General features: G+C 47.0%; 60 protein-coding genes, 1 tRNA gene, 2 rRNA genes and 1 pseudogene (2 of these 64 running past the window's edge). 37 read left to right on the top strand and 27 right to left on the bottom strand.

Going from position 1 to position 54124, the window contains the following annotated elements; translation table 11 throughout:
- Window positions 1-542: the 3' portion of a hypothetical protein gene (locus tag AC4E8B_RS20245; RefSeq protein WP_490215177.1), read on the top strand. The gene continues 145 nt to the left of window position 1, outside the view; the window shows 542 of its 687 coding nt (coding positions 146-687); its start codon lies off the left edge, out of view; the stop codon is at window positions 540-542.
- 111 nt (window positions 543-653) lie between these two features.
- Window positions 654-911, top strand: coding sequence for a hypothetical protein (locus AC4E8B_RS20240; protein WP_490215175.1), 258 nt, complete (start codon window positions 654-656; stop codon window positions 909-911).
- A gap of 51 nt (window positions 912-962) precedes the next feature.
- Here AC4E8B_RS20240 and AC4E8B_RS20235 read toward each other — a convergent pair whose 3' ends face one another.
- On the bottom strand, window positions 963-1961 hold the full coding sequence (locus tag AC4E8B_RS20235; protein WP_490219803.1) for an NAD(P)/FAD-dependent oxidoreductase: 999 nt from the start codon (window positions 1959-1961) through the stop codon (window positions 963-965).
- Window positions 1962-2319: 358 nt separating this feature from the next.
- On the opposite strand from AC4E8B_RS20235, the gene AC4E8B_RS20230 reads away from it, so the two are divergent.
- From AC4E8B_RS20230 to AC4E8B_RS20210, 5 genes are all read left to right on the top strand, one after another.
- Window positions 2320-3537: an NAD(P)/FAD-dependent oxidoreductase gene (locus tag AC4E8B_RS20230; RefSeq protein ID WP_490215174.1), complete on the top strand. Its 1218-nt coding sequence runs from the start codon at window positions 2320-2322 to the stop codon at window positions 3535-3537.
- A 97-nt stretch (window positions 3538-3634) separates the two neighbouring features.
- Window positions 3635-4120 (top strand): NUDIX domain-containing protein, encoded by a 486-nt coding sequence (locus AC4E8B_RS20225; RefSeq protein WP_490215172.1) that lies wholly within the window; start codon window positions 3635-3637, stop codon window positions 4118-4120.
- Between the two features lie 154 nt (window positions 4121-4274).
- Window positions 4275-4400, top strand: coding sequence for a YuiA family protein (locus AC4E8B_RS20220; RefSeq protein WP_490215171.1), 126 nt, complete (start codon window positions 4275-4277; stop codon window positions 4398-4400).
- A 171-nt stretch (window positions 4401-4571) separates the two neighbouring features.
- Window positions 4572-4889 carry a YuiB family protein gene (locus tag AC4E8B_RS20215; RefSeq protein ID WP_490219801.1) on the top strand — a complete coding sequence of 106 codons (318 nt, stop codon included), beginning with the start codon at window positions 4572-4574 and terminating at the stop codon, window positions 4887-4889.
- Window positions 4890-5259: 370 nt separating this feature from the next.
- Window positions 5260-5970 (top strand): 3D domain-containing protein, encoded by a 711-nt coding sequence (locus tag AC4E8B_RS20210; protein ID WP_490215170.1) that lies wholly within the window; start codon window positions 5260-5262, stop codon window positions 5968-5970.
- A 294-nt stretch (window positions 5971-6264) separates the two neighbouring features.
- Here the strand turns inward: AC4E8B_RS20210 and AC4E8B_RS20205 are convergent, their stop codons facing one another.
- On the bottom strand, window positions 6265-7041 hold the full coding sequence (locus AC4E8B_RS20205) for a cobalamin-binding protein (RefSeq protein WP_490215168.1): 777 nt from the start codon (window positions 7039-7041) through the stop codon (window positions 6265-6267).
- A gap of 10 nt (window positions 7042-7051) precedes the next feature.
- On the bottom strand, window positions 7052-7531 hold the full coding sequence (locus AC4E8B_RS20200; RefSeq protein ID WP_490215166.1) for a divergent PAP2 family protein: 480 nt from the start codon (window positions 7529-7531) through the stop codon (window positions 7052-7054).
- A 216-nt stretch (window positions 7532-7747) separates the two neighbouring features.
- Between AC4E8B_RS20200 and AC4E8B_RS20195 the strand changes: the two genes are divergently transcribed.
- From AC4E8B_RS20195 to AC4E8B_RS20180, 4 genes are all read left to right on the top strand, one after another.
- The gene (locus tag AC4E8B_RS20195) at window positions 7748-8125 is read left to right on the top strand and encodes a DUF309 domain-containing protein (RefSeq protein WP_490215165.1); all 378 of its coding nucleotides are present in this window, start codon (window positions 7748-7750) and stop codon (window positions 8123-8125) included.
- Window positions 8126-8186: 61 nt separating this feature from the next.
- On the top strand, window positions 8187-9689 hold the full coding sequence (locus AC4E8B_RS20190) for a leucyl aminopeptidase (protein ID WP_490215163.1): 1503 nt from the start codon (window positions 8187-8189) through the stop codon (window positions 9687-9689).
- 289 nt (window positions 9690-9978) lie between these two features.
- Window positions 9979-11292, top strand: a complete 1314-nt coding sequence (locus AC4E8B_RS20185) for a Na+/H+ antiporter family protein (protein WP_490215162.1) — start codon at window positions 9979-9981, stop codon at window positions 11290-11292.
- A 111-nt stretch (window positions 11293-11403) separates the two neighbouring features.
- Window positions 11404-11997, top strand: a complete 594-nt coding sequence (locus tag AC4E8B_RS20180) for a sulfite oxidase-like oxidoreductase (protein ID WP_490215160.1) — start codon at window positions 11404-11406, stop codon at window positions 11995-11997.
- A 204-nt stretch (window positions 11998-12201) separates the two neighbouring features.
- Here AC4E8B_RS20180 and AC4E8B_RS20175 read toward each other — a convergent pair whose 3' ends face one another.
- From AC4E8B_RS20175 to AC4E8B_RS20165, 3 genes are read right to left on the bottom strand one after another with little or no spacing between them, the layout of a single operon-like run.
- Window positions 12202-13266, bottom strand: a complete 1065-nt coding sequence (locus AC4E8B_RS20175; RefSeq protein ID WP_490215159.1) for an alpha/beta fold hydrolase — start codon at window positions 13264-13266, stop codon at window positions 12202-12204.
- On the bottom strand, window positions 13256-13864 hold the full coding sequence (locus tag AC4E8B_RS20170; RefSeq protein WP_490215158.1) for a hypothetical protein: 609 nt from the start codon (window positions 13862-13864) through the stop codon (window positions 13256-13258). Before AC4E8B_RS20170 ends, AC4E8B_RS20175 begins: the two co-directional genes overlap by 11 nt.
- 25 nt (window positions 13865-13889) lie before the next feature.
- Window positions 13890-14663, bottom strand: coding sequence for an SDR family oxidoreductase (locus AC4E8B_RS20165; protein ID WP_490215156.1), 774 nt, complete (start codon window positions 14661-14663; stop codon window positions 13890-13892).
- 226 nt (window positions 14664-14889) lie between these two features.
- Here AC4E8B_RS20165 and AC4E8B_RS20160 point away from each other — a divergent pair, with 226 nt between their 5' ends.
- From AC4E8B_RS20160 to AC4E8B_RS20150, 3 genes are all read left to right on the top strand, one after another.
- A complete protein-coding gene (locus AC4E8B_RS20160) occupies window positions 14890-15144 on the top strand; it encodes a hypothetical protein (protein ID WP_490215155.1) in 255 nt (84 codons plus the stop codon).
- Between the two features lie 25 nt (window positions 15145-15169).
- On the top strand, window positions 15170-15361 hold the full coding sequence (locus AC4E8B_RS20155) for a hypothetical protein (RefSeq protein WP_490215154.1): 192 nt from the start codon (window positions 15170-15172) through the stop codon (window positions 15359-15361).
- A 152-nt stretch (window positions 15362-15513) separates the two neighbouring features.
- The gene (locus AC4E8B_RS20150) at window positions 15514-15705 is read left to right on the top strand and encodes a hypothetical protein (protein ID WP_490215152.1); all 192 of its coding nucleotides are present in this window, start codon (window positions 15514-15516) and stop codon (window positions 15703-15705) included.
- 113 nt (window positions 15706-15818) lie between these two features.
- Here the strand turns inward: AC4E8B_RS20150 and AC4E8B_RS20145 are convergent, their stop codons facing one another.
- Window positions 15819-16226, bottom strand: a complete 408-nt coding sequence (locus AC4E8B_RS20145; protein ID WP_490215150.1) for a YuzC family spore coat inner layer protein — start codon at window positions 16224-16226, stop codon at window positions 15819-15821.
- Between the two features lie 255 nt (window positions 16227-16481).
- Here AC4E8B_RS20145 and AC4E8B_RS20140 point away from each other — a divergent pair, with 255 nt between their 5' ends.
- A complete protein-coding gene (locus AC4E8B_RS20140) occupies window positions 16482-17087 on the top strand; it encodes a DedA family protein (protein WP_490215148.1) in 606 nt (201 codons plus the stop codon).
- Between the two features lie 47 nt (window positions 17088-17134).
- Here the strand turns inward: AC4E8B_RS20140 and AC4E8B_RS20135 are convergent.
- A pseudogene (locus AC4E8B_RS20135) lies at window positions 17135-17318 on the bottom strand (asparagine synthase).
- 262 nt (window positions 17319-17580) lie between these two features.
- Here AC4E8B_RS20135 and AC4E8B_RS20130 point away from each other — a divergent pair.
- A complete protein-coding gene (locus AC4E8B_RS20130) occupies window positions 17581-17964 on the top strand; it encodes a PaaI family thioesterase (RefSeq protein WP_257992251.1) in 384 nt (127 codons plus the stop codon).
- A gap of 45 nt (window positions 17965-18009) precedes the next feature.
- On the opposite strand, the gene mnhG is transcribed toward AC4E8B_RS20130, so the two are convergent.
- The 7 genes from mnhG to AC4E8B_RS20095 are packed head-to-tail and all read right to left on the bottom strand — an operon-like array spanning window position 18010 to window position 23754.
- Window positions 18010-18381, bottom strand: a complete 372-nt coding sequence (gene mnhG / locus AC4E8B_RS20125; RefSeq protein WP_490215146.1) for a monovalent cation/H(+) antiporter subunit G — start codon at window positions 18379-18381, stop codon at window positions 18010-18012.
- Entirely contained in the window at window positions 18365-18649 is a 285-nt protein-coding gene (locus tag AC4E8B_RS20120) for a Na(+)/H(+) antiporter subunit F1 (protein WP_490219800.1), read from the bottom strand. Before AC4E8B_RS20120 ends, mnhG begins: the two co-directional genes overlap by 17 nt.
- Window positions 18649-19125 carry a Na+/H+ antiporter subunit E gene (locus AC4E8B_RS20115; RefSeq protein ID WP_490215144.1) on the bottom strand — a complete coding sequence of 159 codons (477 nt, stop codon included), beginning with the start codon at window positions 19123-19125 and terminating at the stop codon, window positions 18649-18651. Before AC4E8B_RS20115 ends, AC4E8B_RS20120 begins: the two co-directional genes overlap by 1 nt.
- A 4-nt stretch (window positions 19126-19129) precedes the next feature.
- Window positions 19130-20611, bottom strand: a complete 1482-nt coding sequence (locus AC4E8B_RS20110) for a Na+/H+ antiporter subunit D (RefSeq protein WP_490215142.1) — start codon at window positions 20609-20611, stop codon at window positions 19130-19132.
- Complete coding sequence (locus tag AC4E8B_RS20105) at window positions 20604-20945, bottom strand: Na(+)/H(+) antiporter subunit C (protein WP_490215140.1); 342 nt, start codon at window positions 20943-20945, stop codon at window positions 20604-20606. The genes AC4E8B_RS20110 and AC4E8B_RS20105 overlap by 8 nt, the downstream gene beginning before the upstream one ends.
- Window positions 20945-21367: a Na(+)/H(+) antiporter subunit B gene (locus tag AC4E8B_RS20100; protein WP_490215139.1), complete on the bottom strand. Its 423-nt coding sequence runs from the start codon at window positions 21365-21367 to the stop codon at window positions 20945-20947. Before AC4E8B_RS20100 ends, AC4E8B_RS20105 begins: the two co-directional genes overlap by 1 nt.
- Entirely contained in the window at window positions 21364-23754 is a 2391-nt protein-coding gene (locus AC4E8B_RS20095) for a Na+/H+ antiporter subunit A (protein ID WP_490215137.1), read from the bottom strand. The genes AC4E8B_RS20100 and AC4E8B_RS20095 overlap by 4 nt, the downstream gene beginning before the upstream one ends.
- Window positions 23755-24178: 424 nt before the next feature.
- Between AC4E8B_RS20095 and AC4E8B_RS20090 the strand changes: the two genes are divergently transcribed.
- Window positions 24179-24391 carry a hypothetical protein gene (locus AC4E8B_RS20090; protein WP_490215136.1) on the top strand — a complete coding sequence of 71 codons (213 nt, stop codon included), beginning with the start codon at window positions 24179-24181 and terminating at the stop codon, window positions 24389-24391.
- 49 nt (window positions 24392-24440) lie between these two features.
- Here AC4E8B_RS20090 and AC4E8B_RS20085 read toward each other — a convergent pair whose 3' ends face one another.
- The gene (locus AC4E8B_RS20085) at window positions 24441-25013 is read right to left on the bottom strand and encodes a hypothetical protein (RefSeq protein ID WP_490215135.1); all 573 of its coding nucleotides are present in this window, start codon (window positions 25011-25013) and stop codon (window positions 24441-24443) included.
- A gap of 161 nt (window positions 25014-25174) precedes the next feature.
- On the opposite strand from AC4E8B_RS20085, the gene AC4E8B_RS20080 reads away from it, so the two are divergent.
- Window positions 25175-25732, top strand: coding sequence for a DUF5366 family protein (locus AC4E8B_RS20080; protein WP_490215134.1), 558 nt, complete (start codon window positions 25175-25177; stop codon window positions 25730-25732).
- A gap of 46 nt (window positions 25733-25778) precedes the next feature.
- Here AC4E8B_RS20080 and AC4E8B_RS20075 read toward each other — a convergent pair whose 3' ends face one another.
- Entirely contained in the window at window positions 25779-27605 is a 1827-nt protein-coding gene (locus AC4E8B_RS20075; protein WP_490215133.1) for a transglycosylase domain-containing protein, read from the bottom strand.
- A gap of 205 nt (window positions 27606-27810) precedes the next feature.
- Here AC4E8B_RS20075 and kapD point away from each other — a divergent pair, with 205 nt between their 5' ends.
- Entirely contained in the window at window positions 27811-28431 is a 621-nt protein-coding gene (gene kapD / locus AC4E8B_RS20070) for a 3'-5' exonuclease KapD (RefSeq protein ID WP_490215131.1), read from the top strand.
- 38 nt (window positions 28432-28469) lie between these two features.
- On the opposite strand, the gene kapB is transcribed toward kapD, so the two are convergent.
- Window positions 28470-28883, bottom strand: a complete 414-nt coding sequence (gene kapB / locus AC4E8B_RS20065) for a kinase-associated lipoprotein KapB (protein ID WP_490215130.1) — start codon at window positions 28881-28883, stop codon at window positions 28470-28472.
- A 149-nt stretch (window positions 28884-29032) separates the two neighbouring features.
- Here kapB and AC4E8B_RS20060 point away from each other — a divergent pair, with 149 nt between their 5' ends.
- A complete protein-coding gene (locus AC4E8B_RS20060; protein ID WP_490215129.1) occupies window positions 29033-29776 on the top strand; it encodes a peptidylprolyl isomerase in 744 nt (247 codons plus the stop codon).
- A gap of 72 nt (window positions 29777-29848) precedes the next feature.
- Window positions 29849-30061 (top strand): hypothetical protein, encoded by a 213-nt coding sequence (locus AC4E8B_RS20055; RefSeq protein WP_490215128.1) that lies wholly within the window; start codon window positions 29849-29851, stop codon window positions 30059-30061.
- Between the two features lie 35 nt (window positions 30062-30096).
- Here the strand turns inward: AC4E8B_RS20055 and AC4E8B_RS20050 are convergent, their stop codons facing one another.
- Window positions 30097-31266, bottom strand: coding sequence for a MalY/PatB family protein (locus tag AC4E8B_RS20050; protein WP_490215127.1), 1170 nt, complete (start codon window positions 31264-31266; stop codon window positions 30097-30099).
- Between the two features lie 87 nt (window positions 31267-31353).
- Here AC4E8B_RS20050 and AC4E8B_RS20045 point away from each other — a divergent pair, with 87 nt between their 5' ends.
- The gene (locus AC4E8B_RS20045) at window positions 31354-31614 is read left to right on the top strand and encodes a YugE family protein (RefSeq protein WP_490215126.1); all 261 of its coding nucleotides are present in this window, start codon (window positions 31354-31356) and stop codon (window positions 31612-31614) included.
- Window positions 31615-31669: 55 nt separating this feature from the next.
- Here AC4E8B_RS20045 and AC4E8B_RS20040 read toward each other — a convergent pair whose 3' ends face one another.
- A complete protein-coding gene (locus AC4E8B_RS20040; protein WP_490215124.1) occupies window positions 31670-32497 on the bottom strand; it encodes an alpha/beta fold hydrolase in 828 nt (275 codons plus the stop codon).
- 398 nt (window positions 32498-32895) lie between these two features.
- Between AC4E8B_RS20040 and AC4E8B_RS20035 the strand changes: the two genes are divergently transcribed.
- Complete coding sequence (locus AC4E8B_RS20035; RefSeq protein WP_490215122.1) at window positions 32896-33396, top strand: Lrp/AsnC family transcriptional regulator; 501 nt, start codon at window positions 32896-32898, stop codon at window positions 33394-33396.
- The gene (locus tag AC4E8B_RS20030; RefSeq protein ID WP_490215120.1) at window positions 33396-34562 is read left to right on the top strand and encodes an aminotransferase; all 1167 of its coding nucleotides are present in this window, start codon (window positions 33396-33398) and stop codon (window positions 34560-34562) included. The genes AC4E8B_RS20035 and AC4E8B_RS20030 overlap by 1 nt, the downstream gene beginning before the upstream one ends.
- 151 nt (window positions 34563-34713) lie before the next feature.
- Here the strand turns inward: AC4E8B_RS20030 and AC4E8B_RS20025 are convergent, their stop codons facing one another.
- Complete coding sequence (locus AC4E8B_RS20025) at window positions 34714-35052, bottom strand: helix-turn-helix domain-containing protein (protein WP_490215119.1); 339 nt, start codon at window positions 35050-35052, stop codon at window positions 34714-34716.
- Between the two features lie 442 nt (window positions 35053-35494).
- Between AC4E8B_RS20025 and yugI the strand changes: the two genes are divergently transcribed.
- A complete protein-coding gene (gene yugI, locus AC4E8B_RS20020; RefSeq protein WP_490215118.1) occupies window positions 35495-35887 on the top strand; it encodes a S1 domain-containing post-transcriptional regulator GSP13 in 393 nt (130 codons plus the stop codon).
- 52 nt (window positions 35888-35939) lie between these two features.
- Here the strand turns inward: yugI and AC4E8B_RS20015 are convergent, their stop codons facing one another.
- The gene (locus AC4E8B_RS20015; protein WP_490215116.1) at window positions 35940-37343 is read right to left on the bottom strand and encodes a sigma-54 interaction domain-containing protein; all 1404 of its coding nucleotides are present in this window, start codon (window positions 37341-37343) and stop codon (window positions 35940-35942) included.
- A gap of 286 nt (window positions 37344-37629) precedes the next feature.
- Between AC4E8B_RS20015 and AC4E8B_RS20010 the strand changes: the two genes are divergently transcribed.
- A complete protein-coding gene (locus AC4E8B_RS20010; RefSeq protein ID WP_490215114.1) occupies window positions 37630-38820 on the top strand; it encodes an ornithine--oxo-acid transaminase in 1191 nt (396 codons plus the stop codon).
- A gap of 232 nt (window positions 38821-39052) precedes the next feature.
- Here the strand turns inward: AC4E8B_RS20010 and AC4E8B_RS20005 are convergent, their stop codons facing one another.
- The gene (locus AC4E8B_RS20005) at window positions 39053-39283 is read right to left on the bottom strand and encodes a DUF378 domain-containing protein (protein WP_009795402.1); all 231 of its coding nucleotides are present in this window, start codon (window positions 39281-39283) and stop codon (window positions 39053-39055) included.
- A gap of 175 nt (window positions 39284-39458) precedes the next feature.
- Here AC4E8B_RS20005 and AC4E8B_RS20000 point away from each other — a divergent pair, with 175 nt between their 5' ends.
- The 3 genes from AC4E8B_RS20000 (at window position 39459) to AC4E8B_RS19990 (ending at window position 42719) form a co-directional block, all read left to right on the top strand.
- Window positions 39459-40622: an iron-containing alcohol dehydrogenase gene (locus AC4E8B_RS20000; protein WP_490215112.1), complete on the top strand. Its 1164-nt coding sequence runs from the start codon at window positions 39459-39461 to the stop codon at window positions 40620-40622.
- A gap of 192 nt (window positions 40623-40814) precedes the next feature.
- A complete protein-coding gene (locus AC4E8B_RS19995; RefSeq protein WP_490215111.1) occupies window positions 40815-42164 on the top strand; it encodes a glucose-6-phosphate isomerase in 1350 nt (449 codons plus the stop codon).
- A 147-nt stretch (window positions 42165-42311) separates the two neighbouring features.
- Window positions 42312-42719, top strand: coding sequence for a YugN-like family protein (locus AC4E8B_RS19990; RefSeq protein WP_490215110.1), 408 nt, complete (start codon window positions 42312-42314; stop codon window positions 42717-42719).
- Window positions 42720-42726: 7 nt separating this feature from the next.
- Here the strand turns inward: AC4E8B_RS19990 and AC4E8B_RS19985 are convergent, their stop codons facing one another.
- On the bottom strand, window positions 42727-43713 hold the full coding sequence (locus AC4E8B_RS19985; RefSeq protein ID WP_490215109.1) for a potassium channel family protein: 987 nt from the start codon (window positions 43711-43713) through the stop codon (window positions 42727-42729).
- Window positions 43714-44136: 423 nt separating this feature from the next.
- The gene (locus AC4E8B_RS19980) at window positions 44137-44925 is read right to left on the bottom strand and encodes an SDR family oxidoreductase (protein WP_490215108.1); all 789 of its coding nucleotides are present in this window, start codon (window positions 44923-44925) and stop codon (window positions 44137-44139) included.
- A 137-nt stretch (window positions 44926-45062) separates the two neighbouring features.
- On the opposite strand from AC4E8B_RS19980, the gene AC4E8B_RS19975 reads away from it, so the two are divergent.
- The 3 genes from AC4E8B_RS19975 to AC4E8B_RS19965 all read left to right on the top strand — a co-directional run bounded on the left by AC4E8B_RS19975 (window position 45063) and on the right by AC4E8B_RS19965 (window position 48094).
- A complete protein-coding gene (locus AC4E8B_RS19975) occupies window positions 45063-46049 on the top strand; it encodes a Gfo/Idh/MocA family protein (RefSeq protein ID WP_490215106.1) in 987 nt (328 codons plus the stop codon).
- 52 nt (window positions 46050-46101) lie between these two features.
- Window positions 46102-47187, top strand: a complete 1086-nt coding sequence (locus AC4E8B_RS19970) for a nitric oxide synthase oxygenase (RefSeq protein WP_490215105.1) — start codon at window positions 46102-46104, stop codon at window positions 47185-47187.
- Window positions 47188-47284: 97 nt separating this feature from the next.
- Window positions 47285-48094 (top strand): YitT family protein, encoded by an 810-nt coding sequence (locus AC4E8B_RS19965; protein WP_490215104.1) that lies wholly within the window; start codon window positions 47285-47287, stop codon window positions 48092-48094.
- A 399-nt stretch (window positions 48095-48493) separates the two neighbouring features.
- On the opposite strand, the gene AC4E8B_RS19960 is transcribed toward AC4E8B_RS19965, so the two are convergent.
- A tRNA-Ala gene (locus tag AC4E8B_RS19960) sits at window positions 48494-48566 on the bottom strand.
- A gap of 250 nt (window positions 48567-48816) precedes the next feature.
- Here AC4E8B_RS19960 and AC4E8B_RS19955 point away from each other — a divergent pair.
- The 3 genes from AC4E8B_RS19955 to AC4E8B_RS19945 all read left to right on the top strand — a co-directional run bounded on the left by AC4E8B_RS19955 (window position 48817) and on the right by AC4E8B_RS19945 (window position 51210).
- Entirely contained in the window at window positions 48817-49518 is a 702-nt protein-coding gene (locus tag AC4E8B_RS19955; protein ID WP_490215102.1) for an MgtC/SapB family protein, read from the top strand.
- 164 nt (window positions 49519-49682) lie between these two features.
- Window positions 49683-50591, top strand: a complete 909-nt coding sequence (locus tag AC4E8B_RS19950) for a DMT family transporter (protein ID WP_490219798.1) — start codon at window positions 49683-49685, stop codon at window positions 50589-50591.
- 52 nt (window positions 50592-50643) lie between these two features.
- Window positions 50644-51210: a GNAT family N-acetyltransferase gene (locus AC4E8B_RS19945; protein ID WP_490215100.1), complete on the top strand. Its 567-nt coding sequence runs from the start codon at window positions 50644-50646 to the stop codon at window positions 51208-51210.
- 129 nt (window positions 51211-51339) lie between these two features.
- On the opposite strand, the gene AC4E8B_RS19940 is transcribed toward AC4E8B_RS19945, so the two are convergent.
- Window positions 51340-51516: a hypothetical protein gene (locus AC4E8B_RS19940; protein WP_187445869.1), complete on the bottom strand. Its 177-nt coding sequence runs from the start codon at window positions 51514-51516 to the stop codon at window positions 51340-51342.
- A gap of 411 nt (window positions 51517-51927) precedes the next feature.
- On the opposite strand from AC4E8B_RS19940, the gene AC4E8B_RS19935 reads away from it, so the two are divergent.
- Both AC4E8B_RS19935 and AC4E8B_RS19930 read left to right on the top strand, forming a co-directional pair.
- Window positions 51928-53442, top strand: a 16S ribosomal RNA gene (locus tag AC4E8B_RS19935).
- 291 nt (window positions 53443-53733) lie between these two features.
- Window positions 53734-54124 (top strand): 23S ribosomal RNA (locus tag AC4E8B_RS19930) (it continues 2554 nt past the right edge of the window).
- The 16S and 23S rRNA genes sit together here, the layout of an rRNA operon.

The following is a 54124-nucleotide window of genomic DNA, read 5'->3' as shown; positions in this document are numbered from 1 at the left end:
AGCTGGAGCATGGAGAATTACTACTGAGATATTCACATAAGGATTACATAGCCGAGCTTCTTATCTGCAAGCCTGCCATCAGCATTCCTCCACATATGCAAATAGAAGGAGCAGCAGCTGCTGTATGGAGGCTGAGAGCACGGCATGATTTAAAAGATTGTGTATTTGAGGCAGAGATGGAACCTAAAGGAAGCAGCGGGTGGCCGGAAAGCGGAGAAAGGCTTGAGGCGGTGACCTGGGAGCATGAGGGATGGAAGCTCACTCTTGGCACAGAGGATGGGACCGTCTTAGTCCATAGGGCAAAAATGCAGGATATGATGCCGGATCGATTCAATGCTGAGGATGAAATTTCCCAGCATCAGATTGTACGGTATATGCCGAATGGATTCGAAGTCCCGATTCCCGGATTGAAAAAGGGCGAACTGTGCCAGGTTCATTTTGTAGCTGCGTGGAACCGCCCCCAGGAAGCTGAAGATGCTGCATCATGGTTTGCTGTCGATAAAACCGGACGGGAAATCCTCGAAGGAACACGATTGTACTAATTTGGGCTGCCAGGCAGCATCCATTTTTCAAGGGAAGAGGATGTTCGCACTGCCGGCTTGTCTCCCTCCTGCATAAGATGAAACATATCTTGCTGCAGAGGGGGTGAAACTATGAGCTGCTGGTATAATGACAATGTAGCAGGCTTATCGGGCGGCAGGCACTGGAGAAACGAAGATGTAGCTGGAGAATCCGACCGCCGCCATTCTAAAAGGAGCGATGTAGCCGGAGAGTCTGAAGATCGTTTTAAGGTAAAAGTTAATGCGTATATTGACAGCAGGGAATTTTGCCGTGCTGTAAGGCGCTGCCTGGCTGATGACGTAGCCGGAGCAGAAACAGACCGCCGCAGAAAACGCAGACACTATTGGTAAGAAATAAAAGCGGCCCCGCCGGAGGTTCTCTCTGGCGGGGCCATTTATTGCTTATTTATCAAACAAGGACGTGCTGTGGAGAGGCTGCACCCGTGCTTTAGGATCAATAAGGGCCTTGGCATTGTTCACTGCAGTCGGCGCTTCTCCAAAACCGGAAGCGATCAGCTTCACTTTGCCGTCATATGTGCAAATATCGCCTGCGGCGTAAATGCCTGGTATGTTTGTCTCCATTTTGCTGTTGACGACAATATTATTTTTTTCAATTTCAAGGCCCCATTCTTTGATCGGGCCAAGCGATGATACAAAACCGTAGTTGACGATGACGGCATCAACATCGATAGCTTCTTTTTCTTCCCCTTTGGCATCCTGGATGATCACCTGGGAGATGCCGTCCTCATTGCCTATCAGTTCGGCAGGAACAAACGGTGTCTTGATTTCAACCTTTGAATTGTGAAGGTTTTCTACACTGTGCTCGTGGGCGCGGAACTTGTCGCGCCTGTGGATGATCTTCACGTTCTCTGCGATCGGCTCAAGCATCAAGGCCCAGTCCACCGCTGAATCGCCTCCTCCGAAAACAACTACTTTCTTGCCGGAGAAATGGTTCAGATCATCAATGAAGTAATGCAGGTTCTTGCCTTCGTATTGCGGAGCCGAGTCAAGCTCAAGGCGGCGGGGCTGGAATGCGCCATTTCCGGCCGTGATGATGACCGTCTTTGTATAGTGAATTTCTTTGTTGGTGGTTAGCTTGAAAATGCCATCCGGCTGTTTTTCGAGCTTTTCTACCGACTGCTCCAGGGAAACCGTCGGTTCGAATTTCTTCATCTGCTCTTTCAGATTATCCACGAGTTCTTGCGCACGCACCTTCGGGAAACCGGCTACATCATATATGTATTTCTCCGGATAAAGAGCTGACAGCTGCCCGCCAAGCTGGGGAAGGCTTTCAATTATTTTAACAGATGCCTGCCTCATGCCGCCGTAAAAAGCAGTGAACAGCCCGACAGGCCCTCCGCCGATAATCGTTATATCGTAGATTGTTTGATCTTCCTTCACACTAATCACCTCAACATATGTAGTAACATTTCTAGCTTTCATCATACCATAAATAATGAAAAACCTCACATAGCAGGACTGCGAGTTGTTGGAATAATGAGAAAAATTAAGCAAAAAACTTAATTTTCTCAATAGGATATATTCGTATTTTTAACCTTGAAAAACAGATGGAAAAAGAATATTATGTATTATAGACATATACTTTGTGACAAATTTCGGACATTTTTTTGCTCTGCTTCGTGAAGAACATCACAAACTTTTTTCTTGTACTTATAAAATAAAAACTCATAAAGCAGTGGAAGATAAGAAAAAGCAGAAGAGTTTTCGAAAATACTAATAAAGGTGGAAGTGATACGCTTTGAAAAAGCCAAAAATAGTAATACTAGGTGCCGGATACGGCGGATTGATGGTTGCAACACGTTTGCAAAAGCAGGTTGGAGTGAATGAAGCAGAAATCGTACTGGTGAACAAGAACGACTATCACTATGAAACGACTTGGCTGCATGAAGCTTCTGCAGGTACGCTGCATCATGATCGTGTTCGCTATGATGTTAAAAATGTCATTGACCGGAACAAAATCGAATTTGTCCAGGGTACTGCTGTTGAAATCAAAACTGAAGAAAAAAAGGTCATCCTGGAGGAAGGCGAAGTAACATATGACTACCTGGTCGTTTCCCTTGGTGCAGAGCCGGAAACATTCGGCATCAAAGGCCTGGATGTACATGCTTTCTCTATTATAAATGTCAATGCCGCAAGACAGATCCGCGAGCATATTGAATATCAATTTGCCACTTACAATACTGAAGTAGAGAAGAAGGATGAAAGGCTGACCATTGTAGTCGGCGGCGCCGGCTTCACAGGCATTGAATTCCTTGGCGAGCTGGCAAACAGAGTGCCGGAGCTGTGCAAGGAATATGATGTGGACTACAGCAAGGTTAAAATCATCTGTGTTGAAGCTGCTCCTACGGTCCTGCCTGGCTTTGACCCTGAGCTTGTCAATTATGCAGTCTCCCACCTGGAGAAAAAAGGCGTTCAATTCCTGATTGGCACTGCCATCAAAGAATGCAGCGAAGATGGAATCACTGTCGGAAAAGGCGACGAAGAAGTTGAGCATATCAAAGCAGGCACTGTTGTCTGGGCAGCAGGTGTACGCGGAAACTCCATCATCGAAAACTCAGGTATTGAAGCGATGCGCGGGCGCGTTAAGGTTCAGCCTGATCTGAGGGTTCCCGGCCATGAAGATCTTTTCATCATCGGCGACTGCTCATTGATCATCAATGAAGAAATCAACCGTCCTTACCCTCCTACTGCTCAAATCGCTATGCAGCAGGGAGAGGTATGTGCGCGCAATATTGTTGCCTTGATCCGCAACAAGGGCGAGCTTGAAACTTTCACTCCTGACATCAAAGGTACAGTGTGTTCATTGGGTGAAGACGACGCCATCGGTGTTGCTTTCGGCAAGAAATTGGTAGGATCAAAAGCTTCTTTCATGAAGAAAATGATCGACAACCGTGCCCTCTTCATGATTGGCGGACCTGGGCTTGTCCTGAAAAAAGGCAAATTCAATATCTTTTAATAAAAGCTGCCGGGGATCATTTCCCCGGTATTTTTGTGTCCAAAACCGAGAGCTTTGCTACAATAGGAAGATAATTATGCATGGGGGTCATGAAGGCATGGAGAGTAAACGAGGCAAGGTATGGCTCGCTGTTTCTGGATTAGTTGTTTCCCCGGAGGGAAAATGGCTTCTTGTAAAAAAGAAGTACGGCGGGCTGAAGGGCAAATGGTCGCTGCCTGCAGGTTTTGTCAACCCCGGGGAGACTGCGGATGAAGCAGCCGTAAGGGAAGTGGAGGAAGAAACGGGCATTGCATGCAGGCCGATCGGCATGATTGGGCTGAGGACCGGTGTGATCCGCGGTGAAATCAGCGACAATATGATCCTATTTCTGATGGAGCCTGTAAAAGGCCAGAGTATCATTGTCCAGGAGAGCGAGCTGATGGATGTGCAGTATATAGACCCGGGAGAGGCGGCGGTTCTTGAAGAGGCATCGGTTCTCCTCAAGTATTTGACTGAACTTAAAGAAGGGGCGGCCAAACCGCTGATAGACGGAGTAAATCCTGGCGACCATTTTGGATACTCCGCATATAAACTATTTTTATAATTTTCAGAAATTATCAGCATTCATTAGATATTGTAAGATAATCTGACATGTATGCGTTTACAGAAGGGCTTTTCCCGCCAATATGAAGCTTTCCAATTTCCTCTATTCTTGGTATATTATCAGAAAATTCAGTACGGAAGAGGAGATGAGCAGGATGGCAGCAAAGACTTATGAAAACAAAGAATGCGACTATTGTTCAGGGAAGGGTTATTTCCAGCTTTTATTAGGCGGCTCTGAAACATGCACCTGCTGCAACGGTTCCGGTAAAAAGAAAGGATAAATCAAACCCTGCTGACGGCAGGGTTTTTCCATGCCAATATAGCTTTCATGAAAAAGTTCACGAGTTCCAGACGGCACCGTTATAGATGTTATTCACAAAATTAAAATTGACTACCCTTCTGCCATTCAGTACACTTAAAAGTGATGTTTTAAGGAGGTACTGCCTGTGCAGATGACGATTTTTGTGTTGCCAATTTCAATGCTGCTATTCTTCGTTTTATTTTTTGGAATCGGTTTTATATTGAATATGCTGCTTAGAATGTCCTGGATCATGGCCATTATATATCCAATCATCGCAATCCTGATTGTTGACCAGGTTCGTTTCATAGAATATTTCACCAACAGCAGTGAGGCATTTCCTGAGCTGGGAAGGCTTTTGTCAGAGCTTGCCATGGCTGATGTCCTGATTTTGAGCAGCGGGATGGCCGGTGCGGTCGCTGCCGGCATCACGATCAAAATGCTGAGAAGCAGAGGCTACAGGATGTTTTAATGTAAAAGCATTCCCATATCGGGAGTGCTTTTATTTTGTTTTTATACATATGTATTTACTTTTGGATGTGCTGAAATGCATGTGAAATAAAGTTTCAAACGAATGAGCCCATAATTAACATGGAATACTAACAGAATCCTACTTTTAAATGTAAAAAATGTTGACAATCGCGGTTCAGACTCTCCTGAATCTAAAATTTTTCATTTTTTTTTTTGAAAACAGACCTCAAAGACTGAAACCTTGATACAGCAGGCTTCAGAAGGGCTTTGCATTTCGGCGGAAAACCGCTGTGCTGCCAAAATTCAATTCCTCCCAGGAATACTTTTTCTAAAGTTGGGAAATGATTAACTTGGGAGGAGTGAATTATTATATGAATAGACTAAAAAAATGGACTAAGCGCATCATTATGTCAGTTTTATTTTTAGGGGCACTGCTTACCACCTTTCAATCCATATCCGGAGTAGGCGCCAAAACCCTTGAGTCTTATCAGTACGAAGGCGGCGGGGCAGCAGCTGAAATGGAAAACTTTGCTTTCTTAGACCATACATATAAAACAATGGGACTTGCCTACAAATATCTTCCGAGGCTGGAAGCGAATGAGCTGATCTCCTCAGCCGAGGCGGTTACTGCCGAACCCCGGTCACTGGAGGAAGCTTTCAACTGGTCGCAGTACCCAGCCAAATCTGTGGTGGCGACCGGCTATACAGCCTATTATGAATCGACAGGAAAAAATCCTGGACACCCATCCTTTGGCATTACATACTCTGGTGTCAAGGTAAAACGGGACCTGTATTCCACAGTAGCAGCCGATCTCAATGTTTTTCCGATCGGCACCATCCTGTTCATCCCTGGCTATGGATACGGAGTCGTAGCTGACAAAGGCGGCGCAATCAAAGGAAATAAGCTTGACCTTTATTATGAAACCGTAGAAGACGTCTACAGCAGCTGGGGCAAAAAAACGCTGGATGTCTATGTAATTGAAAAGGGCGACGGAAGCCTAACTGAAGACGAACTAAGCGCCCTGAACGAAAACGAATCCATGCAGGTATTCCGCCACCAGTACAGGACTGTGGAGGAATAGAAAAGCGGAAAAGCCTTGTTCAGACCCGACAAGCATAAGACGCTTCAGGATAGAAGGTGTTCTTTGCCTTCAATTCTGAAGTGGCTTATGACTCGAGGGGCTAGGCTTTGGAGCTGGATCAAGAAAAGCGGAGGCGGCTGTTCCAATAAGGAACGAGGAGCTGAAAGGCAAGGAGCTTAAGCCAGTCGCAAATAAAAGCGAAATAAAAACTGAAACCCGCAAATAAAGCAAAGATAACAATAAAACGATAAGAAGAGGGAGGCCGAATAAAACGGCCTCCCTCTTCTTATCGTTTTAAAAGCATTCCGGATGCAGTATACGGGCGAGCTTTTCAGCGCCTTCAATCAGGCGCGGGGAAGGGCGGCAATACAGTTCTTCCTCCAGTACGAGGATTCTTTCCTGTCTGACTGCCTCAAGTTCATTCCATCCAGGCCTTTTCATGACAATCTCCGGCTTTACCTTCTCTTTGCGCACACCTACCCATGCAAGGCAAATATAATCAGGCTGGCGGCGGAGGACATCCTCCCAATCTGTCTGGACGCTGGCGAGTTCCACATCCCTGAAAAGGTTGACTGCGCCGGATAGCTCGCTGATCTCAGTGAGCCAGTTGATGCTTCCTGGGGTGAAAACCGGCTTTGGCCACCACTCCCAGTATAGGGAAGGCCTGTGTCCGGCGCCTGTCATTTTTTCCTGCAGGCTTTTAATGTTCGACATGAATTCTCCGGCAGCCTTTTCACCCAATTCAGGATATCCGGCAGCCTCGGCGGCTGTACCCAGATCCCGGGAAATATCGTCAAGGCTTTGGGGGTTAAGGGTGATGAAAGGCAGGTTTCTTTTCTTTAATTCCTCAATATTTTTCTCCATTCCCGGCACGCTCAAGGATGCCAGTACAAGATCAGGCTTCAGCGCCTCGACCTTATCCATATCAATTGACAAATCAGGCCCGAGCCTTGGAAGGTGAAGCACTTCCTCCGGCCAGTCAGAATAGTCATCGATCCCGACCAGAAGGTGCGTCAAGCCGAGGTAAGCAATAAGTTCAGTGTTGCTGGGGCAGATAGATACTATTTTCATAAAAATCTCCTTATAGATTAACTAGCATATCGAGAACCAGGGTCAAAGCAATCCCTGTCAGACCGCCGAAGAATACTTCAATCGGCTTGTGGCCCAGGAGCTCCTTCAGTTCTTTCTGTTTTTCCTTTTCGGCCTTTTTCTGCCATACCTTGGCTTCCTCGACGAATTTATTAAAATCGTTTACAAGCTGATTCAGGACAATGGCCTGTTCGCCTGCCTGCCTTCTTACACCGGTTGCATCGAACATCGTGATGATGGCAAATATGGCTGCCACCGCAAAAACAGCTGAATCCATTCCGGTTTCCAGGGCCACTCCCGTGGAAAGGGCTGTGACGGCGGCCGAGTGGGAGCTTGGCATGCCTCCCGTGCTCGTCAGGAGTGACCAATCCAGTCTCCTCGTCGCAATATACTGAATGGGCACCTTTACAAACTGGGCAAAAAAGATTGCGGCCATTGCAGACCATAAGGGGAAGTTGTGCAATAAATCCATCTGGAAACCACCTTTTCATTTTTTTGCTGTCTGACAGCTGTCTGGCCGGCTCTGGAAACAGGAAATTGGGATTTCCCAGCCAGCATGAGCTGCAGGGCGGAGTGCCCTTGTTTTTTTTATACCCGCCGGGGCGGAAGTTGAATACTGTAATTTATGTACATCTGATATGATATGGATAACCGGGAGTATGAATACATTCTGTGCAGGGGTGATTGCATGCTTTATCCCAAAGAATACTACGAATTCTTCATCTGTTTTAATGAAGGTGACTATTACACTTGCCATGACCTTTTGGAGGAAATGTGGATGGAAGACAAAGCCAATCTGTTTTTTAAAGGGCTGCTGCAGATGAGTGTGGCCATCTACCATTACGAGTACGGCAATGTAAAAGGCGCCAGGCTCATGATGCGGGCTGCCCATTCTTATCTCCAATCCTACAGGCCGTACCATTGGGGGCTGGACCTTGAAAAGGTGTACGGGTTCATCTCTTCATGCCTCTCCATTATACCAGAGGCTATAGATACAATTCCTTATGAGGAGGTAAAAACCCTTCCCTCCCTGCCTGATATCTATTTATTTTTGGAAGATGATTAGATTCTCGAAATAAATCACTTTATCCGATATAATAAAGATATCAATACTGGAGGTGAGCAGAATGTATACAATCAAACAGGATTTGGATTTCAGTGCCGTCCATGAGGCACTTGTCATCGGATTGTTCGATAAGCCTGCCAAGCTTGAAGGCAATCTGGCAAAGGCAGATGAGATTTTTGAAGGAAATCTGACAGAACTGATGAAAAGCGGAGACATTTCAGCTAAGAAAAAAGCAGTTTCCAAAATACATACATTTGGCAAAACAGGAGTCAAAAGGATTTACTTTGTAGGACTTGGAAAAGAAAAGGATCTGGATTTTGAAGTGTTAAGGGAAGCTTTCGGAGGAGCCTTTAAGCGCTTGAAAGAAGACAGGCTGCAGGAGGCTGCACTTTATCTTGACTCATTCACAGCAGAGAATACAGATGCAAATGATGCGGCGCATGCTGCAGCAGAAGCTTTCGAGCTTTCAGCATATGCGTTCCAGGGCTATAAGCAAAAATCGAACGAGCCTGAAAAGAAAGTCGAAAGCCTGACAGTCTACAGCACCGAAGATGAAGCAGAAATCAAGGCTTCGCTTGAAGTCGGCACCGCTCACGGAAAAGGGACAAACTCCGCGAGGACGCTCGTAAACCTTCCAGGGAATATGCTGACGGCAACAGATTTGGCGAAATACGCGCTTGAGCTTGCAGGCAAGTATAATTTCGAAGCGGAAATTCTTGAAAAGGAAGATATGCTGAAGCTCGGCATGGGCGCACTTCTTGCCGTCAACCAGGGATCTGCAGAGCCGCCAAAAATGATTGTCCTGAAATACCAGGGCAGGGACGAGTGGACCGATGTGGTTGGACTGGTCGGAAAAGGGATCACTTTTGATACGGGCGGCTATTCACTTAAGCCGAAAGACGGAATTGTCGGGATGAAGACCGATATGGGCGGAGCCGCCGCTGTGCTTGGCGCCATGGAAATCATCGGTGAACTGAAGCCGGCACAGAATGTCGTGGCAGTCATTCCGTCCACAGACAATATGGTGAGCGGCACAGCATTCAAGCCTGATGATGTTATCACATCCATGAGCGGAAAAACGATTGAGGTCCTGAATACAGATGCAGAAGGGCGCCTTGCCCTTGCAGATGCTGTCACCTATGCGAAGCACCATGGAGCAGGCTATCTGGTTGATGTAGCGACTTTGACAGGCGGAGTGATCGTTGCGCTCGGCAATGATACAACCGGCGCACTGGCCAATAATGAGGCACTCTATGAGCAGGTGCTCGAAGCGTCATTTGAAGCAGGGGAGCCGATCTGGAGGCTTCCATTATTTGAAAAAGATAAGGCGCGCATCAGGAGCAGCAAGGTTGCCGATCTGAACAACTCTCCTGGCCGTGCAGGCCATGCCATTATGGGCGGCGGCTTTGTCGGTGAGTTTGCAGAAGGCACTCCCTGGGTGCATCTTGATATCGCCGGAACAGCCACTGTTGACAAGGCGCATGATCTCGGCCCTTCCGGTGCCACCGGAGTGATGGCCAGAACACTTGCCCTAATGGTAGAACGGTTTGAGCCGTTTGAATAAAGATTAATCTGGCCTGCCCCTTAAGGGGGCGGGCTTTTTTCCATTTTTTATATAGTCCCAGCCCAGCCAGCTGCCTCCAATCCCTGGAAGTTTCCCGGAATAATTGACAGGCTAGTTCCTGTGTGGTATTTTAGTATTTGTGTTTTAGTTCTTTACCGATTTATCGGAGTAAAGTATTTCTATAAAAGCAGCTGCTGCTCACAATAAGAGCTGGCTGGCTGCTGAAAACACGCTGCACTATTCATTCCATATACTTACTGGTTTTTTGCATCAAGAGAGGGGATTTAATATGAATGCAGTTATTGCAGCTGTGCTTGTGATGCTGCTGCTGAGCCTTTTGCGTGTGAACGTTGTGTTTGCACTGATTGCAGGGGCATTGGTTGGCGGTTTGACTGGCGGGCTGTCTGTAGATAAAGTGATTGAAGTGTTTACAAACGGACTTGGAGGCAGTGCCGAGGTGGCCCTCAGCTATGCGCTTCTTGGCGGGTTTGCCGTTGCCATATCCAAAACCGGGCTTCCGAACTTAATGGTGGACTGGGTGCTGGGGGTTGTCGGCAAAAACGGCGGATCTAAAGGAAAGGCCTATTCAAAGGCATTAATCGTTTTTGCGATTTTATTGATGGCCTGTTTCTCCCAGAATCTGATTCCCATTCACATTGCCTTTATTCCAATTTTAATTCCGCCGCTTCTTCATGTCATGAATGAACTGAAAATCGACCGGCGCCTGATTGCTTCTGTCCTGACATTCGGGCTGACTGCACCTTATATCCTGCTGCCGGCAGGCTTCGGGAAGATTTTTCATGAAATATTGGCCAGCAATATGGCTGACAGCGGGCTTGTCATTCAAATGGCAGATATCCCAAAAGCGATGCTGATCCCGACTGCCGGTCTTGCAGCAGGCCTGATTATTGCAGTATTCTTCTCATACCGTAAATCGAGAAGCTATGAGACTATCGAAATCGCTGCTCCGGAAAAAGGAAGCTACTCAAAACTGGCGATCCTGTTTTCCATCCTCGCCATTGTCGCGGCACTCACAGTTCAGATCATCCTGGACTCTATGATATTCGGGGCGCTGAGCGGCATCGTGGTCATTTATATCAGCGGAGCGATACGCTGGAGGGAAGCTGATGCCCTGTTGACCGAGGGAATGAAAATGATGGCTTTCATCGGGTTTGTCATGCTGGCGGCCTTTGGGTTTGCTGATGTACTGAAGGAAACCGGAGATGTTGAAAAGCTTGTTGAGCAGGCAGCGGCAATTATCGGCGGCAGCAAGCCTCTTGCAGCTTTCCTTATGCTCCTTGTCGGCCTGCTTGTGACAATGGGCATCGGCTCATCATTCTCAACTATCCCGATTATTGCGACGATCTTTGTCCCGCTTGCCATGGAGCTTGGCTTCAGTCCAATGGCGACTATTGCCTTGGTCGGAACAGCCGCTGCTCTTGGAGACGCAGGATCGCCGGCATCAGACAGCACGCTGGGACCGACGGCCGGGCTGAATGCGGATGGACAGCATAATCACATCTGGGATACATGTGTGCCAACCTTTGTGCACTATAATATTCCGCTGATTGCCTTTGGCTGGATTGCAGCAATGGTCCTATAATCAAATAGAGGGGTTCCTGTAATGGAGCCCCTCTTTTTGCATATTCCTGTGTATTGACAGAAATATAGGATAATATATCTTTACATATGTGAGTAAGTGGGGTGATTTTGCATGTATTTCGGAAAGGTTAGGAAAACAGACAGCGGCCGTGTCCCGCCGAACCAGAATGTGACCGCATCTTTTCCGGTCCTGCACTATGGCAACGTTCCTTATTATTCTAATCTGGATCACTGGTCGCTGCGGATCTTCGGGACTGTGGAAAAGGAAGCGGTCTTCAGCTACAGCGAACTTCTGAAGCTGCCGCAGACAGAGTCCGGTAATGACATCCATTGTGTCACAGGATGGTCAAAGCTGGATAATGTGTGGAAAGGTGTAGCGGCAAAAGAGATTGCCAGGCGGGTAAAGCTTAGGGATGAAACGTCATTTGTCATCCTGCATGCCGAGGAAGGATGGACGTCCAATCTGCCGCTTGCAGACTTCCTGAAGGAAACCAGTCTCCTGGCACACTCCCATAATGGCGAGTCTCTTACCCCGGAACACGGCTTTCCGCTCCGCGCCGTCATACCGCATCTTTACTTCTGGAAGAGTGCCAAATGGCTCCGCGGAATCGAGTTTTCTGCTGTAGACAAGCCTGGATTCTGGGAAAGAAATGGGTATCATAATTATGGAGATCCCTTCAAAGAAGAAAGGTTCAGCTTTGATTGATCTGTTCATGGAAAAAACCTCATCCCTTTTGGAGATGAGGTTTTTTTTATAAAGGACAAGCCTCACTATTAGCTGCAGCATCTTTTGAAATAATCTGCAAACACAATTGAGGCAAACCCGTAATAGCTGCAGTGGCTTGTTGGTCTAAGAAGCTTCTCATAATTCAAAGTATAGAACATCATGATCCCTCCATTGTTCAGATTCTTAATTGCCGAAAGGCTCCGAGTGCTGATGAAGCCAATCGGTCAGATAAGGAGGAAGCTGTCCGCCTGATGCAAGATTGGCGTGCCCTCCATGCTGCAAATGAAAAGTCCTGTCTCTGCTCGAAACAAGTTTGATCACAGGCTCAACCTGTTCTCTGGGAACCAGCCTGTCTCCTGCTGTGGCAACAGCAAGCAGGTTTGCCTGGATATTAGCCAGGTCGGCTTTTTTTCCGTCGATGACAAGAGAGCCGTCCATCAGGGAGTTCCTTCTCCCGAGCTCATGGAAAATCTGTTTCAAGGCTGCTCCGGAAAAAGGAATATGGCCCGTTGTCCATGTGTTGAACCTCAGCCATTTTTCTGTGTATTTCTCATCATAAGAGCGGTTTAAAAGAGAGAGGTAGTGAGATAAGTAGATAGGAGAAGTAAGCAGCCGCATGCCGGCTTCCATAAAGGGTGCCGGGATGATTCCGAGCGCATCAATGACAGCATCGAAATCGGCCCTGCCTGTTGAAACGGCTTCAATCCACTCATCATAGGCGGGCAGGATGCTGAAATCAATTGGTGTCACAAATAGAACCAGGTTCTTGATCGGCTCCTCTGAGATGCTTGCATAGATGGCTGCAATGGTCCCGCCCAGGCAAAAGCCCATGACTGTCAGCTCCGATGCCCCTGAGTGGCTGAGCGCCCTTGCTGCGGCTTTCGCAATATAATCCCTGATATAATCGGTGATCGTCAGGTCCTTATCTTCATATCCCGGGGTGCCAAAATCAATAAGATACACATCATAGCCTTTGTTGACAAGGACCTCGATCATGCTTTCATTTGGTGCAAGGTCCAGGATATAAGGCTGGTTGATGAGTGAATAAATCAGGAACATGGGAGTGCTGTATTTTCTTTCTGCCGGGGGATAATGCCATAAGACCGCTTTGTTCTTTTTCCAGACTGCTCTCCTGAATGTGCATCCCTGTTCGGGCTTTGCTGCCGAGAGTGTCCGGAAGAAACCTCTCCATCTCTCCTGTTCCTTCCCGGACCAGAATCCATTGGAGCTGCTGCTATTATCTCCCATTATTTTTCGATCCTTTCAAAGGCAATCCGGATTGGATTTCAGCATTTTTCTGGAGGTTATCCAGAAGGATACTGAGTGCCCTGGACCGTGCTTTCCTTCTCTTCTCAGCCGGACTGCCTTCAGCTTTTGTCCTGGAAGCCGCAGCTCCTGAATCAATGCCAGATTCCGGTTTGGGGGAAGATGTTTTCAATTTCAGATTCTGTCCTGCTTTAAAAGGGTCCATAGCCAGGCTGGCCGGCTTTTCTGGAAAGCCTGCAGAACCAAGCATCTCGACCGAATTTTTAATTTCCGTAAGCGTATTGGACAGTGTCAGCATTTGTTCATCAAGCTGATCGACTTTCTCTTCAACCTGAATGGCAAGCTTCGCCACACGAGCCACATCGTTTTTTGTAGGAAAGTTCAAAGGTATGGAAAGCAATTCTACTATGTTCCGGCTTTGGGTGATCATGTTCGCGATTACAGCTGAATTCGAGCTGGCTGAAAGCAGAAGTTCTTCTTTATTCAGCTGCTTTTTTATCAGCTCATTCAATTCAAATTCAAGCTTCATTCCTAGTTTTTTGATTGAACTGAATAATTCCTGCGCTTGTTCATTTGACATTCGCCTGCTCCTTTCCGCTGTTTTTCTAGATGGTTGCCATCAAGCCTCCATCTACTACAAGCGTATGGCCTGTCACGTAATCAGAAGCACTGGAAGCCAGAAACAGGGCTGTTCCCTTTAAATCCTCATTCTTGCCAAATCTTCCGGCAGGTATCTTTTTCAGCAATATTTTATTGGTTTTTTCCATGGATGCCGTCATCTTTGTCGGGAACAGGCCCGGGGCAATGCTGTTGACCTGGATGTTATAGGGGGCGAGCTTCACGGCCAGATCCTTTGTCAGCACCATCAGCGCCCCTTTGCTTGTGTTGTACGCCGTTGTATCCAGGAAACCGGAAGGAGCTCCCCTAAAGCCTGTGACAGAGGCCATGTTGATGATTTTTCCGCTTCCCTGATCCTTCATGGCCCTGGCTGCGGCTTGTGAAAATAAGAAGGCACCTTTTAAATTCACATCCATCACTTTGTCCCATTTGTCTTCCGGATAGTCCAGGAGCGGAGCGATCCAGGATGTTCCGCTGTTATTGACCAGGATGTCAAGCCGGCCGAAATGGCTGATCGTTTCAGCGATGACAAAGCTGATATTGTTTTCATTGGTTACGTCGCATTCCAATGCCAATGACTGTGCTCCCAGGGAAGCCAGTTTCTTGGTTACAGCCTGGCACGCCTCAAGATTCCTGGAACAGACGACTACATTTGCTCCTGCCTCTGCAAGGGCATAGGCCATTTGTTCGCCAAGTCCCCGCCCGCCGCCTGTGACGATGGCCGTTTTACCGGACAAATCGAAAAGCTCTTTTGTGTTCATATAATATCCCTCCTTCTTGGAACAGCTGTAAGGCTTCATAAGATGAATTTTGTAATTCCCTGCAGGCTGCCGATTTATGCTTCGATATATTATAGACGAGCCATCATGCAAAAGTGCAGAAAATGGTTGTTCTCCCAGAGCCTTTTCTTGCCCCGGGAAAGTATAAAAACAGTCTGTTTGGGAAAAATCAAAATGGAAGATTTCTGATATGCAGGGAGGCGGCCGGATGGATGAAATGCAGATAAGGGAAATTTTTGATGAAGCAGGATATCGTGCACTTGGGCAGTCATTGAGCTTCAAGCTTTGGCTTTCAGGGGTGATGGAGCATTCCGGGCCAGGAGATAATCCGCTGGAACTCCTTCTCGAAGCCTGTTCATTCGAAGATGGTGAGCCGATCCTCTTCGATCAATTTCTGTTCCAGCTCCGGCTGGTCAGCTCTGCAGATGAACGGAATTGCCTTCCCATTGGCTATTGGCAGTGAAAATAAGAAGCAAAGAGGTGCAGACATGCAAAAAAATGCAAGAGGATATGTCCAGGACTCTTATGGGTCACTGAATCAGGCGAAAGATGCCCTTCACCAGGCGTTATCAACGGTCGAAGAGGGGTCAAACCGCCAGCGCATCGAGGAATCCCTCCAGGCTGTGGAACAGGCATTGCAGGCGTGCGGACAAACCGCAGATATCCTGGAACAAAAATAAAGCTGAAAAACACAGGGGAAGCCTCCTGTGTTTTTTTGCGGGCATCCCCGCCCGCAGGGGATGCCCCGAATGGCAGACAAATGCCCAGTCCAAAAGGCATTCGCCTGCATATGTAGTAGTGTAGGGAAGAAAAATAAGGAGGTAGACCTTTTATGCATCCATATAGAGCGCCATATTATGCTGGAGGCGGCGGTTCAAGGTTTTTCTTTGGGGCGCCGTTTGTAGGCGGATTGCTTGGGGGGCTTGTCGGCAGTGCACTGTTTTATCCGCGGCCAAGGCCTTACTTTTACCCGCCGCCGCCATTTTACGGCCAGCCATACGGTGGAGGATATCCGTATTACTGATTCCACGAAGTGAAGGATTCCAGTGCCATTTAACAATACACTCTCTCTTTTAAAGCTCTCTTGAACAGAGAGCTTTTTCTATGTGAAAAATAGATCAGGTTTCAATACATTGCTTACATCCATCTGAGCTTTAAGGTAAGGCTGCAGCACTGGCCCTGGTCATCCTTTGCTTCAAATGCCAAAGTGAGCCCGTCCGGTGTATACGTGACACGGGGCTGGGACTTTATCCCGGTTGCCTTGATCATTTCTTCTGCTTTTTTTGTCTGTGATTGCTGGGCAGCTGACATCAGGTCATTGGAAAACTGCTTTGAAGTGGCCATCCTGTCAAGCAGTGTACTGGCATCCCTCATTAAAGCCTGCATATGCTTGGCAGAGCTCATAAAGGTGGCAGGATTGACAGAAGGAAACTGCCTCATGCCGGCTGTATAATTAATATGGCGGGGAGGCGGAGGGAAATGGCAAACAGGCTGCGGGTAGCGGCCGATGCTGTTCCTTCTTCCATAATAATGGTGTGGAAACATCGTTTTGGCTCCTTTCAGGGAACATGATACAGGGTGTACCCATACCTTCCATTTATATGCGGGTGCTCCCCTTCTTACGATTGCGATTGAAAAAAACACCATGACAGCCGCATTAAACGGTTATGTGCTTTGCGGGAAGGAATATACATTTAAGAAGCATGGGAGCGTAAGGGTTTGGATTCGTAAAGATAAAAGAGGGGTAAACAGGGGTAATGGAGAATTCTTATTAAAGAATAGCGAGGGGAGCTGCTGAAGATGGAGCTGGATTATATTTTGCTGTTAATTGAAGAAAACGGCTATATCGGCCTATTCTTATGGCTCTGGTTCGGCGTCTTCGGCATCCCCGTCCCGAATGAAGTCATTGCCATGACAGTCGGGCTGGTTTCCTCGATGAGGGTGCTCCATCCTCTGGGGGCGTTTCTTGTGACATATGCGGGCATGACTGCCGCACTGACGACCTGCTATACACTTGGCCGGTTTATCGGCCGGCCCCTGATCAGATATTTCCACAAAAGAAAGCGGTTTGCAAAAATCATTGATAACTCTTTGAGACTGATGGATAAGCATCATGCCTTTTCCCTTTCCCTCAGCTATTTCATACCGGGGCTCCGCAGTTTTGTCCCTTTCCTCTATGGATTCAGCAGGCTTCCATTCAAAACATTCGCGCTGTTTGCCTTCAGCGGGGCGCTGCTCTGGCTCGCGGTTGCTTTCACTTTGGGCTATCTGTTCGGCGACCATATTGACGCCATCATCCTTTATGGAAAAGAGGCTCTCTTTGCCGGTGCTGTCTTTGCGCTTATCATTCTCGTCATCAAGACCCGCAGCAAAAGAAAAAAAGAAAAGCAGAGGCGTCTCGCGTGAAATAAGCAAAAAAAGAAAAAGGCAGCTGTAAGGCTGCCTTTTGTGCACTAATAGTGATGGCGGTGTTCAACAAGATCAATGGCTCCCAGCACGATATGGGCAAGTCCGAAGCCGACAATGGTGTCGGACAGCGTGCTGTCCGACCTTTCTGGATTGCTTTAGCGCGTAGCCAGTAGCCGTTACAGCTGTACCAAGAACTGCTGGAATTAAACCTTCACGGATATGATCCATCAATGAACACCCCTGTCTGTGATTTCGTCCATGCCTTTGCGGCACTCTATGGACATCTTTAGTTTGCCGCAGCCCGCTGATTTTATTTAAGAAGTTATAAATTTGGCCTTCGCTGACTCTGCAGGAGCACCCAGCGGGCCAGCTTAAGACCCTTGGAAGGGAATTACTTCGGCAGGTTGTCTGCCGCTGCGATTGAAGTTATAGTAAAAGTACATACATAGTCATGCACCATGGTTATAAACATGGAGGGGGAAATATAATGATGAAATTGGAGAATACGCTAATACATGCCTTGGGGATCGAAGTGACAGAGCTTGGGAAAGGGCATGTGACAGCGACCATGCCGGTGGATGAGAGGACCAGGCAGCCTTTTGGGCTTTTGCATGGCGGCGCCTCGGTTGCTTTGGCTGAAACGGTGGCCAGCATCGGGGCATTTGAATTGGTGGACCAGGAAAAAGAGGCGGTTGTCGGCCTTGAGATCAATGCCAACCATATCAGGGCAAAAAAAGACGGAGTCGTCACTGCAGCTGCCACTGTCCTTCATCAGGGAAAATCAACGATGGTCTGGGATATCAAAATCACTGATGAAGAAGGGAAGCTTGTGTGTGTTTCAAGATGCACAATGGCGGTCATTCAAAGGAAATAACAGCATCCGGCCATAAGAATAAGAAGAAAAGCCATGAGGATTCCCTCATGGCTTTTCTTGCTTAACACTTACTTGTGAACCTTTTTTTGTTTTTAAATCATCCTGGACGCTTACATCCGCTAATGGGACACCTGCGTTATATGCTGCACGGCTGATCAGGTGGCCGGCAACAGGGGATGTCATAAAGATAAATATGATACCAAGTATGAGCCTTGAGTTGAAATGTCCTTCTTCTGCATAAAAATAAAGGAAGGTTCCCAGCAGGACGGACATGACACCCAATGTAGCGGCTTTGGAGGCGGCGTGGTTCCGTGTGTATACATCAGGAAGCCTGATGACCCCAAATGCTGCCACAAGGCTGAGAAAGGCTCCTATCAGGATCAGGACAATGATGATGATTCTAATGATCTCGATCACGTTCGATAATAACCCCCTTTTCCAAATACTTCGAGAAGGCGACCGTGCCGATGAATGCAAGGATTCCGATCAGCAGGATGATCTCCAGGAAAGCATTGGTTTTCAGCAAGATGGAAATGAGTGCAATGACAGCAACAAGATTGATTCCGATGGCATCGAGCGCCACGATTCTGTCGGGTATGGTCGGCCCTTTGATTACACGGTAGATGAGGCCGACCATGCTAGCGGAAATGCAGAGCAGTGAAATCTGTACAATCACTTCAAGCATCACTTGCTCACCTCCATGATTGCTTTTTCAAAAGAATTTTTGATGCTGCTGATTGATTCATCCACATCGCCAATATCCATGGCATGGATATAGAGGACTTTATTATCATCGGAAACATCGATGACCAGAGTCCCTGGCGTCAAAGTGATCAGCCCTGAAAGGACCGTGATTTCCCAATCCTCGGTCAGCTCTGTTTCAAGTGCAAAAATGCCGGGCCTGATATCCAGCTTTGGCTTCAGGATCACTTTCAGTATAGCGATATTGGATAAAATCAGCTCCCTCATGAAGATCAGCAGCAGATTAAGGACAGCCGCGACCCGGAGCAGATAGAAGCGGGAATCAAAGAACCGCCTGAAAGCATAGATGATCAGCAGCCCGAAGAAATAGCCGACAAGGAATGTTACGGGGTCATATGAGACCTTCAGGAACATCCATACAAATGCTAGAAAGAAATTCAGTAATATTTGAAATGCCATATCATTACTCCTTTAAGACTGCATTGATATAAAGATTTGGATCTGAAAGAGTTTCAGCAGCCTGCGAGATATAAGGATAGATCACTTCTGTCCCGACTCCCATAAATACAGACAGGGCAGTAAGCATTACCGGAGCAATGAGCAACGTCCGTACAGGGGCTTTATCTTCATTTTTGTAGGAGCGGGGGGTTCCCCAGAATCCATTGATGAAGATTTTCATGACTGAGAACAGCACCAGGAGGCTTGAAAGCAGTACGACCCCGGCTCCCCAATAGCGGCCGGCTTCAAATCCTCCCTGGACGATCAGGAGCTTTCCGATAAAGCCGCTTAGGGGCGGGATCCCGGCAAGAGCAAGGGCTGCGATGAAATACGTCCAGGCAAGCCCGGGGTACCTTTTGATCAGCCCGCTGATATGGCGGAGATTGCTTGTCCCCGTAATAGTGATGATGATTCCGGCAAGCAGGAAGAGCGCTGCTTTAATGATCATATCGTGAATGATGTAAAAGAGCGACCCGGCCAGTGAATCCGGAGTCATTGCCGCAATCCCGAATACGATGACCCCGACGGCGACAACAATATTGTAAATGATGATTCTTTTGACGTCCCAGTATGCAATTGCCCCTATTGCACCAAAGATGATGGTCAGCACAGCGAGTATGCTGAGAATTTCATGTGTATACCCCTGATCATGATAAAAGAAGAGGGTATACGTCCTCATGATGGAGTAGACTCCTACCTTGGTCAGCAATGCGCCGAATACAGCCATGACCGGGACAGGCGGTGCATAATAAGATCCCGGGAGCCAAAAGTAAAGCGGAAATATGGCGCCTTTCAGCCCGAACACGATGAGGAAGAGGACAGCTACCACCGTTAAAATGCCCGGCTGTCCGGACGCTGCGATTTTCACGGAAATATCGGCCATATTCAAAGATCCTACAATAGAATATAAATAGCCTACTGCAATGACGAACAGGGCTGATGATATGACATTCACCAGAATATACTTGATGGATTCCCGAAGCTGGATCTTCGTCCCGCCGAGAACGATCAGGACATATGATGCCATGAGCATAACTTCAAAGAAAACAAAGAGGTTGAAAATATCCCCTGTAGTGAATGCTCCGTTGACACCAACGATCAGAAATTGGAATACAGGGTAATAATAAAATTTCTCGCGGTCAATGCCGATGGATCTGAAAGAATAAATCAGGCAGGCCAGGGATATCAGGCTTGTTGTCAAAACAAGCAGGGCAGAAGCCATATCAGACACGAGAGTGATTCCGTACGGTGCCTCCCAGCTGCCCAAATCGATTGTCTGAATGCCGTCATTGTGAACCTTTTGCACAAGCACGAAGGCAGCTGCAGCCGTAAGCCCGGCAGATATTCCGGAAATCCAGCGCTGTGCAGGGACATTTTTAGCGAGAAAGATTAAAAGGATCGCTGTTGCCAGCGGGATTAGAATGGGAAGCATTAATAAGTTAGTCATTTCCTTCTTTTCCTCTCAATCTTTCCATATTATCTGTGCCAAGTTCCTGGTAGGCGCGGTAGGCCATAACCAGGAAAAAGGCTGTAACGCCAAAGCTGATAACGATGGCAGTAAGGATCAGGGCCTGGGGGATGGGATCAGCATACTTCTCAGCATGCTCGCCCAGAAGCGGCGCGGCCCCCCTCTTCAAGCCGCCCATGGTAATCAATAGAAGATGGGCGCCATGGCTTAAAAGACCTGTTCCAATGATTATTCTCAACAAGCTTTTTGAAAGCATCAGATAAGTGGCAGACATAAACAGAATGCCAATCAGAACGGACATTAATATCTCCATTATTCATCCTCCCCTATTGTTTGAATAATGGTCATCGTGACTCCGACAACGACAAGGAATACACCGGTATCGAACAGCACTGCTGTGTGCAGGGATGTTTTTCCGAGCAGCGGCAGATAGACATCGGTAAATTTGTGGGTCAGGAACGGGACATTGAACAGCAGTGACCCTGCCCCGGTACCCACGGCAAATAAAAGACCGGTGGCAATCATATTTTTATAGTCGATCGGCAGAATATTTGCGACTGTCTTCATATCAAAAGCGAGCAGGAGCAGCACGATGGCACCCGATGTCATCAAACCGCCGACAAACCCGCCGCCTGGATAATAGTGGCCGGCAAAGAACAGATGGATCGAAAACAGGATGATGATGAACAGGGCGACCTTGGTCACTGTCTGCAGTATGATATCGTTCGTTTTCACCCTTCATTCCTCCTTGCCAGGCGAAGCTTGATCATCGCGAAGATGCCGAGGGCGGCGATCCCGAGAACGCATATTTCAAACATGGTATCAAAGCCCCTGAAGTCCACCAGTATCACGTTGACCATATTTTTTCCAGCGGCTTCTTTATAAGTGTTTTCAATATAGTATCCTGCAATAGAGTCAACAAGCTTATTGCTGTGGGCAGAAAGGGCGATCAGCGTGACGATGGCGCCAACTCCGATCGATACTGCAAGATTGACTGCTTTAAAGCGGATTCTCTCTTCATTCCGCTTCAGCTTCGGCAGGTGATAGAAGCAGAGCAGGAAAAGCGAGACAGACACAGTTTCAATGACAAGCTGAGTCAGAGCAAGGTCTGGCGCCCTGAATAATACAAAGAACAAAGCTACAGTATATCCTACTGCACCGAGCAGGATGATCGATGTCAGCCTTGACTTGGCAAACAGGATTGAAATGGATGCAGCGGCAATGATCAGCGCCAGCAGCACTTCATAGAAGCCGATTGAAGAAAGATCATTCGTGCTCAGCTTGAAAGCATTCTTCCAGACAAGCGTCGTGCCCAGCAGCAGAATAAAGAATGTAAAGATGTACACAAGATATGTACGGATAAACCCGTTCATATAGGTTCTTGTCAGGTTTGATGAGAAGATTTGCATCCCTTCTATGCCGCCATCATAAAAGCGGTTGAGTGCAAGCTTCTCCGGGAACAGATCGTAAATCTGCCGCCACTTGTCCAATGTGGTATAAAGAAGGACGCCAAACGCAATGACCCCAAGCGTCATGAAAAGCTCAGGAGTGAAGCCATGCCAGAAAGAGATATGGACGTCGAACACAAAGCCCGGCATGATCACTCCGAGGGCTGGAGAGATAATCGCGCCAGACAGGATATTCGGGAAGAATCCGATGATAACGACCAGCGAAGCAAGGATAATAGGCGAAACAAGCATCCCGAAAGGAGCTTCATGCGGTTTTTTATCGAGCTTCTCAGGCTGGAATTTTCCTGTGAATGTCTTAAATACAAGCACCATGCTGTAGATGAACGTAAACACGCTTGCGATCCAGGCAAGCACAGGAAATAAAATGCCCCATGTATCAAGATTGAAGATATCCACTTCAAGGATGCGGACCATTCCGGTAAAGAACATTTCCTTGCTGAGGAATCCATTGAACGGCGGCAGGCCGGCCATTGAAAAGGCCCCGATCAGCGCAAGAGTGAAGGTGATCGGCATAAAGCTCATAAGTCCGCCGAGCTTGCGGATATCCCGTGTCCCGGTTTCATGGTCAACGATGCCGACCACCATAAAGAGGCATCCTTTAAAGGTGGCATGATTGATCAAATGAAACACTGCCGCAGTTGTAGCAATTGTATAGAAGCTGTCTTCCACTGTATCGTAATGCAGGGCAGCTGCACCGACTCCAAGGAGGGACATGATGAGCCCGAGCTGGCTGATGGTTGAAAATGCAAGGATCCCTTTAAGGTCTGTCTGCTTGACGGCAGAAAAGGAACCCCAGAACAGCGTAACGATCCCGAAGGATGCAACAAGCCACAGCCAGATGCCTGATTCTGCAAAGACCGGGCTCATCCTGGCTACTAAATAGATGCCTGCTTTTACCATTGTCGCTGAATGGAGGTATGCACTGACAGGCGTCGGCGCCTCCATCGCGTCAGGAAGCCAGATATGAAACGGGAATTGCGCCGATTTTGTAAAAGCCCCCAACAGAAAGCACAGCAGGGCAGGGACAAAGAACGGCTTTTCCATGATTTCAGAGGCCATCGGGACGATTTCGGAAATAGAGAAAGTTCCTGTCATCAGATAAAGCAGGATGATCCCGCCCAGCATGGCCAGTCCGCCAAGGACCGTGATCATCATCGATTTCTGGGCGCCGTAGCGGGATTTCTCTCTGTGGTACCAGTAGCCGATCAGCAGGAAAGAAGAAAAGCTGGTCAGCTCCCAGAACGCATACATGACAATCAGGTTATCGGAAAGGACAACCCCGAGCATAGCCCCCATGAACAGGAGCAGATAAACATAAAAGGTGTTGAGCTTTTCTTTTTCCTTGGAAAGATAATAGATGGAATACAGCACTACGAGAGAACCGATGCCTGTGATCAAAAGGGCAAAAAGAAGCCCGAGGCCATCGACCCTGGCTGTAAAATCGATCCCGAAGGATGGAATCCAGGACAGTGTTCTGCTTACCGCCCCATTTGATTTTGTTTCCGGCAGATAGCTTATGAAATAGCTGAAAAGCAGGATGGGGAGGGGCAAAAGGAACCACCCGGTATGTATTTGCCTGAAATATTTATAGAAGAACGGTATAAATATGGCAAACAATAATGGCGAAACAATCGCCAAATGCAGCAAAGACAACAATATGACCTCCTTTATGATTGTAAGCGCACAGAATTGGTGCATGTGAGTCCTTGTCAGAAAAAAATTGATACATATCAAAGGCCTTTTCCCATTTGCGGCTGAAATTATTCCGGCTTGTAAAGAAAAGCTGTTAAATAGAAATGCGTATGTATACAATTATCTCCAATCTTTGTTATAAGATGCTCCACAGTTTACCTGCTCTTAATTTATGCCAGGGGAAAAAAATTCCTCCTGGAGATTGCCTCTCAACAAATTATAACCTAAATAGCACGGTCGTGCATTTGAGGAAACCTTATGCCGCAAGGATTCTCCCAACTTTATTAAATAGGTAGAAACAGGTTGGAAACCGGAAAAAATTTCGAAAAAAATCTGTATAGAAATAATGAAATGCATGCAAACTACGACTAGGTGGTGGTTTAGCATGCATAAGAAAATACTCGCATCCATAATCCTTTTTGGGTTTCTGTTTGCAGGTGCATGGATGCTGGAAGCAAAGGACAAAAGAGAATTTTTTTACTCTGATACAGAAGAAGAAATTGTGGAAGTCATGCCGGCTGATGCTGGCCAGGGCCTCAATAAAAGAAGAATAAAAGCGTTTGAATCAAGGGAATATGTAAGGGTGGAAGCGGGATGACGCGTGTTTTGCCCTATAAATAAAGAGAGGATGAATAGCTCATCCTCTCTTAAATCCGGCCCGCTGCCTGGGAGCCCGATCTGCTTTTATTATGAAAAATCATGATCAGAACCGGCACGATGATGATGGTGGATAGCAGCAGCAGAAGCATTGCAAGCGATGCAGGTGTCAGCACCTTCGTAAAATCGTGCATATATTTTTTGAAAAACTGTTCTACCCCGGAGTTCCCCATCACATTTACAGAAGACAGGAATTCCTTCTTTTCAAGATCATAATAATACATTTCTCTTTTCTTAAAAAAGAAAATGGAATCGCGTTTCAATTCGAACTCAGTAAAAGCCACTGCGATTTTTGTGGAATATTCCTCAATTTTCTCCTCATTTTCCGGTGTGGCAGAATCATCTGTCTGGATGATCTTTACCACGTCTCCATCAATTGCGACAAAGTCCTTGATCTCTGCTGAATCTTCATGATAATAATGGACAGTGCTTTTCATGTGTTCTTCCAATGCCCCGTTGAATTCCTGCATCTCATTGGGTGTGGACGCTGCCGGCCAATTCCAGGCAATCAGGAGGCAGGCTGACAGAAAAGCGGCGGGCAGGCAGAATATCATTTTTTTCATTTTTTAATCCCCCTCTATGTTAGCGCTTTCATTATTAATATCTTATTAAAGAACTTCTGCTTTTAGAGCAGATTTTTTGCCAGTTTCATATGTGCTGCCTGTACATCCGGCCGGACGGGCCGATAATGTAATTAGGGACTCTGTGACTAAGGGGGCTTCATATGAAAAATAAGTATTTGACCAGCTACTTCCCTTTAATGGCGATTTTGTTATTCAGTTTGTCTTTTTCCATCTTAGCGGAGCAGGAACTGCAGGTGTGGCTTGTTGGAATCGGCGTGTATGAAGGCATGAAGGAGTTCTTTCCCGAGACTGGCATTAAGCTGGCACTGATCATTGTCTGCATGGCCTGCTGCTTTATGGTGTTTGCTGCCTTGAAGCTGATTGCAGACACGATCAATGGGCTTTCCCTGCTATTCTTTTCGAAAGATGAAAGCGGGGAAGCAATCGCGAGAAGCCGGAGCGGATCGGTCATATATCTAACTGGCGGGGCATTATCATTGTTTAGCTTTTACAGCTTTTACGCTATGCTGGGGATTTTTCTTGCAGCGACTGTCATTTATTTTATCTACTTTGTTTATATTTCAGGCAGCTCTTTCTCACCAGCCGGACTGATCGGGATCATTTTCTTTCAGGTCATTTCCTGGGCTTCATTGCTTTCCTTTCTTTTGTTTTTAACTTTGAAGCTTTACAACAGCGTATTGGAAAGCCTCCCTGTATAAAGGGCACAGGCAAAAGCAGCAGGGTGCTGAAGGCATCTCTGCTGCTTTATTTTTTCACGATATCCTTCCAGATTAATAAGTGCGGCGCCAGCTTTTCGTATGATTCCATGCTTTCCGGCCGGTCCTTTCCGACCCAAACTGCTGCCGTATATTCATCGGTGAGCCCCGCGAACCAAAAGTCTTTATAATCATTGGTGGTTCCGGTCTTTCCCCCTGTATAATCTCCTGGAAAATAGGCTTTCCGGCCGGTTCCTGATGAGACTGTTTCCTGCAGCAGCAGCCTCATTTTATCTATAGTTTCCTTGCTCCAGATTCTCACTGGCTGGTCTTCCCATGCATACAGCAATATACCGTCTTTATCTGTGATCTTTTGGATGGCTCTTGCCGGCTGATAAGAGCCTTCATTGGCAAAGGCGGTATAAGCCCCTGCGAGCTCCAGGGGGGAAACACCCCTGCTGAATCCGCCTATTGCAGCAGCAAGGGACTGATCTGGTTTTCCTACTTTACTGAATCCGAATTTGTCCAGATCCTTGAAGCCTTCTTCTATTCCTATCATGCTCAGAAGCCTGACCGCAGGAGTATTATAGGAGTGGATAAAGGCCTGCTCAAGGCTCACCTTTCCATAATATTTGCCGCTGTAATTATGGGGGCAATAGCCGCTGATGCAAAGGGGGCCGGCATCTACCTTGGAATTTACCGCAGTGTGTGTCCTTTCCAGGTAAGGAGCATACACAAGCAGAGGCTTGATGGCAGAGCCTGGCTGCCTGAATGCCTGGTAGCCTCTGTTAAAGTCATATTTCCTGTAATGCCGCCCGCCTGTAAGGGCAGCCAGTCCGTGGGTGCTGCTCTTGACGACAGCAGCTGCTGCTTCTGCCTCCTGATCAGGCAGATGGGCGGAGGCTGCATCCACTGCTTTTTGCTGAAGTTCAGGATCCAGCGAGGTGTGAATGATCACTCCTGATTGGAGGACCTGCTCCACTTTGCTATCCAGCTCTTCCTCTGAATCAGAGGGGATTCCTTCCTTGCTCCTGATCAATTCCCTAAGCTCAGCCTCGGCGTATGTTGTGTAATCTGGATAAAGGTCGATCCTGTCCGCCAGTGTGAAGGTGATTCTTTCGTCTTTCAGGGCCTCGCCATATTCGGGTGATATCTCCCCTTTTTCGGCAAGCAGGCCGATCAGCAGCTCCTGCCTTTTTTTCGTCTTTTCAAAATGTTTAGCGGGATTGTACATATCAGGATTGTTCGGGATGGCAGCCAAGAAAGCCAGCTGGGCATCGGAAAGCTTAGCGGCGGCTGTTTGAAAATAAACCTTTGAAGCAGCCTCGATTCCGTATGCACCGTTCTGGAAATAGATGCTGTTCAAATAATAAGATAGTATCTCTTCCTTGGAGTACGTCCTCTCCATTTGATAAGCGTACAGCAGCTCCGTCAGTTTGCGGTTATAAGTCTGCTCATGGGTCAGGTACAGATTCCTGGCCAGCTGCTGTGTAATCGTGCTGCCGCCTTCTTCAATCGTGCCGTTATCTGCATTTGCAGCAAGTGCCCTGCCAATCGCAGCTGGATCGAACCCCTTGTGCTCGTAAAAACGCTCATCCTCAGAGGCGATGACCAGCTTTTTCAAGAATTCAGGAATCTCTTCTGCTGCAAGCGGAATGCGGTTATAGGGAGTGAAGATTTCAGAAATCACATGGCCATCCTTGTCAGTCATCAGGCTTGTCTGGGGAAAAGATGCTGCCCCTGTCACTTCAATCCTGCTGTCCAAAAAGCCGGGAAGGCTTTCCAATCGGCTGGCTTCATCCGCCGTTTTATAGACAGACAGCATAAAGAAAGGCAGGATGAAGGCGATTGCCAGATATCCCGTCAATGTTTTCATCGGTTTCTCCGTTTCTTATATAAAATATGGCAATCATGCCGGACTCGAAAAAGTGCTATAAGTATTATCGTCATTATTACTTTCTTTGTGAGAATGCTGAAATATAAAAGTAAGAAAAATTATTTACAGAATAGTAAAAATATTATTCTTTAATGATATAATAAATGGTAAATGATGTAATCGCCATTGGAAAGGAGGGCTGGTAATGGAAGATGGCAAGCACTGCTTATTTATCGACTTTGAATTTACCATGCCTGATAAAAACGAAAAGTATAAGGGGTTTTTCCCGGAAATCATCGAGGCAGGCGCTGTTACAGTCCAAAATGGGGTAATACAAGAGCAGTTTTCCTCTTTTGTGGCTCCCATTCGTTTTCCGGAACTGTCTGAAAGATGCAAGTCCTTTTTACATATCAGCCAGGAACAGGTGGACAAAGGGATTTCATTTGCGGAACTGATCTGCAGGCTGGAGCAGATGGGCGGGAATGCAGCTGGGGAGATTGTAACCTGGGGCAATATGGATATGAAAGTTCTCCGCCAAAACTGCAGCAAAGCAGGGCTCGGTTTCCCTTTTAAGGGGAAGGAAGTCGATTTGTCGATGGAGTATAAGCGGTTTTTTGGCGATCAAAATCAAACCGGCCTGTGGAAAGCAGTGAAGGAATATGGAAAAGAAGGAACAGGCAGGCACCACAGGGCACTGGATGATGCCCTGACAACCTGCAAGATTTATCAGCTTGTCGAAAAAGATAAAAAGTATCTTCAAAACCACGAGCCTACTACCATTGGGGATAGAATAGACCTTTCTCAGCTATTCAATCGATTTGCATAAAAGCCAAACCCGCAGCCGGGATTTGGCTTTTGCTGATACTATTTAAAATAATCGGCTTCCAGCCGCTCCGCATTCTCGAGGGAGCGCTTCGCCCAATCAGAATCATCCTCCAAAAGCCCGCTTTTCATATTATCCAGAGCGAGTTTAAGGGACGCCTTATAGTCAGGAATGCTTCCCTCATACGTCCTGACCATCTGCTTCGGAACATTTGTCTGCTCTCTGTAGGCAAGCGCCCTGCGCTCATGGAACATCATGACATCAGCCTGCTTTGGATTATGAAGGTCCCCCTGCATCGGATGCTTTTCGACAGCAAGCACTCTGACAAGATAATGCTGGGGCCTTATATCTGTAATCTCCCCTATATATTTCCCTGTTTTATAAATGGCCGTCACCTGAGCGCCCACCTGGAATTCACTCAAAGCTGTCCCCTCCTTTGAAGCTTTTCTTCCCATTATGCCCGATTTTTTTTGAAAAACAAAGTGCAAAGCAAGAGTAAATCCAGTAATCTATAAGAAAAGCGGAAGGAGCTTGCTCCTGTCAGCTGGACAGAAGAAAAGCGGTAGGCGCATGCCTATCAGGAACAATAGAGGAGGACTAGATCATGAAAAAGAATTTTATATACCTTTTCCTTGCAGCAGTGATGATGCTTCTGGCAGCCTGCGGGACAAGCACTGATCAAAACAGCGGTGCCGGAAAGGAAAGCGGAGGATCATCTGAAGGAACACAGGGTGAACAGGCCGAAGAGGAGAAAAGCTCTGAAGGAGGCTATCCGCAGCTCACCGCAGAAGTTGGGGAAAATGAACGTCTTGTGGAAATGGTGACCACAATGGGCACCATCAAAATAAAGCTTTTCCCTGATTATGCCCCAAAGGCGGTAGAGAACTTCATCACCCATAGTGAAGAAGGCTATTTTGACGGCCTTATCTTCCACCGGGTCATCAATGACTTTATGATCCAGGGAGGAGATCCGGACGGGACAGGCATGGGCGGCGAAAGCATCTACGGGCAGCCGTTTGAGGATGAGTTCTCAGATAAGCTGTTCAATCTCCGCGGAGCTTTATCCATGGCGAACAGCGGTCCCGGCACAAACGGAAGCCAGTTCTTCATCGTCCAAAAGCAAACGCCGGAAGCAGGCATGAAGGAAAAGATGGAAAAAGCGGGCTATCCACAAGAAATTATTGCTGCTTATGACAATGGTGGGACTCCTTGGCTGGATTCAGCCCATACTGTCTTTGGCCAGGTGATCGAGGGCATGGAAGTCGTTGATAACATCGCAGCCGTGGAAACTGAATCCGAACGGCCGGTTGAAGACGTGAAAATCAAGGCGATAAAGGTGATTAAGTAGCCGCTTGGACAGGAATGGCCCAGCTGATATAATAAGGCTGACCACTGCTTTTGGCAGAAAGGAAGAAAACGAATGATCCAGGCTTATATTTTGTCTCTGTTCCTATATTTCCCGGAAGATAAATCGGAGTATATTCCGGCATCCATAACGTTTACAATATTCCTCATCGGAGCCATCATCGCCATGCGCCTGATCATCAGGACATCAAAGCGCGAGGAAAAAAAGGCTAAAGAGCTGGAAGATCAAATTATGAAGCAGGATAGCCTGCAAAAAAAGAACAGCTGACCTGAGCTGTTCTTTTTTGTGCGATTATAATTAGATCAGGCTAAAGCCAGTTTCAGCCGCTTCAGTCCTTCCTCCAGAGTTTCACGCGGGCAGGCAATATTCATCCGGACGAATCCTTCGCCTCCTGGACCGTATTTTGTGCCAGGCTCCAGGGCCAGCCTGCCTTTTTCCACAAGGAGAGAATTCAGTTCCTTATCGGGCAGGGAGAGCTCCCGGCAGTCTAGCCACATTAAATAGGTCGCTTCAAGATCCATGACCTTAACTGAAGGAAGCTCATTTTCGATGAAGCTGCGGGCGGTTTCATAATTTTCCTGCAGATAGGACAAAAGCTGATCCAGCCAATCCCGGCCATATCGATAGGCAGCTTCAAGGGCCGTGATGCCTATCGTATTCAAAGTGAAAAAGCCCTGCTGTGCCTGGGCAGCCTTGAATTTGTCGCGGAGCTGTTCGTTCGGAATAATAACTGCTGATGATTGCAGCCCGGCAATATTGAAGGTTTTGCTTGGCGCAATGCATGTGATTGAAATATCCCGGATCTCCCCGGAAAGAGAGGCAATCGGAATATGCTTGTGGGGGGAAAACACCAAATCTGAATGGATTTCATCTGAGAGAATCAGGCATCCGTATTTCGTGCAAAGCTCCCCTATTTTCGTAAGCTCCTCTTTTGTCCAAACCCGGCCGCCGGGATTATGGGGATTGCAGAGCAAAAAAAGCTTGATGCCCTTTTTCAGCTCTTCCTCGAAACGTTGAAAATCAATTTCATAGCGCTGTTCCACTAGAGCAAGGGGAGAGTTGACGACCATGCGCCCATTTTTCTCAATCATCTCAAAGAAAGGCGTGTAAACAGGAGACTGAAGCATGATTTTATCTCCGGGACTTGTGAATGCCTGGACGGCAAGGCTGATGGATGGGACTACCCCCGGGCTGTATAACACCCACGATCGCCCTATGTCCCAGCCGGATTGATCCTTCTGCCACTGCTGGATGGCTTCAGATACAGATGGAGGGACAAATGTGTAGCCGAAGACCTCGTGGCTGGCCCTTTTGCTGATGCTGTCCTTGACTTCTTCAGGAGGCCCGAAGTCCATGTCTGCCACCCACATAGGAAGCACATCGGAAGAGCCAAATATATCTTTTGTCAGCTCCCATTTCACAGAAGCAGTTCCATATCTGTCGATTGGTTTATGAAAGTCATATTTTGTCATGATAACCTCCCGTATTGCAGTTTTCGGTCCTGATATTCTTATGATAAGATATGGTCAGGCAAAATTAAATCAAAAAGGTGGTTGCAGATGGAAGTCCAGGTTATGCATATGATGATGTACCAGGCGCTGGATCAATGGGATCCTTTCGGCTGCGGGGAAGGCAATTATGATACTGAAATAGCAGACGCAATCCAGGCCGTTCATGATTTGGACAGCCCTGATAAACTCGCGCGGAAAATCCAGAGCATCTATGAATTCTCCTTCGAGAGCATCATCCCGCTGGATCAGTGCAAAAAAATGGCTGAAACACTTCTTGTTATTAAAAACAGCGGGAGCTGCACTATATAAATTATGTACCTTGAAGATTGGCCGGCGCCTAAAGGGCGTCCGGCCATTCTTTTTATCATTTGCCGCAAATAAACTCCTTCATATGGCCGTATACTTCTTCAGGCCGTTCCTCCGGGACAAGATGGCCAGTGTCTTTGAGGACGATGAGCCTGGAGTTTGGCAGGTCACTGTCCAGCCTTTTCCCGATGGTCAGCGGGACAACCCTGTCATGCTCGCCCCATATGAGGAGGCAGGGAGTGTCGATCCCTTTCAGTGCTTTTTGGTCCAAGTCGCCTTCTCTGTGCCTGATCATCCGGGTCAAAGCCTTGAAGATATCATCCTCCATAAAAGGAGCCAAATAGCCGTACATCATTTCATCGGTGATCATGCTGTGGTCATGGACAACCTGCCTTAAATTCTGGCGCACGCCTGAGCGCTGCAGATACAGCTTTACATACAAGTGGAAATAGGGGAGGTAGCTTGACAGGATCAGCGGCACCTTTGATTTAGGCAAATAGCTTGAACTGCAAAGCAGGATGGCTTTTTTTATCATATCCGGGTATTGGCGGGCCACATTGAGTGATATTTGACCTCCCATTGAATGGCCGGCAATCGTGACTTGATCGAGTCCGAGCTTTTGTAGAAATTGCATGACTGTCTGGGCAGTATTTTTGTAGGAATAGTTATACTGATCCGATTTTCCGCTTTTTCCAAACGGGGGCAGATCGATGGAGATTACATGGAAATCTTCCTGCAGAAAGGGAATCAGCCTCCTGAAGCTGAAGGAGGAGGAAAGAAAGCCGTGCAGGAGAACAATGGTCTCCTTTGAGGGAGCCTGTCCGTACTGTTCATAATAAATTGTGTTCCCATTCACTTCAATTTCATCAGTATTAAAGGCTTGCATCGTTACCCTCACTCCTATGAAAGATGGTAGTGCCCGGCAGGCTTAATTTAAAGATAAGGAATTAAATATATTTTTCAGCTCCGATCACTGTCGAGCAGCTTGCCTGCCCCCTCGAAGCCCCAAGACGTGCCTCCCGGAAAGGAAGAAGCCTTTCTGGGAGGCCTGTATTGAGGAACCCGGAAAGCTGGTCATGCAGATGTTAGCGCGGGACGCGGCGTTTTTAGTCTGCGTTCCTTTGGTGCAAGGCGCTGCACGTTACTGTTTTATCATTCCCTTCTCGGGACTCTTCACACATCGGCTGGAAAATTATTTTAGAAAAATAATAGAAAAGTGCGATTTATTATTACGCCGATTTTGCTATAATGTAACTATTTTAAACGTGAATGGGAGGAAGGTCCATGAGACTGAGTGATAAAGAACTTGAAATTGTTGAAATCTTAGAAAAAGATGCACGCATCCCGCTTGAAGATGTGGCAAAAATGGCCGCTATCTCTGTTGAAGAGGCAGCAGGGCTGCTGGAAAAACTGGAGCAGGCCCGCGTCATCGTCCGATATACCTCTGCAGTGGATTGGGCCAGGATTGACGGCCATGAAGGCGTCACCGCCATGATTGATGTAAAAGTGACCCCGAAAAGGGGAGTAGGCTTTAACGAGGTCGCACAGAGGATATACCGGTATAAGGAGGTAAGCTCGGTCTACCTGATGTCAGGGGCTTACGACCTTTCTGTCATTGTGGAAGGGCGTTCCATGAATGAAGTTGCACGGTTTGTCTCAGAAAAACTTTCCACCCTTGATTCAGTGCTGTCGACCACGACTCATTTCATCCTGAAGAAGTATAAGCATGATGGGACCATTTTTGACCAGGCGGACGAAGATAAAAGAATTGTGGTATCGCCGTAATGAAAACAAAAACATATATATCCGCGAAGGTCGATCAGCTCAAGCCGTCAGGCATCAGGCGTTTCTTTGATCTGGCGGCAGGAATGGAAGGCGTAATCTCCCTTGGTGTAGGAGAGCCGGATTTCGTTACCCCCTGGTCCGTCAGGGAAGCGGCGATCCTCTCGCTCGAGCAGGGGTATACCTCATACACGGCTAACGCAGGGCTGCTTGAACTAAGGCAGGAAATTGCTTCTTATATGAAAAAGAGCTTCAGGGTCCTATATGAACCAGAATCTGAAATCATCGTCACAGTGGGGGCGAGCCAGGCCATCGATATCGCTTTAAGGGCCATATTGGATCAGGGGGACGAAGTGATCGTCATCGAGCCTTGCTTTGTTTCTTATGCCCCGCTTGTAAGCCTGGCAGGAGGGACTCCTGTTACTGTCCAGACGAAAAAAGAGGACGACTTTAAAATCCTCCCTTCCCAGCTGGAACAGGCGATAACCACGCGGACAAAGGCAATCCTCCTCTGCTCCCCGAATAATCCTACCGGCACGATGCTGTCAGGAAATGAACTGGAGGCCATAGCGGCTGTTGCTGAGAGGCATGATCTTCTGGTGCTGTCTGATGAAATATATGCTGAGCTTGTCTATGATGAGGAATATACAAGCTTTGCCAGCATCAGCGGAATGAAGGAAAGGACTTTATTGATTTCAGGATTTTCAAAAGGCTTTGCCATGACCGGCTGGAGGCTGGGATTTATTTGTGCGCCGAAGGAAATATCCCAGGCTATGCTGAAAATTCACCAGTACAGTATGATGTGTGCCCCCACAATGGCGCAGTTTGCAGCTCTGGAAGCGCTGAGGACGGGCAGGGGCGATGTGGAAAGCATGCAAAAAAGCTACCGCCGCCGCCGCAATTATTTTGTTCAGTCACTGGAGGATATCGGGCTGCCATGCCATACTCCTGGCGGGGCTTTCTATGCTTTTCCTTCCATTGAAGGAACAGGATTGACTTCAGAAGAGTTTGCAGAACAGCTTCTGCTGGAGGAAAAAGTAGCTGTTGTACCAGGGAATGTCTTTGGGGAGAGCGGAGAAGGCCATATCCGCTGTTCTTATGCATCATCAATGGAACAGCTGCAGGAAGCCGTAAAAAGGATAGGCCGCTTCCTTGAGAACAGAAAATAAAAAAAGGGATATCCATCAGGATATCCACTTCAAAAAAGGGGGGGAATACTAGAAAGCTTATGTTTTAAGCTTTTCCGTATTCCCCCTTTTGTATACATAGAAACAAGAAAAATATTCAGTTATGATTTCAATGGAAGTTTATCTAGTTTCATTAAGTCATATCCCTCATCCTCAAAAAATCCTCTGCTCCCATTTCCTTCGCTTTTTTCAATATCAATTTCGCTTTGTTCATGCCTGTATCTTTTAGTAGCTGCTCAAGCTCAGGATCTAAAGTTTCCCGGAAGGTATGGGAACCAGGCTTTAGAAGTTCGGATGCGGGCACGTCCAGGATGGTTGAGATTTTTAGGATAGTCTGATTGTCAGGCAGCTGGCTGCCGTTTTCATATTTTTCAATGGTACGCAGGCCTGCTCTGAGCTTTACAGCCAATTCCTGCTGAGTCAAATTCAATCTTTCTCTATTCTGTTTAATGGCCAGACCGATTGCGGACATTTTGCACCCATCCTTTCACAGAATAAACTTACACCACCATTTTAGCGCGATATTAGCAAGGAGAAATATGTGGTCCATGTATTTTTTGTTACAGTTCGATTAATGTTATTAACGTACCTGAAAAGAGAGACATGAGATGATATAAGTCACTCAAAAGAGGGACCTGCAGTGCCGGAGTGCCTCAAAAGCGGGATATGAGGCACTCAAGGGAGCGTCCGACCGTGTTAGAGTGTCTCATAAGCGAAATAGGGGCACTCAAAAGAAAATCCAGCCGTAATTAGAATGCCTCAGGCGGTGCCGGAGTGCCTTGACGCCAGGTTGAACGAAGGCAATTTTTAGCTTATTTTCTCAAAAAGGATTGTTTTGATAAAATCGTTGATATATGATATAATTTTTAATTGCGTATAATCGACGAAAATAAATAGGTATTAGGAGTGTTCATATGTCAGAGAAAATCGAAGTAGGCAGCGTATTAACAGGAAAGGTTACTGGAATCCAGCCTTACGGCGCATTCGTTGCTCTTAATGAAAATACACAGGGATTGGTTCACATTTCTGAAATTACTCACGGGTATGTAAAGGATGTTAACGAGCACCTTAAAGTTGGGGATGAAGTAAACGTAAAGGTTCTTTCTGTGGATGAAGCTGCAGGAAAGATCGGTTTATCTATCCGTGCAACTGAAGAAGCACCAGCTGAAGCTGCTGAGGCAAAAGCAAGAAAGCCTCGTAAACCACGCCAGGCTGCAGCGATTCAGCACAACGATCCTGATTCTTCCCAGGGCTTCAACACGCTCAAGGATAAGCTTCAAGAGTGGATTGACCAGTCACAGCGCTAATATGTTATATGAAGTAAGGCCGGGCATCCATGCCCGGCCTTTTCTTTTATATCTAAGCATTGCTCCCAGGGTATGTGAGATCATGCTTTTTAATCCGGTATTGCAGGTTTTGTCTGCTCATGCCAAGAATTTTTGCGGTCTGAGTGATATTGCCATTCTGCTCTCTCCACACTTTGTTTATATAACCTTTTTCTGCAAAATCTACATAATCGGCCAGGCTCGGCTGAGGGCGGGCTGTTTCTTCCGGATTTTTTACCGGGAAAGAATGGGGGGCCTCGGCTTTATGCCTGAAGTGGTGGGGCAGGATCTCCGGTGTTATCCTGGCATCGTCTTCAGCCATGTTCATGGCCCCTTCAATCATGTGTTCAAGCTCACGGATATTCCCCGGCCAATCGTACCGGAGAAATAGTTCTTCTGTCTCTTCGTCAAGCCCCGCGACCTTCATTCCGAACCAATCATTATATTTATCTATGAAGAAGGAGGACAGCAGCAGAATATCCTCTTTGCGCTCCCTTAATGGAGGGATAAAAAGGGAGACAGCGCTCAGCCTGTAAAATAGATCTTTCCGCAGGCGGCCCCCTGCAATGGCGTCGACCGGGTCTTCATTGATCGTTGCAACTACCCTTACATCTGTCTCCCTGTCTTTCGTATCCCCGATGCGCCTGATTTTTTTCTCCTGCAATACGCGCAGAAGCTTTGCCTGCAGGGCAGCGGGCATAGAATTGATTTCGTCGAGCAGCAGAGTGCCTCCTTCTGCCTGTTCAAATAATCCAGGACGGTCCACTGCTCCTGTGAAGGCGCCTTTCTTGGTGCCGAAAAGGATGCTTTCTACCAGTGTTTCCGGAAGGGCTGCACAGTTTTGTGCCACGAAAGGACCTGGCGAGCGCAAGCTTCCGCTGTGAATGCTCTGGGCGAATAATTCCTTGCCGGTCCCGGTCTCTCCGGCAATCAGGATGGGGGAAGTGGTCCTGACCGCCCTTTTTGCGGCTTCCGCTACTTCCATGATTGGCCTGCTTTTACCAATGATGTTATCAAATGTATAGCGGCCGCTGGTTTTTCTGGAGATATTCTCTTTTATCAGCCTTTCAATCATGCTGACATCTTTTGCGATCTCAATTGCCCCCAATGAATTGCCATCCTCCAGAATCGGGATGGCATGATTAATGGCGGTGATTTCTTTTCCTTTGCTGTTAAAATAGGTCTGCTTGGCCGGCTGTGTCCCTTTTCCGCTTTTTAATGCCAGCAGCAGCGTGCTGTCTTCCTGGCGGCTGAAGGGAAAAACCTCAAGGAGGCTCCGGCCGACCACAGATTTCGGATTCATTCCTTCTATCTCAGCCATCTTGCGATTATAGATAATGGTCCTGCCTTCATGGTCAATCACATGGACCCCGGCGTCTATATTTTCAAGAATCTGCTCCAGGATGATTGACGGCAGATGATTCTGTTCATTCTTCATATTTGTGAACGGCTCCCTTTAATGTATCTTCGTATATTGTATGTTTATCTGCCAGGGGGTGCAAACAAATTTTGCGCTATTTGCTTAGGTGCCAAAAAAATTTGCTTTCTGGGACTCCAAATAGAACTTAAAACTGTAATATTATGCTGGCACAGAAATTGCATATTAATAATGTGAAATCAGATGGATCTTTTTCAGAAGAATCAGGCATCTTTGCTTTAAAGGCCCGCCTATTAACGTTACAATGGAAAAGACAATTTCTAAGTGTGAATGGAGGAATCATTATATGGAAAACAGCAGCCAGTTAATTCAGCAGACAGAAAAGTTTGGGGCAAATAATTATCATCCTCTTCCGATCGTTATCTCAGAAGCTGAGGGAGTCTGGGTCAAGAATCCCGAAGGTGAGCGGTACATGGATATGCTCAGCGCCTATTCAGCAGTCAATCAGGGGCACCGTCATCCGAAGATCATACAGGCCTTGAAGGATCAGGCAGACCGGGTTACCCTGACTTCCCGTGCTTTCCATAATGATCAGCTTGGGCCATGGTATGAAAAGGTCAGCGGGCTGACAGGGAAGGAGATGGTCCTGCCGATGAACACCGGTGCGGAAGCGGTCGAAACAGCTGTGAAGGCAGCGCGCCGCTGGGCATATGACCGTAAAGGGGTAGCTGAGGACCAGGCAGAAATCATCGCCTGCATCGGGAATTTCCACGGCAGGACGATGACAGCCGTCTCTCTGTCGTCTGAAGAAGAATATAAGAGGGGCTTTGGTCCGATGCTGCCTGGCATCAAGTTGATTCCTTACGGAGATCTGGAGGCTTTACAGAATAGCATCACTGAACATACAGCTGCTTTCCTGATTGAGCCTATCCAGGGGGAAGCCGGGATCGTCATTCCTGAAGAAGGATTCCTGAAGCAGGCTTCCGAACTGTGCCGCGCAAACAATGTTCTCTTCATAGCCGATGAAATCCAGGCTGGCCTGGCCCGTTCAGGTAAAATGTTCGCCTGTGAATGGGAGGGCGTCGAGCCGGATATGTATATTCTCGGAAAAGCACTTGGAGGCGGTGTATTCCCGATTTCATGTGTGGCTGCAGATGAAGACGTTCTTGGCGTATTTAATCCAGGCTCACACGGTTCAACCTTTGGCGGCAATCCGATGGCATGTGCAGTGTCGGTAGCCGCATTGGATGTTCTTGTGGAGGAAAATCTTGCTGAAAGATCCCGGAAGCTCGGGGATTACTTTATGTCCAAGCTTAAGGAGATTGAGAACCCGGTCATTAAAGAAGTAAGGGGCAGGGGGCTGTTTATCGGCGTAGAGCTGACAGAGCCGGCGCGCAAGTATTGCGAAGCCTTGAAAGAAGAGGGGCTGCTCTGCAAAGAGACGCATGATACGGTCATCCGTTTTGCCCCTCCGCTGGTGATCAGTGAAGAGGACCTTGATTGGGCAATTGAAAAAATTAAAAAAGTATTGAGCTGAAACACGAAACTCCCCCGGCAGCCGGGGGAGTTTTTCCGTGATTGATAAGAAAGTATATTTTTTCAACTTTAATTACTGTCCAGCAGCTGAGCCTGCCTTCTCGAGGTCTCAAGCCATTGCTCCCAAGAAGGCAAAGAACGCCTTTCCGGGAGGATCGTCTTGTGCTTGTCGGGGGTGAGCAAGGCGCTTGCGCTTTTCTTAAGAATCTTCAGTGTATCCGGCGCCAGCCGAATTATGAACGGTTTGTCTCAGGAGCACGTTCTACTTCTTCGCTTGGCTTGAATAAAAGGCCGAGGTTGATAAGACCTGCGATACCTACTAGTCCATACACAATGCGGGCAAGAGCAGAGTCTTGTCCGCCGAAAATTGCTGCAACAAGATCAAATTGGAAGAAGCCGACTAAACCCCAGTTGATAGCACCAATGATCGTTAAAACCAGTGCAATGCGTTGAATGGCACTCATGTTGTTTCCTCCTTTTGTGATTAATTCCTTACTAATTTGATACAGTCATCCAGTAATTATTCATGCTCTAATGACTTTGTTTTTAGTGTACCCATAGTCATTTCTAAAAAACGTACTTTTTGCATTACAACTGTAAATAACAGATAATAATAACGAAGAAAAGGAGGATGCTTTCATGCAAAATTTTACATTTTCAAATCCGACGAAATTGATCTTCGGCAAAGATACGCTGAAGGAGCTGCAAAATGAGATTCCCCAATATGGAAAAAACGTTCTGTTAGTGTATGGGGGCGGAAGCATTAAACGAAGCGGCCTTTATGAGAAGGTATTGGCTGAGCTGAAGGAAATCGGTGCGGAAGTGTCCGAGCTTTCGGGAGTTGAACCGAATCCGAGGCTTTCGACTGTCCATAAAGGTGTGGAAATCTGCAAGGAAAAGGGCATTGATTTCATTCTTGCAGTAGGCGGCGGAAGTGTGATCGACTGCACGAAAGCCATCGCGGCAGGCGCTGAATATGATGGAGATGCCTGGGATCTTGTGACCAAAAAGGCCTTTGCCGGGGAGGCGCTTCCTTTTGGAACCGTACTGACCCTTGCGGCAACCGGCTCTGAAATGAATGCAGGCTCTGTTATTACAAACTGGGAATCGAATGAAAAATACGGGTGGGGAAGCCCTGTCACTTTCCCTAAGTTCTCTATTCTTGATCCGGTCAACACGTTCACGGTTCCAAGAGACCAGACCATCTATGGCATGGTGGACATGATGTCCCATGTGTTTGAACATTACTTCCATCTGGAAGAGAATACACTGCTGCAGGACCGCATGTGCGAAGGGCTCCTGCTTACTGTAATGGAAACAGCGCCTAAGCTTCTTGAAGATCCTGAGAATTACGAGCACAGAGCAACGATTCTCTACAATGGGACAATGGCTCTCAATGGCATGCTGTCAATGGGCTATCGCGGAGATTGGGCAACCCATAATATAGAGCACGCCGTCTCAGCTGTTTATGATATCCCGCATGGCGGAGGCCTTGCCATCTTGTTCCCGAACTGGATGAAGCATAACTTGAGCGTAAAGCCATCCCGGTTCAAGCAGCTGGCAGTCCGTGTCTTCGGTGTCGATCCTGAAGGTAAGACAGATGAGGAAGCAGGACTTGAAGGCATTGAAAAGCTGAGGGAATTCTGGAACAGCATCGGCGCCCCATCCCGCCTGGCGGATTATGATATCAATGAAAGCGGCATTGAAACGATGGCTGATAAAGCCATGGCCAACGGCGAGTTCGGAAACTTCAAAAAGCTGAACCGCGAAGACGTCGTAAGCATCTATAAAGCATCCCTATAAAAAATAAAACCTGGTGCCTGGCACCAGGTTTTATTTTTAGCTGAAGAACGCCATTTCTGCTTCAGTTTTTCCATTTGGTTCCTGCGCAAAAAAAATCCTGAATTGGACACGCTTACATTATAGCTAGTTTCTTGATTACTGGCACACCTTTCGTTAAAGTGAAAGAGAATAAAAATAATTGGAGGATCATTCATGACACATGTTCGTTTTGATTACTCAAAAGCACTGAGCTTCTTTGGTGAACACGAGATTACATATTTAAGGGATGCCGTTAAGGTGGCCCACCATTCCCTGCATGAAAAAACGGGTGCAGGCAGCGACTACCTGGGCTGGATCGACCTGCCTGCTGATTATGATAAAGAAGAATTTGCCCGCATCCAGAAAGCGGCCGAAAAAATCAAGAGCGACTCTGATGTGCTGCTTGTCATCGGCATTGGCGGTTCATATCTTGGCGCGCGCGCAGCCATTGAAATGCTGCAGCACAGCTTCTATAATGAACTGCCAAAAGAAAAGCGCTCCACTCCGCAGGTGCTGTTCGTTGGAAACAATATCAGTTCAACTTACATGAAGGATGTTATGGACCTGCTTGAAGGCAAGGATTTTTCAGTCAATGTCATTTCAAAATCCGGCACGACGACAGAGCCGGCCATCGCATTCCGCCTCTTCCGCAGTCTGCTTGAAGAAAAGTATGGCAAAGAAGAAGCGCGCAAACGCATCTATGCCACGACAGATAAAGCGAGAGGCGCACTCAAAACACTGGCTAACGAAGAAGGCTATGAATCATTCATCATCCCTGATGATGTCGGCGGACGTTATTCAGTGCTGACAGCAGTCGGCCTTCTGCCGATTGCGGCAAGCGGGGCGGACATCCAGGCAATGATGGAAGGCGCTGCAAAGGCCCGTGAGGAATACAGCAGCTCTGAAGTTGAAGAAAATGCTGCCTACCAATATGCCGCTGTCCGCAACGCGCTGTACAATAAAGGGAAAACAATCGAAATGCTGATCAACTATGAGCCGGGGCTGCAGTATTTTGCTGAATGGTGGAAGCAGCTGTTTGGCGAGAGCGAAGGAAAAGACCAGAAAGGGATCTTCCCGGCATCAGCTAACTTCTCTACAGACCTGCATTCCCTTGGACAGTATGTGCAGGAAGGCCGCAGAGATATCTTTGAAACGATCATCAAGGTTGAAAAGCCGCGCCACGAGCTGACAATTGAAGAAGCTGACAGTGATCTGGATGGCCTGAACTACCTTGCAGGCAAGACAATCGACTTTGTTAACAACAAAGCCTTTGAAGGAACGATGCTTGCCCACACAGATGGCGGGGTGCCAAACCTGATCGTGACGATCCCTGAGATGGATGCCTATACATTCGGATATCTGGCATATTTCTTTGAAAAGGCATGCGCCATGAGCGGCTACCTGCTTGGTGTCAATCCTTTTGACCAGCCGGGAGTAGAGGCATATAAAGTCAATATGTTTGCGCTTCTTGGCAAGCCTGGGTATGAAGAGAAAAAAGCGGAGCTTGAAAAAAGGCTTAAATAAATGCAAAAAGAAAGAGTGCTGAAAATGTTCAGCACTCTTTTTTACATGTATCCACTGGCAGCTCCCTCAGGAAACCCTCCCCGCGAGAAAATATGATAGATAAAACCAGACCGGGGATACTATAAAAAAAGAAAAGAGGTGCTGGAAATGATTGAATTACCATCCCGGGTGGAAGGGAAACACTTTGATCTGTATAAGCTTGAGCAGCTGCTAAAGCCGGCTGGCTATACGGTAGGGGGAGGCTGGGAATATGACCATGGCGCCTTTGACTATAAGATAGATGATGAAGTGGGCTATCAGTTCCTGCGCGTCCCTTTCAGATCGATTGACGGCCAGCTGGATTCGAGAGGCTGCACGGTTGAGATTGAGCGGCCGTTCCTTTTGTCCCATAAATATCAGCGGGGGCTGGACGATCATGCTTATACGTGGAACCATACTGCTTCTTTCAATCAATTCTCGGAGCCGGTGGACAAGGACGCCAGCTTCCCGGAAAAATACATTGATGTCGGGAGGTCGCTTGTCCAGGAGCTGGAGTCATTATTGCTGAACGGCTGATTTCTGTTCAGGCAATCACAATCAGTTCGTCATTAGACTCGATGCTGAAAGGGTGGGGAGGATTCACAAAGGTTTCCTCCCCTCTTTTTATGCCGAAGAGAAGCATGCCATCCTTCAGCAGCAGTGCACTTAATTCAGTGAAGGTCACTGCATAATCAAAGTCTTTGGCCGGCATGAGCCTTAATCTTCTTCCGTTCATATGGCCAAGGAGATCCAGGAAAGAAGTGACCATTTCCTGAGCAGAAATACTGTGGATCATGACGGAGCTTGTCAGTATATTCGTCTGGATGATTTCATCTGCCCCAGCCCTTCTGGCGTTTGCAACTTGTTCAGATGTAAGAATTTCGACAATGCACGGAACTTCAGGGTTTAACCCTTTAACGGCCAGTAGCGATAGAATTGAATTCATATCAGCCTGCAGTTCATCCCTATTTTGGTCTGCTGTAATAATCACTTTGTTTGCTTGCCGGATATTTGCCTTAAGGAGAACCTGATCCTGGTTCGACCGCCCTTGTATAAAATGTACAATCCCGGGGGATGGATTGGACCTGAGTGTTTCATCTATGAGGGCGATGGAAAGGCCTCTATGCTCCTCGTCCAAAGCAGTAATCAGCTCTCTGGACCGTTCATTCCAGCCTATGATGATTAAATGATTGTCTCCTTTAAATTTCACTTTTCCCTCCAAATAATCATTCTGTCTTGTTACAGCTGCCGCTGCCAGAGTCACAAAATAGGTTGATAAAAAGCCCGCCCCGGTAAGAATCAGAATGATGCCTGTTATTTTGCCGGGGATAGTATGCGGCACATAATCCCCATAGCCTACTGTGGACGCTGTGATGACTGCCCACCACACCCCATCAAAGACCGTCGGGAAATTATGGGGCTCCAGGATGGAGATGATGAACCCGAATGTCAGGATGACCAATAGGGCGATCAGGAGTATCCGTATAGCAAGCGGGAGCCTGATGAAACTGGAATAAATGAAGTGCGGCATGCTGTTCACTCCTTCTGATTGCTAACACCTACCATTATGAACCAAGTCCCTTTTTCTGAAACATGCTTTAGATGGCAGAGTAAAGCTGCCTGAAATATTTACCAATGAACCTTCCTGTTGTAAACCACATAGGTGCTAAAGCAAAAAAAAATATTCCCCGGCAAGGAATTGAGGGAAGAACGGAGAAATAATATAGGTAGCTGGGATTCTCAGGGAAAGGGGAAATGGAGGATTATAAATATCAGATATGCGGATCTAATGCTTTTTTTCCGCACAAATCTTAAAAGGGAGCTTACACTTAAAGAAAAGATCTTTATACGGAACATAGTCAAGAAAGAGGAGAATAAAGCACGAAAGCAATTTTACATATAGAAAGCATAAGCATAGCCCGGCAGCTGCCGGGCATTTTTTCTTATCATTTCCTCAAAGGAGCGATTCGGCGCCGTCTATATATACCTCCGTTCCGGTAATATGGCTGGACAGATCGGATGCAAGGAAATGGACCAGGTCGGCAACCTGTTCGGCAGATCCGGGATGGTCCTCGAGCGGCATGCTTCCCTCCGGAAATTCAACTGGTATTTTTACTTTTTTCAGATTCTCTTCCTCTGGGAAAGTATTTTCTCCGATATGCGTCTTGATGGCTCCGGGACAGATCATGTTAACGCGTATGCGGTATCCGGCGAGTTCAAGGGCAGCCATTTTTCCGAAGCTGACCTGGCCCCCTTTTGATGTGCTGTAGGCTGACATCCCAAAATTACGGAAGGTTCTGTTGCCGTTGATGGAGCTGGTGATGATGATGCTTCCGCCTTCTTTCCTGAGAAGGGGGATCGCATATTTCACTGTCAGGAAAGTCCCTTTCAGGTTTGTTGAAATGGTCGTGTCCCATTCTTCTGGTGTCAGGTCTTCGATTGGGGCAACAACTCCATTTATCCCGGCATTGGCAAAAACAATATCAAGCTGCCCCCATTTACTGGATACCTTCTGAAAAGCCTCCTCTACCTGTGAGGGGACAGAAACATCGGTTTCGATGATCATGGCTTCTCCGCCTGCTGACTCTATTTGATCTTTGACTTCTGCTGCAAACTCTTCCTTTACATCGACAAGAGCAATTTTAGCCCCTTCTCCAGCAAGCCGGATGCTGGCAGCCTTTCCTATCCCGGAGCTTGCTCCGGTAATCAAAGCAGTCTTCCCTTTCAGCGATGAACCGCTCATAAAAGCCTTACCTCCTTTTTCCAGTTATTTTCCCCAAGGCAGCTGAATAAGAAACCACAAATTGCAGCTGCTGGCGAAATAAGCTGAAAAAATGTATCCTAGTTGGAGAGTACAAAAAGGATACATGGAGGTGCCAAATGGTTCGTTTTGGTGTAATAGGAACAAATTGGATTACAGAAAGATTTCTTGATGCCGCTGGGAAAGCAGAGGATTTTTCGCTGACGGCTGTTTATTCACGGACAGAAGAGAAAGCAAGGGATTTTGCAGATAAATATGGTGTAAAACATACATACACATCATTAGAGGAAATGGCGGCAAGCAGCGAAATAGATGCTGTTTATATTGCCAGCCCCAATTCCCTTCATGCAGAACAATCTATTCTGATGATGGAGCACGGGAAGCATGTGCTCTGCGAAAAGCCTGCAGCCAGCAATGCGGCTGAATTAAAACGGATGATTGAAGCATCTAAACAGAATAAGGTCGTATTGATGGAGGCGCTTAAATCCACACTTATGCCAAATTTCAAGGCGGTCCAGGAAAATCTTGATAAAATTGGGCCGGTGAGGAGATATTTTGCTTCTTACTGCCAATATTCTTCGCGTTACGATGCATACAAAGAAGGGACCATCCTCAATGCCTTCAAACCGGATTTTTCCAACGGCGCTTTGATGGATATCGGCATCTACTGCATTTATCCTCTGGTAGCCCTCTTTGGCAAGCCGGATGAAGCCAAGGCACAGGGAGTCATGCTCGATTCAGGAGTGGATGGAGAAGGAAGCATTGTATTGAAATATAAAGAGATGGATGCTGTCATTATGTATTCAAAAATCACTGACTCCCAGCTTCCTGCTGAAATACAGGGAGAGAACGGAAATATAGTAATCGACAAAATCCATACGCCGGAAAAAGTTGAAATCCGTTATCGCGGCGGCGGCTCAGAATCAATAACAAGAGAGCAGAAGGAAGCCTCGATGTATTATGAAGCAGAGGAATTCGTCGGGCTTATCAAAAACGGAAAGCTGGAATCAGCAACGAATTCTTTGTCTAACTCCCTTGCTGTCATGGAAATTCTCGATTCTGTGAGAAGCCAGCTTGGCATTGTCTACCCTGCAGACCAGAACTGAACGGAAATGGCCATTGCATCAAGATCACTATACGATACAGGGGGGCAAATTTTTGGTTAAGGAACTGAGGAAGGAAGCAGAAAGCTTTATTGCTTTATGCCACAGAGAGCTGAATAAAAGCATCAGCGAAACAGAACAGCGCCTCAATGAAATCCTTAAGGAGATAGATCATACAGGCAGTTATCATCACACCTATGAAGAGCTTGAGTATGGCGCAAAAACGGCCTGGAGGAACAGCAACCGCTGTATCGGCAGGCTTTTCTGGGACAGCCTTAAAGTGTTTGATGAAAGGGAGCTTGAGACTGAAGATGAAATTGGCCAAGCTTTACTGAGGCATATCAGCTACGCAGCGAACGGCGGCAAGGTAAGGTCTGCCATCACTGTATTCCGTCAGGAGGATAAAAACAAAAAAGTGCGGATCCTTAACCACCAGCTGATTCGGTATGCCGGCTATGATAATGGAGAAAGGATCATAGGCGACCCAGCCTCTGTCAAACTGACGAACCTGTGCCGTGAATTGGGATGGGAAGGGAAGAACGGGCGGTTTGATCCGCTGCCTCTTCTTGTCCAGATAGATGGGCGGAAGCCGGCGCTTTTTGAAATACCTGCTGGCGATATTCTTGAAGTGCCGCTTGAGCACCCCGAGTTTGAATGGTTCAGCGATCTTCACTTAAAGTGGTATGCCGTTCCGTTCATTTCGGATATGTGCCTTGAAATCGGGGGGATCCGCTATACAGCTGCTCCCTTTAATGGCTGGTATATGGGGACTGAAATCGGCGCCAGGAATCTTGCAGACGATTTCAGGTATAATCTGGTCCCGGAAATAGCGGGCAGAATGGGGCTTGATACAAAGAGGAACGCCTCCATGTGGAAGGACCGTGCGCTGGTTGAGCTGAATGCTGCTGTTCTTCATTCGTATAAAAAGAAGGGGGTCAGCATTGTTGACCACCATACAGCCGCACAGCAGTTCAAGCTGTTTGAGGAAAAAGAATCAGCATGCGGCAGGCCGGTAACTGGTGATTGGGCCTGGCTGATCCCGCCCATATCTCCGGCAGCTACACATATTTTTCACAGCAGCTATAAGAATGAAATCAAAACCCCTAATTTCTTTTACCAGGAAACAGATTTCCATTTATAGCTATTTATTCTGAAAACACTATTTTTTACGGATTCCTTTATTTCTCTACTATAATAAATTAAATTATTATTGTTGTGGAAATAAAGGGGGATGCCATATGAAAAATATACTGATCATTATTTTGGGTTCTGCGATTGTTGGCTTTGCTTATAACCTATTCCTGATCCCCCATGAAATTTTAAGCAGCGGGCTCAGCGGGGTGGCAATCATGCTTGGCATCATTACACCTTTCAATACAGGGATTTTGAATTTCCTTTTGAATCTGCCTTTATTGATCCTTGGGGTCATTAAGCTTGGGAAACGGTTTATTTTCTATACGATCGTTTCGGTGCTGACGCTGTCCGTCAGCCTTTATTTAATACCAGTCAGCGCCATCTCTTCGGAACCTATATTATCTTCCGTGTTCGGCGGGGTCTTGACGGGTGCAGGGATCGGTCTTGTGTTCAAGGCTTCTGGCTCTTCAGGGGGATTTGATATCATTGCCATGCTTTTGACGAGGAAGAAAGATTTTCCGCTTGGCGCCATTCTTTCGCTGATGAATGCCATCGTTGTCTTGGCTTCAGGTTTTATATTCAGCTGGGATGCTGCATTGAATACTATGGTCGCCATCTATGCGACAGGCAAAGTGGTCGATACCATCCATACAAAGCATATTAAGCTGACAGTGATGATTGTGACGGCTAAAGGGGAAGAAATGAAGGCGAAGCTGCTTTCAAGCATCTACAGGGGAATCACGGTCATCAACGGAGAGGGCGGCTATACAGGGGAAGGAAGGAAGATCCTCATGACAGTCATCACCCGCTATCAGCTGACAGAAGTGAAGTCCATGATAGATGAGGTTGACCCGCAGGCCTTCGTCAATATTACTGAAACGACCGAAGTTCTGGGTTCTTTTCATAGAACCTGAGAGTTTTAAGGCAAAATAAAGACCCTTGGCCAATTGATTACATTGGTTAAGGGTCAAGTTTTGTCTGCTATATTCAAATTTTTTCCCATCCTCACTTATCCTTTAGTAAATCTTCCTCTGTAAAATCTGCTTCTTTCACTGCAAAATAATTTAAGCCTGCTGCGGCAGTAAAGGCTGCTGCCAAAATAGCGATTGTTGATATCATGCTAATCTCTCCTATCATTGTTATTGTGTTATGGGCATTATTCCCGTTCTGCAGTGCCTTAAACATGTTATTGGTCCTGGTATATTTTGCCTGTATAACATAATGAAATGATCATAATTATTTCAAGAAGTATTTTTATTATGCTGATAAAACAAAAAAGCCAAAATCCTAATGGATTTTGGCTTTTAAATGTATGGAGCATAGCGGGCTCGAACCGCTGACCTCTACGCTGCCAGCGTAGCGCTCTCCCAGCTGAGCTAATGCCCCGTATCGGTACAAGAAAAATTATATCCGTAAATGATCAATTATGCAAGAGGGAAATTTGATTTTTTTCTTTTTTGGAAATAAAACTTAATCTCCTTGCCCATACGTGTTAAACATGCTTAATAATATTAAAGAGTAAAGCCGCATAAACTGTGAAAAGGGCAATATGCTTGCCCATATTTTTGTGCGGAAATAGTTTATTCATCTATGGATATTGGAATATTTAAGATAGAAATAGAAGAGGGGATACCTGATGGAAGAAATGTTTTATACAGTAATGAAAAATGATGTGCTTGTAAAGCTGTCCTTTGCAGCTTTGGCAGGGCTTGTCATCGGATTGGAAAGAGAGCTGAAAGGAAAGCCGCTCGGTCTCAAGACCTGTCTGATTGTTTCGGTTATGGCGTGTCTTTTGACTATTGTGTCTTATGAATCAGCTTTTCTTTATTCAAAAGAGTACTCCAGGCCTATGGATCCGGGGAGAATTCCTTCCTATGTAATCAGCGGCATTGGATTTCTTGGAGCAGGTGTAATCCTGCGCAGGGGCAATGAAGCCATTTCCGGGCTGACGACAGCAGCTCTTGTGCTGGCTTCAGCAGGAATCGGGATTACCATCGGAGCCGGCTTTTATATAGAAGCGCTGTTAGGGGTCATTTTTATCATTATTGGAGTCAAAATAATTCCTGCACTGTTTGAGCGGGTAGGGCCTAAAAAGCTGAAGGAAAAGGAAATCAGGGTAAAGCTGTATATTGAGAAAAGTACAGACCTGACTACGCTGATGAAGGAAATTAAAAGCAAAAAGCTCGGGATCAAGCGCGTACGCGTCAAAGAAGAAGCAGATGACATACTGGTTAATTGTGTGATTGCGACGTCAAGGAGCATTTATACGACAGATGTGTACTATACGATGAAATCTCTGATAGGTGTGATTTCTGCTGAGGTTGAAGCCATTGATTAGAATGGAATACGTTTCTCAAAAGGAGCCTGCCCGGTGAGGGGAGGCTCTCCTTCGTTTTGCATTGAACATTCAAGGTAAAAAAGATGGCTATGTTAAAAGCGAAAAGTGTAATATTAAAGCTAAACTGGAAGTTTCTTAGAAGGAGATGCAATGATTTGCCGAAGATAAACCCATATGCAGCACTTGCCATCGGTGTTGTGTCTGTATCCACATCTGCCATTTTAGTCAAATTTTCAGCTGCTCCTTCAGGAGTAATAGCTTTTTACCGCTTATTCTTTTCTGTGCTGCTGATGCTGCCGCTCGTTTTGTTTAAATATTTGCCGGAGCTAAAGCTGATTGGCCGGCGGGATTGGCTGTTTTCAGCTATAGCTGGAGTGTTTCTTGCGTTTCACTTTATATTGTGGTTTGAATCTCTCCGTTTTACTTCAGTGGCAAGCTCAACTGTCCTTGTTACCCTTCAGCCCCTGTTCGCTTTCGCGGGGACCTATTTATTCTTCAAAGAAAGATTTACAGTGAAAGCAATTTTAAGCGGAGTGATTGCTATTGGGGGAAGTGTCCTGATCAGCTGGGGGGATTTCAGGATTAGCGGAACCGCTTTGTTTGGAGATTTTCTCGCGCTTGCTGCCTGCGCTCTGGTCACAGCTTACTTAATGTTTGGGCAGACAGTGCGGAAAAGGCTATCTTTGGTCACTTATACTTTTACTGTATACAGCATCAGTGCTTTGACCCTTTTGGTATATGTCCTTGCGGCCGGGGAACCGCTTGGTCCTTACCCTGCAAGTGACTGGGTTTACTTTATACTGCTGGCGCTGCTTCCTACACTGCTAGGCCATACGCTGTTCAACTGGTCACTGAAATGGCTCAGCACTTCCACAATTTCTATGGCAATCCTGTTTGAACCGGTCGGAGCTGCTGTCCTGGCATACTTTCTGCTTGAAGAATATGTATCCTGGTATCAGGCTGCGGGAGGCTTGATTGTGATGGGCGGCATCATGCTATTTCTTGCAGACGGAAGAATGATGAAGCGAAAAGCAAAGGGGAAAGAAGTCAGCGGCAGCCCGCAGAGCCGTTAGGCAGGTTTCAATAGTATAAACTGCCAGATATTAAGCAGAAGGGGGGAGAAGCATGGCTGGTGTTGAAGAAGCGTTTGCTGCTGAGTTTCCGGCTATAGAGACGGAAAGGCTGCTGCTCAGAAAGCCTGAGGCAGATGATATACCGCAGCTGTACAGCATATTTTCAAATCCGGAGGCGACCAGGTTTTATGATGTTGAGACCTTTAGCTCCCTAATAGAAGCGGAAGACCTCCTTGAAAGTTTATCTTGGAGATACAGTATGAAACAACAGATCAGATGGGCCATTTGCTGGAAAGGGGACAAAACTCTTCTGGGAACCTGCGGCTTCCATTCCATAGAAACTCATCATAACAAATCGGAAATCGGGTATGAGCTCCATCCAGAGGCCTGGGGCAAAGGGATTATGTCAGAAGCTTTGGATGCCATCATCCGCTTTGGGTTCATTTCATTGGACCTGAACAGGATTGAGGCGGTCTATTTCCCAGAGAACACAGCTTCAAAAAAGCTTCTTGAGAAAAAGGGATTTAAGGTGGAGGGACTCCTGAGGAAGCGTTTTGTCCATAGGGGAGTTTTCAGAGATGCTGCCATCTCGGCACTGCTGCGGGAAGAAGATTCTTGAGTGAAGCATACATTCGCAAGATTCTTTTCCGAATGGTAACAGAGAAAATAATTCAGCCCTTGCCTTTAGTTAAGGGTACGGGAAAGAACTGAAAAGCGGCCGTCCTCAACTGGACGGCCTTTAATGTTATTAGATGAATGCATAAGTAAGCCCGGAGAAAATAAAACCGGATACCGTTGTAAAAATAAAGGTGCCTCCGTAGACCTTCTCTTCCGAGTCTGCGATTTTAATTCCCTCGAAATAGGAAAATGCCAATAAAAATACAGCCATGATAAATGATAAGTAGAGTGCGGCGGTTTGAAGCATATATCTCACCTTTCGAATATGTTACTATATTATATGGACTGGCTCCAAATGTATGACCTGTTTAATATAAGTTTCCTTTGTTCCGCTATTATTCACAGGGGTGTATCCAAGCTTATATCACTGTAATGTACAGCACCTGCAAGACGGACATTGATAATAAAAATTAAATTTAATTAAAAACTATATTGCAATTGTAATTTCACCATGATATATTATTACTTGTCCTCACGAGGAAGTAACGAAAACATCGAGAATGAAGTTGAAAAAACTTAAAAAAGATGTTGACTTCTTCACTTGAAGATGTTATATTAAGAAAGTCGCTTCTGGGCGATGGAGATTGTCCTTTGAAAACTGAACGAACAATAACGTCAACGTTAATCTTAATTTTTTATCAGAGCTAAATCTTACTCTTATATGGAGAGTTTGATCCTGGCTCAGGACGAACGCTGGCGGCGTGCCTAATACATGCAAGTCGAGCGGACGGGTGAGTAACACGTGGGCAACCTGCCTGTAAGACTGGGATAACTTCGGGAAACCGGAGCTAATACCGGATAATGCATATCCCCTCATGGGGATATGCTGAAAGATGGTTTCGGCTATCACTTACAGATGGGCCCGCGGCGCATTAGCTAGTTGGTGAGGTAACGGCTCACCAAGGCAACGATGCGTAGCCGACCTGAGAGGGTGATCGGCCACACTGGGACTGAGACACGGCCCAGACTCCTACGGGAGGCAGCAGTAGGGAATCTTCCGCAATGGACGAAAGTCTGACGGAGCAACGCCGCGTGAGTGATGAAGGTTTTCGGATCGTAAAACTCTGTTGTCAGGGAAGAACAAGTGCCGGAGTAACTGCCGGCACCTTGACGGTACCTGACCAGAAAGCCACGGCTAACTACGTGCCAGCAGCCGCGGTAATACGTAGGTGGCAAGCGTTGTCCGGAATTATTGGGCGTAAAGCGCGCGCAGGCGGTCTCTTAAGTCTGATGTGAAAGCCCACGGCTCAACCGTGGAGGGTCATTGGAAACTGGGGGACTTGAGTGCAGAAGAGGAAAGTGGAATTCCACGTGTAGCGGTGAAATGCGTAGAGATGTGGAGGAACACCAGTGGCGAAGGCGACTTTCTGGTCTGTAACTGACGCTGAGGCGCGAAAGCGTGGGGAGCAAACAGGATTAGATACCCTGGTAGTCCACGCCGTAAACGATGAGTGCTAAGTGTTAGAGGGTTTCCGCCCTTTAGTGCTGCAGCTAACGCATTAAGCACTCCGCCTGGGGAGTACGGCCGCAAGGCTGAAACTCAAAGGAATTGACGGGGGCCCGCACAAGCGGTGGAGCATGTGGTTTAATTCGAAGCAACGCGAAGAACCTTACCAGGTCTTGACATCTCCTGACAACCCTAGAGATAGGGCGTTCCCCTTCGGGGGACAGGATGACAGGTGGTGCATGGTTGTCGTCAGCTCGTGTCGTGAGATGTTGGGTTAAGTCCCGCAACGAGCGCAACCCTTGATCTTAGTTGCCAGCATTCAGTTGGGCACTCTAAGGTGACTGCCGGTGACAAACCGGAGGAAGGTGGGGATGACGTCAAATCATCATGCCCCTTATGACCTGGGCTACACACGTGCTACAATGGATGGTACAAAGGGCTGCAAGACCGCGAGGTTAAGCGAATCCCATAAAACCATTCTCAGTTCGGATTGCAGGCTGCAACTCGCCTGCATGAAGCTGGAATCGCTAGTAATCGCGGATCAGCATGCCGCGGTGAATACGTTCCCGGGCCTTGTACACACCGCCCGTCACACCACGAGAGTTTGTAACACCCGAAGTCGGTGGGGTAACCTTTTGGAGCCAGCCGCCTAAGGTGGGACAGATGATTGGGGTGAAGTCGTAACAAGGTAGCCGTATCGGAAGGTGCGGCTGGATCACCTCCTTTCTAAGGAATATATACAAGACGTGACGGTCTTTGTTCGTTCAGTTTTGAGAGTATGATCTCTCAATTTTGTTCTTTGAAAACTAGATAATGTAATGAAGAAGACATTACCGAGTAATCGCCATTTTAGGTTTTCTCTCTTATATCAAATAAGAGTTTAAAAACCGTGAGGGTGATGAGAAGCGAACAGATCGAGGAATCGATTGAGGAAGCACCGGAGCGTATGTTTTGTATACGTGAGGATGCTGACGATTGAGATGACGAAGAGATGTGAAGCTTATCAGCAGCCGAACAGGTTAAGTTAGAAAGGGCGCACGGTGGATGCCTTGGCACTAGGAGCCGATGAAGGACGGTACTAACACCGATATGCTTCGGGGAGCTGTAAGTAAGCTTTGATCCGGAGATTTCCGAATGGGGAAACCCTCTATCCGTAATGGGATGGAACCCTTGCCTGAATACATAGGGCATTGGAGGCAGACCCGGGGAACTGAAACATCTAAGTACCCGGAGGAAGAGAAAGCAAACGCGATTCCCTGAGTAGCGGCGAGCGAAACGGGATTAGCCCAAACCAGGAGGCTTGCCTCCTGGGGTTGTAGGACACTCTACACGGAGTTACAAAGGAACGGAGTAAATGAACAGGCATGGAAAGGCCGGCCATAGAGGGTAACAGCCCCGTAGTTGAAAC

It is taken from the genome of Bacillus sp. SRL543 (assembly GCF_984799205.1).
This window is presented reverse-complemented; position numbering and strand designations above follow the sequence as displayed.

What these genes read in the sequence shown, in the direction of transcription:
- AC4E8B_RS20040 (WP_490215124.1), bottom strand. Translation starts at nt 32,497, where the DNA reads ATGCAAGCCTTTAATACTGATGAAATTGAAGTGAATGGGAACACAATT.
- AC4E8B_RS20145 (WP_490215150.1), bottom strand. Translation starts at nt 16,226, where the DNA reads ATGTTTCCACACCATTATTATGGAAGAAGGAACAGCATCGGCCGCTAC.
- AC4E8B_RS20130 (WP_257992251.1), top strand. Translation starts at nt 17,581, where the DNA reads ATGAAATTGGAGAATACGCTAATACATGCCTTGGGGATCGAAGTGACA.
- AC4E8B_RS19940 (WP_187445869.1), bottom strand. Translation starts at nt 51,516, where the DNA reads ATGCTTCAAACCGCCGCACTCTACTTATCATTTATCATGGCTGTATTT.
- AC4E8B_RS20215 (WP_490219801.1), top strand. Translation starts at nt 4,572, where the DNA reads ATGACGATTTTTGTGTTGCCAATTTCAATGCTGCTATTCTTCGTTTTA.
- AC4E8B_RS20005 (WP_009795402.1), bottom strand. Translation starts at nt 39,283, where the DNA reads ATGAGTGCCATTCAACGCATTGCACTGGTTTTAACGATCATTGGTGCT.
- AC4E8B_RS20010 (WP_490215114.1), top strand. Translation starts at nt 37,630, where the DNA reads ATGGAAAACAGCAGCCAGTTAATTCAGCAGACAGAAAAGTTTGGGGCA.
- AC4E8B_RS20115 (WP_490215144.1), bottom strand. Translation starts at nt 19,125, where the DNA reads ATGGCATTTCAAATATTACTGAATTTCTTTCTAGCATTTGTATGGATG.
- AC4E8B_RS20155 (WP_490215154.1), top strand. Translation starts at nt 15,170, where the DNA reads ATGCAAAAAAATGCAAGAGGATATGTCCAGGACTCTTATGGGTCACTG.
- AC4E8B_RS20080 (WP_490215134.1), top strand. Translation starts at nt 25,175, where the DNA reads ATGAAAAATAAGTATTTGACCAGCTACTTCCCTTTAATGGCGATTTTG.
- AC4E8B_RS20060 (WP_490215129.1), top strand. Translation starts at nt 29,033, where the DNA reads ATGAAAAAGAATTTTATATACCTTTTCCTTGCAGCAGTGATGATGCTT.
- AC4E8B_RS20195 (WP_490215165.1), top strand. Translation starts at nt 7,748, where the DNA reads ATGCTTTATCCCAAAGAATACTACGAATTCTTCATCTGTTTTAATGAA.
- AC4E8B_RS19995 (WP_490215111.1), top strand. Translation starts at nt 40,815, where the DNA reads ATGACACATGTTCGTTTTGATTACTCAAAAGCACTGAGCTTCTTTGGT.
- AC4E8B_RS20190 (WP_490215163.1), top strand. Translation starts at nt 8,187, where the DNA reads ATGTATACAATCAAACAGGATTTGGATTTCAGTGCCGTCCATGAGGCA.
- yugI (WP_490215118.1), top strand. Translation starts at nt 35,495, where the DNA reads ATGTCAGAGAAAATCGAAGTAGGCAGCGTATTAACAGGAAAGGTTACT.
- AC4E8B_RS19965 (WP_490215104.1), top strand. Translation starts at nt 47,285, where the DNA reads ATGAAAAATATACTGATCATTATTTTGGGTTCTGCGATTGTTGGCTTT.
- AC4E8B_RS20120 (WP_490219800.1), bottom strand. Translation starts at nt 18,649, where the DNA reads ATGCTTGAAGTGATTGTACAGATTTCACTGCTCTGCATTTCCGCTAGC.
- kapD (WP_490215131.1), top strand. Translation starts at nt 27,811, where the DNA reads ATGGAAGATGGCAAGCACTGCTTATTTATCGACTTTGAATTTACCATG.
- AC4E8B_RS20165 (WP_490215156.1), bottom strand. Translation starts at nt 14,663, where the DNA reads ATGAACACAAAAGAGCTTTTCGATTTGTCCGGTAAAACGGCCATCGTC.
- AC4E8B_RS19990 (WP_490215110.1), top strand. Translation starts at nt 42,312, where the DNA reads ATGATTGAATTACCATCCCGGGTGGAAGGGAAACACTTTGATCTGTAT.
- AC4E8B_RS20075 (WP_490215133.1), bottom strand. Translation starts at nt 27,605, where the DNA reads ATGAAAACATTGACGGGATATCTGGCAATCGCCTTCATCCTGCCTTTC.
- AC4E8B_RS20205 (WP_490215168.1), bottom strand. Translation starts at nt 7,041, where the DNA reads ATGAAAATAGTATCTATCTGCCCCAGCAACACTGAACTTATTGCTTAC.
- AC4E8B_RS20170 (WP_490215158.1), bottom strand. Translation starts at nt 13,864, where the DNA reads ATGTCAAATGAACAAGCGCAGGAATTATTCAGTTCAATCAAAAAACTA.
- AC4E8B_RS20025 (WP_490215119.1), bottom strand. Translation starts at nt 35,052, where the DNA reads ATGTCCGCAATCGGTCTGGCCATTAAACAGAATAGAGAAAGATTGAAT.
- AC4E8B_RS19955 (WP_490215102.1), top strand. Translation starts at nt 48,817, where the DNA reads ATGGAAGAAATGTTTTATACAGTAATGAAAAATGATGTGCTTGTAAAG.
- AC4E8B_RS19945 (WP_490215100.1), top strand. Translation starts at nt 50,644, where the DNA reads ATGGCTGGTGTTGAAGAAGCGTTTGCTGCTGAGTTTCCGGCTATAGAG.
- AC4E8B_RS20045 (WP_490215126.1), top strand. Translation starts at nt 31,354, where the DNA reads ATGGAAGTCCAGGTTATGCATATGATGATGTACCAGGCGCTGGATCAA.
- kapB (WP_490215130.1), bottom strand. Translation starts at nt 28,883, where the DNA reads ATGGGAAGAAAAGCTTCAAAGGAGGGGACAGCTTTGAGTGAATTCCAG.
- AC4E8B_RS20180 (WP_490215160.1), top strand. Translation starts at nt 11,404, where the DNA reads ATGTATTTCGGAAAGGTTAGGAAAACAGACAGCGGCCGTGTCCCGCCG.
- AC4E8B_RS20000 (WP_490215112.1), top strand. Translation starts at nt 39,459, where the DNA reads ATGCAAAATTTTACATTTTCAAATCCGACGAAATTGATCTTCGGCAAA.
- AC4E8B_RS20050 (WP_490215127.1), bottom strand. Translation starts at nt 31,266, where the DNA reads ATGACAAAATATGACTTTCATAAACCAATCGACAGATATGGAACTGCT.
- AC4E8B_RS20160 (WP_490215155.1), top strand. Translation starts at nt 14,890, where the DNA reads ATGGATGAAATGCAGATAAGGGAAATTTTTGATGAAGCAGGATATCGT.
- AC4E8B_RS20090 (WP_490215136.1), top strand. Translation starts at nt 24,179, where the DNA reads ATGCATAAGAAAATACTCGCATCCATAATCCTTTTTGGGTTTCTGTTT.
- AC4E8B_RS20105 (WP_490215140.1), bottom strand. Translation starts at nt 20,945, where the DNA reads ATGGAGATATTAATGTCCGTTCTGATTGGCATTCTGTTTATGTCTGCC.
- AC4E8B_RS19985 (WP_490215109.1), bottom strand. Translation starts at nt 43,713, where the DNA reads ATGCCGCACTTCATTTATTCCAGTTTCATCAGGCTCCCGCTTGCTATA.
- AC4E8B_RS20110 (WP_490215142.1), bottom strand. Translation starts at nt 20,611, where the DNA reads ATGACTAACTTATTAATGCTTCCCATTCTAATCCCGCTGGCAACAGCG.
- AC4E8B_RS20055 (WP_490215128.1), top strand. Translation starts at nt 29,849, where the DNA reads ATGATCCAGGCTTATATTTTGTCTCTGTTCCTATATTTCCCGGAAGAT.
- AC4E8B_RS19975 (WP_490215106.1), top strand. Translation starts at nt 45,063, where the DNA reads ATGGTTCGTTTTGGTGTAATAGGAACAAATTGGATTACAGAAAGATTT.
- AC4E8B_RS20210 (WP_490215170.1), top strand. Translation starts at nt 5,260, where the DNA reads ATGAATAGACTAAAAAAATGGACTAAGCGCATCATTATGTCAGTTTTA.
- AC4E8B_RS20030 (WP_490215120.1), top strand. Translation starts at nt 33,396, where the DNA reads ATGAAAACAAAAACATATATATCCGCGAAGGTCGATCAGCTCAAGCCG.
- AC4E8B_RS20240 (WP_490215175.1), top strand. Translation starts at nt 654, where the DNA reads ATGAGCTGCTGGTATAATGACAATGTAGCAGGCTTATCGGGCGGCAGG.
- AC4E8B_RS20150 (WP_490215152.1), top strand. Translation starts at nt 15,514, where the DNA reads ATGCATCCATATAGAGCGCCATATTATGCTGGAGGCGGCGGTTCAAGG.
- AC4E8B_RS20185 (WP_490215162.1), top strand. Translation starts at nt 9,979, where the DNA reads ATGAATGCAGTTATTGCAGCTGTGCTTGTGATGCTGCTGCTGAGCCTT.
- AC4E8B_RS20015 (WP_490215116.1), bottom strand. Translation starts at nt 37,343, where the DNA reads ATGAAGAATGAACAGAATCATCTGCCGTCAATCATCCTGGAGCAGATT.
- AC4E8B_RS20175 (WP_490215159.1), bottom strand. Translation starts at nt 13,266, where the DNA reads ATGGGAGATAATAGCAGCAGCTCCAATGGATTCTGGTCCGGGAAGGAA.
- AC4E8B_RS20200 (WP_490215166.1), bottom strand. Translation starts at nt 7,531, where the DNA reads ATGGATTTATTGCACAACTTCCCCTTATGGTCTGCAATGGCCGCAATC.
- AC4E8B_RS20225 (WP_490215172.1), top strand. Translation starts at nt 3,635, where the DNA reads ATGGAGAGTAAACGAGGCAAGGTATGGCTCGCTGTTTCTGGATTAGTT.
- AC4E8B_RS20085 (WP_490215135.1), bottom strand. Translation starts at nt 25,013, where the DNA reads ATGAAAAAAATGATATTCTGCCTGCCCGCCGCTTTTCTGTCAGCCTGC.
- AC4E8B_RS20035 (WP_490215122.1), top strand. Translation starts at nt 32,896, where the DNA reads ATGAGACTGAGTGATAAAGAACTTGAAATTGTTGAAATCTTAGAAAAA.
- AC4E8B_RS20140 (WP_490215148.1), top strand. Translation starts at nt 16,482, where the DNA reads ATGGAGCTGGATTATATTTTGCTGTTAATTGAAGAAAACGGCTATATC.
- AC4E8B_RS19980 (WP_490215108.1), bottom strand. Translation starts at nt 44,925, where the DNA reads ATGAGCGGTTCATCGCTGAAAGGGAAGACTGCTTTGATTACCGGAGCA.
- AC4E8B_RS20220 (WP_490215171.1), top strand. Translation starts at nt 4,275, where the DNA reads ATGGCAGCAAAGACTTATGAAAACAAAGAATGCGACTATTGTTCAGGG.